This is a genomic window from Paenibacillus sp. LHD-117 (genome assembly GCF_030929555.1).
Lineage (GTDB): Bacteria > Bacillota > Bacilli > Paenibacillales > Paenibacillaceae > Pristimantibacillus.
This window is the reverse complement of the sequence record NZ_JAVFVT010000049.1, coordinates 1-52,331: the sequence shown is the minus strand read 5'-3', so window position 1 is coordinate 52,331 and position 52,331 is coordinate 1. Positions and strand designations below refer to the sequence as shown.

The 52,331-nt window shown below is 55.5% G+C and carries 39 protein-coding genes and 3 pseudogenes; 31 read left to right on the top strand and 11 right to left on the bottom strand.

Going from position 1 to position 52,331, the window contains the following annotated elements; genetic code table 11:
- Positions 1-141: 141 nt before the first annotated feature.
- The gene (locus RB620_RS27455; RefSeq protein WP_308100000.1) at positions 142-1,047 is read right to left on the bottom strand and encodes a 3'-5' exonuclease; all 906 of its coding nucleotides are present in this window, start codon (positions 1,045-1,047) and stop codon (positions 142-144) included.
- Positions 1,048-1,187: 140 nt separating this feature from the next.
- Between RB620_RS27455 and RB620_RS27450 the strand changes: the two genes are divergently transcribed.
- Positions 1,188-2,408 carry a multidrug effflux MFS transporter gene (locus RB620_RS27450; RefSeq protein WP_308099998.1) on the top strand — a complete coding sequence of 407 codons (1,221 nt, stop codon included), beginning with the start codon at positions 1,188-1,190 and terminating at the stop codon, positions 2,406-2,408.
- On the opposite strand, the gene RB620_RS27445 is transcribed toward RB620_RS27450, so the two are convergent.
- Together RB620_RS27445 and RB620_RS27440 are read right to left on the bottom strand one after the other, a co-directional pair.
- A complete protein-coding gene (locus tag RB620_RS27445; protein WP_308099996.1) occupies positions 2,405-3,079 on the bottom strand; it encodes a class I SAM-dependent methyltransferase in 675 nt (224 codons plus the stop codon). The genes RB620_RS27450 and RB620_RS27445 overlap by 4 nt on opposite strands.
- A 109-nt stretch (positions 3,080-3,188) precedes the next feature.
- Positions 3,189-4,304 carry a winged helix DNA-binding domain-containing protein gene (locus RB620_RS27440; protein ID WP_308099993.1) on the bottom strand — a complete coding sequence of 372 codons (1,116 nt, stop codon included), beginning with the start codon at positions 4,302-4,304 and terminating at the stop codon, positions 3,189-3,191.
- A 185-nt stretch (positions 4,305-4,489) separates the two neighbouring features.
- Between RB620_RS27440 and RB620_RS27435 the strand changes: the two genes are divergently transcribed.
- From RB620_RS27435 to RB620_RS27415, 7 genes and pseudogenes are all read left to right on the top strand, one after another.
- On the top strand, positions 4,490-4,798 hold the full coding sequence (locus RB620_RS27435; protein ID WP_308099992.1) for a Dabb family protein: 309 nt from the start codon (positions 4,490-4,492) through the stop codon (positions 4,796-4,798).
- 101 nt (positions 4,799-4,899) lie between these two features.
- Complete coding sequence (locus tag RB620_RS27430) at positions 4,900-5,571, top strand: bifunctional 2-keto-4-hydroxyglutarate aldolase/2-keto-3-deoxy-6-phosphogluconate aldolase (protein ID WP_308099991.1); 672 nt, start codon at positions 4,900-4,902, stop codon at positions 5,569-5,571.
- Between the two features lie 233 nt (positions 5,572-5,804).
- Complete coding sequence (fumC, locus tag RB620_RS27425; RefSeq protein WP_308099990.1) at positions 5,805-7,190, top strand: class II fumarate hydratase; 1,386 nt, start codon at positions 5,805-5,807, stop codon at positions 7,188-7,190.
- 143 nt (positions 7,191-7,333) lie between these two features.
- Positions 7,334-8,218: pseudogene (locus RB620_RS30545) on the top strand (ABC-F family ATP-binding cassette domain-containing protein); the annotation flags it as partial.
- 147 nt (positions 8,219-8,365) lie between these two features.
- Positions 8,366-8,728, top strand: a pseudogene (locus RB620_RS30540) (ATP-binding cassette domain-containing protein); the annotation flags it as partial.
- A 348-nt stretch (positions 8,729-9,076) separates the two neighbouring features.
- Positions 9,077-9,310 (top strand): ABC transporter C-terminal domain-containing protein, encoded by a 234-nt coding sequence (locus RB620_RS30535; RefSeq protein WP_483874759.1) that lies wholly within the window; start codon positions 9,077-9,079, stop codon positions 9,308-9,310.
- Positions 9,311-9,348: 38 nt separating this feature from the next.
- Positions 9,349-9,999 (top strand): fumarylacetoacetate hydrolase family protein, encoded by a 651-nt coding sequence (locus RB620_RS27415; protein ID WP_308099986.1) that lies wholly within the window; start codon positions 9,349-9,351, stop codon positions 9,997-9,999.
- A 98-nt stretch (positions 10,000-10,097) separates the two neighbouring features.
- Here RB620_RS27415 and RB620_RS27410 read toward each other — a convergent pair whose 3' ends face one another.
- The gene (locus RB620_RS27410) at positions 10,098-10,559 is read right to left on the bottom strand and encodes a Dps family protein (RefSeq protein ID WP_308099984.1); all 462 of its coding nucleotides are present in this window, start codon (positions 10,557-10,559) and stop codon (positions 10,098-10,100) included.
- Positions 10,560-10,730: 171 nt separating this feature from the next.
- Here RB620_RS27410 and RB620_RS27405 point away from each other — a divergent pair, with 171 nt between their 5' ends.
- On the top strand, positions 10,731-11,849 hold the full coding sequence (locus RB620_RS27405) for an RNA-guided endonuclease InsQ/TnpB family protein (RefSeq protein WP_308099982.1): 1,119 nt from the start codon (positions 10,731-10,733) through the stop codon (positions 11,847-11,849).
- Positions 11,850-12,342: 493 nt separating this feature from the next.
- Here RB620_RS27405 and RB620_RS27400 read toward each other — a convergent pair whose 3' ends face one another.
- Both RB620_RS27400 and RB620_RS27395 read right to left on the bottom strand, forming a co-directional pair.
- Positions 12,343-14,298 carry a glycoside hydrolase family 15 protein gene (locus tag RB620_RS27400; RefSeq protein ID WP_308099980.1) on the bottom strand — a complete coding sequence of 652 codons (1,956 nt, stop codon included), beginning with the start codon at positions 14,296-14,298 and terminating at the stop codon, positions 12,343-12,345.
- Between the two features lie 4 nt (positions 14,299-14,302).
- The gene (locus RB620_RS27395; RefSeq protein WP_308099978.1) at positions 14,303-15,331 is read right to left on the bottom strand and encodes a LacI family DNA-binding transcriptional regulator; all 1,029 of its coding nucleotides are present in this window, start codon (positions 15,329-15,331) and stop codon (positions 14,303-14,305) included.
- 440 nt (positions 15,332-15,771) lie between these two features.
- On the opposite strand from RB620_RS27395, the gene RB620_RS27390 reads away from it, so the two are divergent.
- The 6 genes and pseudogenes from RB620_RS27390 to RB620_RS27365 all read left to right on the top strand — a co-directional run bounded on the left by RB620_RS27390 (position 15,772) and on the right by RB620_RS27365 (position 22,557).
- Positions 15,772-17,097, top strand: coding sequence for a sugar ABC transporter substrate-binding protein (locus tag RB620_RS27390; RefSeq protein WP_308099976.1), 1,326 nt, complete (start codon positions 15,772-15,774; stop codon positions 17,095-17,097).
- An 83-nt stretch (positions 17,098-17,180) separates the two neighbouring features.
- Positions 17,181-18,494 (top strand): carbohydrate ABC transporter permease, encoded by a 1,314-nt coding sequence (locus tag RB620_RS27385; RefSeq protein WP_308099974.1) that lies wholly within the window; start codon positions 17,181-17,183, stop codon positions 18,492-18,494.
- Between the two features lie 2 nt (positions 18,495-18,496).
- Positions 18,497-19,336, top strand: coding sequence for a sugar ABC transporter permease (locus RB620_RS27380; protein ID WP_308100005.1), 840 nt, complete (start codon positions 18,497-18,499; stop codon positions 19,334-19,336).
- The gene (locus tag RB620_RS27375) at positions 19,336-21,018 is read left to right on the top strand and encodes an alpha-amylase family glycosyl hydrolase (protein ID WP_308100002.1); all 1,683 of its coding nucleotides are present in this window, start codon (positions 19,336-19,338) and stop codon (positions 21,016-21,018) included. The genes RB620_RS27380 and RB620_RS27375 overlap by 1 nt, the downstream gene beginning before the upstream one ends.
- A 29-nt stretch (positions 21,019-21,047) precedes the next feature.
- Positions 21,048-21,206 (top strand): hypothetical protein, encoded by a 159-nt coding sequence (locus tag RB620_RS27370; protein ID WP_308099972.1) that lies wholly within the window; start codon positions 21,048-21,050, stop codon positions 21,204-21,206.
- A 176-nt stretch (positions 21,207-21,382) separates the two neighbouring features.
- Positions 21,383-22,557 (top strand): annotated as a pseudogene (locus tag RB620_RS27365) (IS256 family transposase).
- A 321-nt stretch (positions 22,558-22,878) separates the two neighbouring features.
- Here the strand turns inward: RB620_RS27365 and RB620_RS27360 are convergent.
- The 3 genes from RB620_RS27360 to trxB all read right to left on the bottom strand — a co-directional run bounded on the left by RB620_RS27360 (position 22,879) and on the right by trxB (position 27,380).
- A complete protein-coding gene (locus RB620_RS27360; RefSeq protein ID WP_308099969.1) occupies positions 22,879-24,180 on the bottom strand; it encodes an MFS transporter in 1,302 nt (433 codons plus the stop codon).
- 82 nt (positions 24,181-24,262) lie between these two features.
- Positions 24,263-26,206, bottom strand: a complete 1,944-nt coding sequence (locus RB620_RS27355; protein ID WP_308099967.1) for a glycoside hydrolase family 13 protein — start codon at positions 26,204-26,206, stop codon at positions 24,263-24,265.
- 232 nt (positions 26,207-26,438) lie between these two features.
- Positions 26,439-27,380, bottom strand: coding sequence for a thioredoxin-disulfide reductase (gene trxB, locus RB620_RS27350; RefSeq protein WP_308099965.1), 942 nt, complete (start codon positions 27,378-27,380; stop codon positions 26,439-26,441).
- Positions 27,381-27,621: 241 nt separating this feature from the next.
- Between trxB and galU the strand changes: the two genes are divergently transcribed.
- From galU to RB620_RS27270, 16 genes are all read left to right on the top strand, one after another.
- Positions 27,622-28,500: a UTP--glucose-1-phosphate uridylyltransferase GalU gene (gene galU / locus RB620_RS27345; RefSeq protein ID WP_308099963.1), complete on the top strand. Its 879-nt coding sequence runs from the start codon at positions 27,622-27,624 to the stop codon at positions 28,498-28,500.
- A gap of 164 nt (positions 28,501-28,664) precedes the next feature.
- Positions 28,665-29,603 carry an ArsR/SmtB family transcription factor gene (locus tag RB620_RS27340; protein WP_308099961.1) on the top strand — a complete coding sequence of 313 codons (939 nt, stop codon included), beginning with the start codon at positions 28,665-28,667 and terminating at the stop codon, positions 29,601-29,603.
- A gap of 295 nt (positions 29,604-29,898) precedes the next feature.
- Positions 29,899-31,272 carry an ABC transporter substrate-binding protein gene (locus RB620_RS27335; protein ID WP_308099959.1) on the top strand — a complete coding sequence of 458 codons (1,374 nt, stop codon included), beginning with the start codon at positions 29,899-29,901 and terminating at the stop codon, positions 31,270-31,272.
- Between the two features lie 75 nt (positions 31,273-31,347).
- On the top strand, positions 31,348-32,223 hold the full coding sequence (locus RB620_RS27330) for a carbohydrate ABC transporter permease (RefSeq protein WP_308099957.1): 876 nt from the start codon (positions 31,348-31,350) through the stop codon (positions 32,221-32,223).
- Between the two features lie 12 nt (positions 32,224-32,235).
- Positions 32,236-33,102 carry a carbohydrate ABC transporter permease gene (locus RB620_RS27325; protein WP_308099954.1) on the top strand — a complete coding sequence of 289 codons (867 nt, stop codon included), beginning with the start codon at positions 32,236-32,238 and terminating at the stop codon, positions 33,100-33,102.
- 16 nt (positions 33,103-33,118) lie between these two features.
- On the top strand, positions 33,119-34,078 hold the full coding sequence (locus tag RB620_RS27320; RefSeq protein ID WP_308099952.1) for a glycoside hydrolase family 43 protein: 960 nt from the start codon (positions 33,119-33,121) through the stop codon (positions 34,076-34,078).
- Between the two features lie 4 nt (positions 34,079-34,082).
- A complete protein-coding gene (locus tag RB620_RS27315; RefSeq protein ID WP_308099950.1) occupies positions 34,083-35,144 on the top strand; it encodes a glycoside hydrolase family 43 protein in 1,062 nt (353 codons plus the stop codon).
- Positions 35,145-35,201: 57 nt separating this feature from the next.
- Positions 35,202-37,205, top strand: a complete 2,004-nt coding sequence (locus tag RB620_RS27310) for an AbfB domain-containing protein (protein WP_308099948.1) — start codon at positions 35,202-35,204, stop codon at positions 37,203-37,205.
- A gap of 200 nt (positions 37,206-37,405) precedes the next feature.
- Positions 37,406-39,928 (top strand): chitobiase/beta-hexosaminidase C-terminal domain-containing protein, encoded by a 2,523-nt coding sequence (locus RB620_RS27305; protein ID WP_308099946.1) that lies wholly within the window; start codon positions 37,406-37,408, stop codon positions 39,926-39,928.
- On the top strand, positions 39,925-42,990 hold the full coding sequence (locus tag RB620_RS27300) for a 5'-nucleotidase C-terminal domain-containing protein (protein WP_308099944.1): 3,066 nt from the start codon (positions 39,925-39,927) through the stop codon (positions 42,988-42,990). The genes RB620_RS27305 and RB620_RS27300 overlap by 4 nt, the downstream gene beginning before the upstream one ends.
- A 252-nt stretch (positions 42,991-43,242) precedes the next feature.
- Positions 43,243-43,944, top strand: a complete 702-nt coding sequence (locus RB620_RS27295; RefSeq protein ID WP_308099942.1) for a GntR family transcriptional regulator — start codon at positions 43,243-43,245, stop codon at positions 43,942-43,944.
- 81 nt (positions 43,945-44,025) lie between these two features.
- Complete coding sequence (locus RB620_RS27290) at positions 44,026-45,018, top strand: ADP-ribosylglycohydrolase family protein (RefSeq protein WP_308099940.1); 993 nt, start codon at positions 44,026-44,028, stop codon at positions 45,016-45,018.
- Between the two features lie 34 nt (positions 45,019-45,052).
- Entirely contained in the window at positions 45,053-46,414 is a 1,362-nt protein-coding gene (locus tag RB620_RS27285; RefSeq protein ID WP_308099938.1) for a purine-cytosine permease family protein, read from the top strand.
- Between the two features lie 20 nt (positions 46,415-46,434).
- Positions 46,435-47,349: a PfkB family carbohydrate kinase gene (locus RB620_RS27280; RefSeq protein WP_308099936.1), complete on the top strand. Its 915-nt coding sequence runs from the start codon at positions 46,435-46,437 to the stop codon at positions 47,347-47,349.
- 626 nt (positions 47,350-47,975) lie between these two features.
- Complete coding sequence (locus tag RB620_RS27275; protein ID WP_308099934.1) at positions 47,976-49,115, top strand: FxLYD domain-containing protein; 1,140 nt, start codon at positions 47,976-47,978, stop codon at positions 49,113-49,115.
- An 11-nt stretch (positions 49,116-49,126) separates the two neighbouring features.
- On the top strand, positions 49,127-50,242 hold the full coding sequence (locus RB620_RS27270) for a S1C family serine protease (protein ID WP_308099932.1): 1,116 nt from the start codon (positions 49,127-49,129) through the stop codon (positions 50,240-50,242).
- A gap of 292 nt (positions 50,243-50,534) precedes the next feature.
- Here the strand turns inward: RB620_RS27270 and RB620_RS27265 are convergent, their stop codons facing one another.
- Together RB620_RS27265 and RB620_RS27260 are read right to left on the bottom strand one after the other, a co-directional pair.
- Positions 50,535-51,494 (bottom strand): hypothetical protein, encoded by a 960-nt coding sequence (locus RB620_RS27265; protein ID WP_308099930.1) that lies wholly within the window; start codon positions 51,492-51,494, stop codon positions 50,535-50,537.
- A 324-nt stretch (positions 51,495-51,818) separates the two neighbouring features.
- Positions 51,819-51,980, bottom strand: coding sequence for a hypothetical protein (locus tag RB620_RS27260; RefSeq protein ID WP_308099928.1), 162 nt, complete (start codon positions 51,978-51,980; stop codon positions 51,819-51,821).
- Positions 51,981-52,331 lie beyond the last annotated feature (351 nt).

Here is a 52,331-nt window from a genome sequence, read left to right as displayed (position 1 = left end):
CTGAAGAGTTTACTTTCTCGTTATTTGGAGCTTTGTTAACCTTTTGGAACCGCCGTATGCGGACCCGCATGTACGGTGGTGTGAGAGGACGGGGGCTAGCCGCCTCCTCCTACTCGATTTCCGAGATTACCGGAATCGCGTTTATGCTTGTTCCTCGCCGCTGCCGCCGGCCGATTCCGAAACGCTTGGCTCGGCTTTGTCTTGCATGGCGTCTGCAGGGGAGACTGTCGCTGCATCGCCATCGCCATCGGCAGGTTTCCGGGCCGCCTCCGGACGAGGCTTGGGCGCCGCGGGTTTTGGTTTCTTCGCAACCTCGGCTTCGAAATAAGCCTGCAGTTCCGCCGCTTTTTTCGGGTTGTCCAGCTTCACCTTGTCCTTCAGGACATGCTCGACGAGCGCTTCCCATGTCGGTTCCTTCTTCTGCGACCGCAGCAAACGCACCGCGTTCTTGACGAGCCTGCGTTCCTTGGCGTTCGTGTGAAGATCTTTGTACTTCTGCTTATAGCTGAAGTCGAGCTCCGTGAACGACTTGCGGAAGATGTCCGCCGTCATTCGAGCGTCGTCCAGCGCGCGGTGGGCGGAGCCTTCCGAGCTGAGACCGAGATCCAGCAGCGCCGCTTCGACGCTCACGTCGTTCGTTAAGCCGCGGTAGCGCAGAAAACCTTTGAGCAGATCGTAATAATCGACCCCGAGCCAGTAGGCATCGTCAAGCTTATGCATGCGCGTATCGAGTACAATGCGCTTCAAGTCTTCGCCGCCCCACGTGACGAGCAGAGGGGATTCGCTGCGCGCGAGCCACTGAAGGAACGCCCCGATGACGCGGGGAAACCGTTCCGCCGTATCGATCGACTCCTGTGGAATGCCCGTCTTCTTCTGAATGAAGCTGTTCAGCTTGGCGAAGTAAACCGGTTTTATGAAAGCCGTAAATTCGTCCACGATTTCCAAAGAGGCGTTCAGCCGGACGGCTCCGATCTCGATAACCTCCATGGGCAGATCGCTGGCGAACTTGCGGCCGTTAAATTCAATATCCAATACGATGTAGTCCAATACCGTAACCTCCGCTATGAGTGTCGCAGCTTCCATTCTAACAGATATCGGCCAGGAAAGCTTCTTTTTGACCAGATCATCGGATCGGTTATACAATGAGTCTTGGGTTTCCAGCAGCATGAGAGGAGAATGTTTATCTGATGTCTTCAACCAACACGATTGCAAAGCCCATGGCGAGGTCCAAGCGACTGCTGATCGCCGTCATCCTCGGATCGCTGTCCGGCATCGGGCCGCTTAGCATCGACATGTATTTGCCGGCGCTCCCGGCGTTATCGGACGATCTAGGCGCTTCCGCTTCGCTTACCCAGCTTAGCTTAACGGCATGCCTGGTCGGTATCGCCCTCGGCCAATTAATTGTAGGGCCAATCAGCGACGTCAGAGGTCGCCGCGCGCCTCTGCTCATCGGCATGGCCGTCTATTCGATTATTTCGTTGCTCTGCGTAGTTTCGCCGAGTATTTGGGCATTTATTTTTCTTCGGTTCGTACAAGGGTTTGCCGGCGCGGCCGGCATCGTCATCGCGAGGGCGAGCGTCCGGGATTTATATTCGGGCGTTGAGCTGACGAAGTTTTTTGCTTTGCTTATGCTGATTAACGGCGCGGCTCCGATTCTTGCGCCGATGATCGGAGCGGAGATCGTTACGTTTACTTCTTGGCGAGGCGTCTTCGCCGTCCTTAGCGGTTCGGGCTTGCTGATGCTGGCTGCCGTTTTCGTCGGGCTGAAGGAAACGCTGCCGCCGGAGCGCCGTTCTCGCGGCGGCTTGCGGAATACGATCATCACGTTTCGAAGGCTTCTCGGGAATTCGATATTCATGGGTTATGCATTTACACAGGGACTGATGATGGCGGCGATGTTCGCTTATATTTCGGGCTCCTCCTTCGTTCTGCAGGAGTTGTACGGCGTCACGCCCAGGGGCTACAGCCTCGTCTTCGGCTTGAACGGGGCGGGCATTATCGTCGCGAGCCAAATCGCGGGAAGGCTGGCGGGCAAGGTGGAGGCGCGCAGGATGCTGGCGATCGGCCTGTCCATCGCGGGAGCCGGAGCCTTGATCCTGATGGGGGCTGTGACGCTCGAGCTAGGATTGCCGCTCGTGATCGCGGGTTTATTCTTTATCGTATCTAGCGTGGGGATTACGGGCGCAACGACGACCTCGCTCGCGCTCCAGGACCAAGGCAGCTCCGCGGGAAGCGCTTCGGCGCTGCTCGGCATGCTGTCGTTCGTATTCGGCGGGGCGGCGGCGCCGCTCGTCGGGCTCGGCGGCGAGGGGACGGCGCTGCCGCTCGCGATCGTTATTTTATTGCTGATCGCGGCCGCCTTCGTCTGTTTCTCGCTTTTCACCCGCAAGAAGCCGGGATTCAACTAAGCCCGCGCCATGTAAACGGTAAATTCGTTATACTTGTACACGCAGTCGACGGAGGCGAACCCGGCTTCGCGAAGCCATGACAGCTGGTCGGATAGCGACGCGTTCTTATCGAGCGCCCTGCGCGCCTTCGACGCACCGATGGCGGCTTGCGTTAAGCCGCTTCGCGAGATCGCCTGCTCCCACAGTTCGCCGTACTTGCGGTCAATCTCGGGCGTGTCGCCCGCGGATTGATCCGCGTTGACGAACACGCCGCCCGGGCTTAGCAGCTCCCGAACGCGGCGGAATAATTCCCGCTTCTGCTCATGCTCCAAATGGTGGATCGATAGGGAAGAGACGACGGCATCGAACTTGCTTTCGAATTCGAACGCCGTATAATCAGCGGTTACGAAGCGGATTCCATCGCGGCCCGCGAACCTCGCGCGCGCTCGATCCAACATTTCCTCACTAAAGTCGATTAACGTAAGCGACGCCTCCGGAAACTTATCCAGCAGCATGGAGGTGAGCAGTCCGGTGCCCGCCCCCAGATCGAGGATGACTGGCTTCGCGCCTTCGATCTCGGTCCATGCGACGGCGGAACCGTAGAAGTCGTCGAAACAAGGAATTAGACCTCTACGTTCCTCGTCGTAACGCCGCGCCGCTTCATCGAATTGTTTCTTGATCGTGTTCTCCATCGAGAATCCCTCCTTTGGTTTCTCCAATCATATCCTTAACGCTAAACCTGCGGAAATATATAAAACTTATATCTTTAATAGGTTAAAACTATGAAATGCGAGGTCAAGGTCATGATCCGATTGCTGGTTCCCAAACGATCGAGTGATCAAGCCCGGGTTCAGCGAATGTAAGCAAGCGGAGCCCTTCTTCCTCCAAAGATTCGCGGTCTCTCACAGCCAAAGAGCGGAATGGCCGAAGGCGAAGGACGGCCGACTTCTTGGAAGTTTCGATGTTCCAAAGGCCCTGCACGAAACCGTCCACAAGAAACGTCGACTTGATGATTCCATTGATCGTGAACACGAGCGGCTTGTATTCGGGAGCCATAATCCGGCTGCGATCATGGAAGGAGAGCAACATGTTGTCGAACTCGGACAGAAACCTCGCCGGCGCAGGCGCGTCGCCCGGAGGGAGCGGCATGTCCGCTAAGTCGAATAGCTCCTGCCCGGCTTCGTCCCGATACGCGCGCAGTTCCGGGCGCAGCCTGGCGAAGACGGTCCCGAGCTTCGTAAGACCGGACCAAACGCCCATATCCTTCGCCGACGCAGGGCCGAAGACGCGCAAATAACGCCTGGCCAGCTCGAGTAAATCTTGTTCATCCGCTTGCACGAGCGGCCTGCCGAGCCATTCATCGACCGGAGCATGAATGGCGCCGCCGCTTTGTCCCCACACGCCCCGCGGGGGAAGCTGGACTAACGGGATAAGGCAGCGCACCGCGCCGGACAAAGCGTTGACGCTGCTTGCAGGCCACTTTGCCAAAAGATGTTTGCCAAGCTCTTCGAACGTTTGGGGCTGCTCGGCCAACCTTGTTCGAGCTTCGGCTAACAGAAGCTCCAAATCCACGCCGGATAAGTCCCGCTTGTAAGTCCCCATCAGCGAGCGCTCCAGTACCGGCTGGAGGACGGGGCGGAAGAGGAGGCAGTCGTGCGCGGACACGAGATGGATCGTGGATCGCATAAGCGCGATCCGCGCGACTTGCCTGCCAAGAAGCAGCTCTGACAATTGCTCGGGCTTGAAGTCGCGAAGCCTGCTCCATAGTGCGTAGTAAGGCGGCATCGGCGCCTGTGATTGAAGTCCGGCGAGCCGTTCGATCGCGTCGAGCGGGTTGAGGCCGGAGCGCTCCAGCAGCATTTGGCGTTCGAGCAAGGCACGGTTTAACTCTTTTTGGCTTAATCGATTCGTGGACACGGTTTTCCCCTCCGAAAGGTCATTCTTTATCTATTAGTATAACCAATGCTGGAAGACGCTGGATAGCGCAATCTGCCAAACGCAAAGGATGTCTGTTCGCCTATGCAAGCCGAAGCGGCATATGATAAGGTGGAATGGAAGCTTAAACTCTTTAACCAAGAGCGGGAACAAAGGAGATGGAGATCATGAGCGAGGCAAACGGCTGGATTTTGCATTCCGTCATTTTTACCCTGAAGCACGAGAAAGGATCCGAGGAGGAGCGCCGATTCCTAGAGGACGGCGAACGCATCCTGACTTCGATCCCCGTCGTGAAAAATTTTAAAGTGTACAAGCAGGTCAGCGCCAAAAACGATTACGATTTCGGCTTCGCGATGGAATTCGGCAACCAAGAGGAATACGACGCTTACAACGTCCATCTGCTGCACGAGGCGTTTGTGGCCGAGCGCTGGCAGAAGGAAGTCGCGTCGTTCCTGGAGATCGACTACAAAAATTAACGTCATTTCCGGTTGCCGGATCGGCGGAATAGCTTTATAATGGCGCTAGAGAAATCGAACATTTTCGAACAAAGACGTACGAAAAGGGGAGAGGGTCTACCGTGTTAAAGAAGCTAAAAGTGTTGGGCCAATTGACGGATGCCGGCGTCGTAGCCGTGCTCCGAGCCGATTCGGCCGAAGAAGTGGCGGAGATGGCCAGGCGCGCCATCAAAGGCGGCATCAAGGCGATTGAAATTACGATGACAGTTCCGTTTGCGCTTCGCGCAATCGAACAGCTGTCCAAGGAATATTCGAGCGACGTCTCTCCGGAAGCGGATAATTTTGCGGTCATCGGCGTAGGAACGGTGCTCGATCCCGAGACGGCGCGCGCGGCCATTCTCGCGGGAGCCGAATACGTGGTGGCTCCGGCGCTTAATCCGGACACGATCAAGCTCTGCAACCGTTATGCGGTGCCGATCATGCCGGGCACGATGACGATCCAGGAAATTCAGAACGCGCTCGAGCTGGGAGTGGACGTGGTGAAGCTGTTCCCGGGCAATCTGTATTCCCCGAGCGTGATCCCGTCGATCAAAGGTCCGTTGCCGCAAGCGAACATCATGCCGACGGGCGGCGTGTCGCTCGACAACCTGAAGGATTGGATCAAAGCTGGCGCGGTTGCCGTAGGCATCGGCTCCGATCTGACGAAGGAAGCAGTCAAGACCGGCGACTTCTCGATCATCGAGCAGAAGGCCGCCGCTTACGTCGCCGCTTACAAGGAAGCGAAAGGGCTGTAATCCACGGCAATTTCGACTGCCGGATGAAAGCGCCCGCGAAGCTTTTGGCTTCAGCGGGCTTTTTTTTGAATTCTGCCCCACGATAGGACGGCGACAGCCGTTTCGCCTTGCTCAAAGCTCTGTCCGGTTTGCCTTGGTTCGGCTTGCTTCTACGGGCGATTAGCGTTATAAATGAATGAGGTTATCAGCTTCTGTAAGAAGGACTAATTCAAGCGTAAAGGAGTCGTTACTTAATGGATTACCGGATTGAGAAGGACACGATGGGTGAAATCAAGGTTCCTGCGGATAAGCTATGGGGCGCGCAGACGCAGCGCAGCTTGCAGAACTTCAAAATTAGCGGCGAAAGAATGCCGATCGAAGTCGTATATGCGATGGCGATCGTGAAGAAAGCTTCCGCGTTCGCGAACCGCAAGTTAGGCGTGCTGGACGAAGAGAAAGCCGTCGTGATCGGTGAAGCGGTCGACGAAATACTAAGCGGCAAGTGGGACGCGGAGTTCCCGCTCGTCGTCTGGCAGACGGGAAGCGGCACGCAGACCAACATGAACGTCAACGAAGTGGTTGCCCGCCGCGCGAACCAAATTCTCGAAGCCCGTGGAAGCGCGACGCGCGTCCATCCGAACGACGACGTGAACCGTTCGCAAAGCTCGAACGACACGTTCCCTGCGGCCATGCACATCGCGGGCGTCATCGCGGTCGAGGATCGTTTGATTCCGTCGCTTGACGTGCTGAACGGCACGCTCCGCGCGAAAGCGGAGAAATTTAACGACCTGGTGAAGATCGGACGCACCCATCTCCAGGACGCAACGCCGATTACGTTCGGCCAAGAGATCAGCGGCTGGTACTCGATGCTGGACAACACGCGCGCGATGCTCGTCCAAAGCGTGGACACGATGCGCGAGCTGGCGCTCGGCGGAACGGCGGTCGGTACGGGCCTGAACGCTCACCCGGACTACGCAGTTGCGGTTGCGGAAGAAGTAACGGCGCTGACAGGCAAGACGTTCGTCACGGCGCGCAATAAGTTCCATTCCCTGACCAGCCATGACCAAATGGTCTACACACACGGCGCGATCAAGGCGCTCGCGGCGAATCTGATGAAGATCGCGAACGACGTTAGATGGCTGGCAAGCGGTCCTCGCTGCGGAATCGGCGAAATTTCCATTCCGGAGAACGAGCCGGGCAGCTCCATCATGCCGGGCAAAGTGAACCCGACGCAGAGCGAAGCGATGACGATGGCGGTCTGCCAGGTTATCGGCAACGATGCTGCCATCGGCATGGCGGCAAGCCAAGGCAACTTCGAGCTGAACGTGTTCAAGCCGGTTATTCTGTATAATTTCATCCAATCCGTGGCGCTTATGTCCGATTCGATGATTTCGTTCAACGACAACTGCGCGGTCGGCATCGAGCCGAACGAAGAAGTGATCAAGCGCAACCTCGATCAATCGCTGATGCTCGTGACGGCGCTGAACCCGCATATCGGTTACGAGAATGCGGCGGCAATCGCCAAGAACGCGCACAAAAAAGGACTGACGCTCAAGGAATCCGCGATCGCGAGCGGCCTCCTGACTTCGGAGCAATTCGACGAGTTCGTTCGTCCGGAGAACATGATCGGCAAACGTTAATCGCGTTCCATAGGGAAGCCTGCCAGCCGCTTGCGGCTTGGCTGGCTTTTTTTTCGTATCCGCACGATGCGTGGGAACTTTCGGTTATGGTATGATACATATGGTTTCATTGTTTCATAACTAAACAAAAAGTGGGTTTGGACATGCATTTACTATCGGTTGAACATATAACGAAGAGCTACGGCGAGAAGCTGCTGTTCGAAGACGTCACGTTCGGCGTCGAGGACGGGGACAAAATCGGCATCATCGGCGTTAACGGCACGGGCAAGTCGACGTTTCTGAAGGTCATTGCCGGCATCGACCAGCCGGACTCCGGTTCGGTGTCGGTCGGCGGCAGGGTCATCGTCCGGATGTTGTCGCAGGATCCCGTATTCGCACCGAACGAAACGGCACTCGAGCATGTGCTCGGCGGGGATTCCCCGCAGCTGCGCGCCGTTCAAGCTTACGCTGCGGCGATGGGAGCGATGGAGCTGAATCCCGGCAGCGAGAAGCTGCAGCAGGAATTGATCGCGGCGAACGCGCGGATGGACGAGCTGGATGCGTGGGGACTCGAGAACGAAGCGAAGACGGCGCTGTCCAAGCTCGGCATCCAAGACCATGGCGCGAAGGTCGAGACGTTGTCGGGCGGCCAGCGCAAGCGTGTGGCCATGGCGGCGGCGCTCCTGCTGCCGTCCGACGTGCTCATTCTGGACGAGCCTACGAACCATATCGACAACGAATCCGTAGCCTGGCTCGAAGGCATGCTGCAGAAGCGGCGCGGGGCGCTGCTGATGATCACGCATGACCGGTATTTCCTCGACCGGGTCAGCAACCGGGTCATCGAGCTGGATCGCGGGCAGGCGCATTTCTACCAGGCCAATTACAGCCGGTTTCTGGAGCTGAAGCTGGAGCGGGAGGAGCGGGAAGCGGCATCGGAAGCGAAGCGGCAAAACCTGCTGCGCAACGAGCTAGCCTGGATCCGGCGCGGTGCGAAGGCAAGAACGACGAAGCAGAAGGCGCGGATCGACCGGTTCGAGGCGCTTAAGGACGCAGGGCCGAAGGCTGCGGACGGCAAGCTGGAACTGTCCGTCGCGTCCTCGCGGCTGGGCAAGAAGATCATGGAGGCGGAGGGCGTAGGCAAAAGCTACGGCGATCGCAAGCTCTTCTCCGGCTTCAGCTACATCGCCGTGCCGGAGGATCGCGTCGGCATCGTCGGACGCAACGGAAGCGGCAAATCGACGCTGCTGCGGATCATCGCCGGCAAGATCGAGCCGGACGAAGGTTCGGTGGAGCTGGGAACGACGGTGAAGCTGGGCTGGTTCTCGCAGGAGCGCGAAGAGATGGACGAGACGCTGCGTGTGATCGAGTACATCCGCGAAGACGCGGAGCAAGTGAAAACCGCCGACGGCACGACGATTTCCGCGGGACAGATGCTGGAGCGGTTCCTGTTCCCTCCGGCCATGCAATGGTCGCCGATCGCGAAGCTGTCGGGCGGGGAGAAGCGCCGCTTGCAGCTGCTGAGGGTGCTCATGAACGCGCCGAACGTCCTGCTCCTCGACGAGCCGACGAACGACCTGGATATCGCGACGCTAACCGTGTTGGAAGATTATCTTGACGACTTCCCGGGTGTCGTTTTTGTCGTTTCCCATGATCGTTATTTCTTGGACCGCACGGTGGACAAAATCATTGCTTTCGAAGGAAACGGCGTCATCACGCAGCATACGGGCAACTACTCGGAGTATCAGGAATACGCGGAGAAACGCGCGGCCGGCGATAAAGCTTCGAATGCGGGAGGCGGGCAATCGTCTTCTGCAGGAAGCTCGAAGGGCTCTCCGGCGGCTAACGCGGGCGCCGGGAAACCCGAATCCGTCGGCGATCGGCAGCCGGGCAAGGAACGCGCGCTCAAGATGTCTTACAAAGACCAGAAGGACTACGAGCAGATCGACGGCTGGATCGCCTTGGCGGAAGAGGAGCTTACGGCCGTAGCGGAAGCGATGGACGCGGCGAGCAGCGATTCGGCCAAGCTGCAGGAGCTGGCGGCGGAGCAGCAGCGGCTGGAGCAGAAGCTCGAAGAGCTGATGGAGCGCTGGACGGAGCTGAACCTGTTGGCGGAAGAAATCGCCGCGCAGAAGAAAGGTTAAAACCCGCAGATACAATCCCATCAAGGAGGCCACTTGCAATGAGCACAATCGGAGTAGAACCGAAAGAGATCAAAAACATTTATTGCATTGGACGCAACTATAAGCTCCATGCGCTGGAGCTAGGCAATGAGGTGCCGGAATCGCCGCTCGTCTTCATGAAGCCAAGCCACTCCGTTGCGGGGATGGACGGCGGCACGGTCGAGCTTCCGGGCAGCGCGGGCGAAGTGCATTTCGAGCTCGAAATCGTGCTTCGCATCGGTGAAGGTTATAAGCCGGGAGCGCCGGCTGACGACTGTATCGACGCCATGACGCTCGGCCTTGACTTGACGCTTCGCGATGTGCAATCGAAGCTGAAGGCCAAAGGACAGCCTTGGCTGGAGGCCAAAGGGTTCAAAGCATCCGCGCCGTTGGGCCGCTTGATGGCGTATCCCGGCGAAGCCGCGCTGGCGGAGCAGGAGTTTACGCTTCTTCGCGGCGAAGAGGTCGCTCAGCGAGGCTGCGCGAAGGATATGATTTTTGGCGTATCGGAGCTGGTACGACACATCGAAGCGAACTACGGACTCGGCGCGGGCGATCTTATTTTCACGGGCACGCCGGCCGGCGTCGCGGCTCTCCGCGAAGGAGACAAGCTGCAAGCGTTCTGGGGCGAAGAAAAGCTCGGCGAATGTACGGTAACGCTGAACCAATAAGCTCGGAAAGCTGAATAAACACGCAAAAAAACCGGAGCGATAATGGCTTCCGGTTTTTTGCGATGGGATCGTGCTGATGGAGAATGAATCGCGCCGACTTATCTTCCGTTGAACGCGTTCAGCATCCAGACATGTTTCTCCAGCGTCGAGTGGATGGCGAGCAGCATGTCGGCGGTCGTTTCGTCATCCGCCTCTTGCGCGGCCTGCATGCCTTCCTTCAGTTCTCCGATAATGGCAGTGAAGTCCTTGACCAGCTGATCGACCATCTGCTCGGCCGTTTCCTTGCCTGCGGCTTCCTTGATGCTGGATTCCTCCAGATAATCGCTCATCTTCGCGATCGGCTGTCCATTCACCGCGAGCAGGCGCTCCGCGATTTCGTCGACGTGAAGCGCGGCTTCTTCGTAGAACTCTTGGAATTTGGCGTGCAGCGTGAAAAATTGGGTGCCTTTAACATACCAGTGGTAGTTGTGGAGCTTGATGTACAGGACGCTCCAGTTGGCGATTTGGCGGTTCAAATGTTGTTGGACGGTTTTGGATGTAGTTAGGGTTTTTGTTGTCATTTCGTAACATCCTTTCAAAGGTTCGTAGTTGGTTATTCATCAAAATCGCACAGGATACTCCCACTTCTCCAAGTGGGGGAGGAATGTGCGTCAGGCGCTAGCCTGAATGATTTTTTAAATGTTCTTGACCTCCTATATATGCTATCATAAGTATAGAAAGGAGGCGAACGTATGATCGTAACCGTCACTGCGAAAATCAAGATTAAGCCGACGGATAGTCAAATTGGGGCGCTGCATCAAACCATGATTGCTTATCGGCGAGGCTGCAAACTGGTCTCTGAATGTGTGTTCGACTCGAGTGAATTAAAGCTGCCTGCTTTGCACCGAATGACCTATCACACTCTTCGCAGCACGTTTGGCTTGCGTTCCCAAATGGCTCAGTCGGTGATGAAAACCGTCATTGCCAGATATAAGACGATTCGGAGCAGCGGCCACGATTGGACGCGCGTGCAGTTTAAGAAGCCGGAATACGATCTCGTCTGGAATAGGGATTATTCGCTGAACGCGCAGCTGTTCTCTGTGAATACGCTTCAGGGCCGGATCAAAGTCCCCTTCGAATCCAAGGGAATGGAAGCTTATTTCGATGGCTCTTGGACATTCGGCACAGCAAAGCTTGTATTGAAAAAACGCAAATGGTTTCTGCATATTCCTGTATCTAAGGAAATAGCAGCTCCTGGGCTGCAGGAGATCGAACAAGTTGCCGGGATCGATCTGGGCATCAACTTTATTGCCACGGCATACGGCTCCGATGGCAAGACCGTCTTCTACCGGGGCAGGGCGCTGAAACGAAAACGAGCGAACTACAAACGATTGCGTTCCGAGCTTCAGCGCAAACAAACGGCCTCGTCACGCCGCAGGCTGAAACAAATCGGAGAGCGAGAAACCCGCTGGATGACGGATGTGAATCATCAGGTCAGTAAGGCACTCGCCCGCCGATACGGGGCGAATACGCTGTTTGTGCTGGAGGATTTGACAGGTATTCGCCGTGCAACGGAAAAAGCCAAGTTAAAGGATCGCTATGTGACGGTATCATGGGCGTTCCACCAGCTTCGCACCATGCTGGAGTACAAGGCGCAGCTTGCGGGATCGATCGCGATTGCGGTTGATCCGAAGCACACGTCGCAGGCATGTCCGATATGCGGCCACATTGCAAAAGAAAATCGGGATAAAGGGAAGCATCGTTTCAATTGCCGGGACTGCGGATATGCAAGCAATGATGACCGCATAGGCGCTATGAATCTCTTTCTGAAGGGAAAACAGTACCTTCTGCAAGGTGCAGGCGTAGCATGACTAGGCTTGCAGGGCAGCTGTCAATCTGCCCATCGATAGGCGTATGCTTATCGTGGATGTAACACCACGTTCCTCTGAACGCCAAGAGATCGGAGTCGTAGAGACGTTACCACGATCGGGTAGTTACAAGCTCCCACTACAAACGATAGTTAAGTGGGAGTCATTGACTGTGTTTACACCGGTTAACGGTCACTGAAACAGTCGCGAATCGAATAGGAGCAACAGTTGGAGTCCTGCGATTAGTTTGCTCCTCCGACGGCGAAAGCATGCAGAAGAGCCAAAGTTAGGAAAGATGCGGGCAAGCGCGCGCAGTGCTCAAGATAATCTCCGTTCCAACACGGTATCGATATTTAGATTAATTCCTTATTTATAATTATTATAAACTACAAGCGGTTTGTCAAGTCGCATCTTGCAGTCGTTCGGAAGTCGCCCACCAAAACAAAAGACCGGGCAAAGGGATATTCCCTCGCCCGGTCTTCCGCCATCCGTACGATCAAATCTTCGCTTCCGCGTCAGCCAGCATGAACAGCGTCAGCACGAACATCGCGTGCGACCACGTGAGCGGCACGACCCAAGCGGTCTCGCCGGTCGTTTTGTCGACCTGCTCCGGCAACAAGCCGGTTTCGGTGCGGTGCGCCACCGCCCAGTTCAGCAGTTCTTTCGCGGCATCCAGCTCGCCGATCGCGATCCGGTAGTGGGCCAGCCACAGCGTCGTCAAAATCCACGGGTTCCCGCCGATGTAGATATCGTCCTCGTAACGTTTGATTCCGCCGACGCCCGGCACCGTCAAGGACGCCTCGATTGCGTCCGCTGTCTTGCGCATCCGCTCGTCATCCGCGGACACGGCCTCGAACGGTACCGACAAGCCGATCAAGCTGATGTCAACGATCGGATCTTGTTTCATCACATGTTTACGGTAGCCTTTGCTCAGCTCCAGCACGTAGCCTTCTCTGTCATCGGCGACAAAATGGTCGTACTTCTCCGCGCTTACGGATAGGTTAACCCCGCGCAAATAATGGCCGGACGCATCATCCCAGCAGTCGGATTGGATGGAGGAGGCGATCCTTGCCGCGAGCCCACGCCACTCCGAAGCTTGGCCCGACTCTCCCGCAAGCTCGGCGAAGCTCGCCGCAGCCGTTAATCCGCCATAAACGGCGGCCGAGGAATAAGTATGCGAGGCTTCGCGCTCCTCCCACAGATCGATGCTCGGCTTCGGAAGGCCGCTGCTTTCGTCGATGAAGCCGGCGAGGAACGAAGCGCCTTTCCGGACTGCCGGCCATACGGAATCGGCGAACGCGCCGTCATGTTTGACCAAATAATGCTGCCACATGCCCCATAGGATCGAGGCGCCTTCGTCGATCTGAAGACCCCAGGACGGAGCGAGACTGCCGTCGTGATAATGGCGCTGCTGCCACGAACCGTCCGGCGATTGCGCGCTAAGCGTCCAGGCGTAGAACTGGTCGGTCAGATCGTATAAGCCTGCGAGGTCGAGCGCCGTCGTAATGTAGGCCGCGTCTCTTCCCCAGCAGTAGGAATAACCCCCGCAGCGCTGGAACCGCTCGTCGAACTCTGGCGCGGCGATGATGCTGCCCGTCTTCTCGTCGGACATCAGCTTGAACATAAGCAGGGAGCGGTCGTAGACCTCCTTCAGCTCTTCGTTATCGACCGGGCAAGGCGTAGCCGCCTCCAAATATTCGCGCCAGTAACGATCCGTCTCGTCCGCCCAATCGCGGCTCGCTTTGCTCTTCGCTAACCGGAGTGCCTCAAGCGCTTGCTCCTCGCTTCGTCCCGCTGCGATGTAAAGCGGCAGCGTAACGGATTCGCCGGCCTTCAGCTCGTCGATCTGCCATGCCATAGCGCCATCCGGGCGCATGTCGATGACATTGCCGGCGAGCTCGCCGTTTTGTGCGGCTTCGGATTCCCATGGCAATCCGGCTTGGAATTTTGCGCATACGTTTGCACAACTTAATGCAAAAAAGTAACCATGGCGGAAATGGATCAATGCGTCGGACTCATGATTAAACATGGTCGTATTATAGAGCCCGTTCTCGCTAATGACGAAGGAGGAGTGAACGACGAATCGGAACGATGCCGAGCTCGCCCCGGTGTTCGAAAACGTGTATTCGCGAACGAGCAAATCCTGTCCCGGGACTGCAAAATGACGGCTGTCGATCGAAATCGGCGACGATGGCGAGGAAGCTTTTACGATAAGCGTATTGGAGCCTTTCGCATAGGCGGCTTCATGCCGCCATCCATCTGCGCTGTCGTCGAACCAAGAGACGGCGGCGCCTTCGATTTGAATGCCCGTGCGCATGGCGTCTACATGCTGAGGCGTATCAATGTTCGGCCACCATAGCCGGTACATCCTGCCGGTGCGTCCCATGGAAGCTAGCATGGAGGAATTGCCGACGATCGCGTCGATTAGAAACGGTTTGTTGTTGCTGGACATGTGATTAGCTCCTTTTGCTAACGGATAGGATGGATGAATCCCTGACGATGAGCCGGTGCGGAATGATCATCCGTTCTTGATAAATGTCATCTTCGTTAATATGGCGGATCAGCAGCTGCGAGGCGGAATAACCAAGCTGGTACGTCCCGATATCGACGGAGCTTATCGGGGGCGTCGCAAGCTCAGACAACGCGATGTTGTTGAAGCTGACGAGGCTGATGTCCTGCGGGACGGAAAAACCGAGCTCGCTAAGGCCGCGCAGTACGCCGAAACCTACGACGTCGTCGATGACGACAAGGCCGCTGGGCCGCTCCGGAAGCCCCATCATGAAGGACATGGCGCGATAACCGCTTTGCTGAAGGAACTCGCCTTCGACGATCCACTCGCTCCGCATGGGAAGGCCTGCTTCGTTCATCGCTCTTCGATAACCGGTCATCCTGTCGTGGGACACGGTGAGTTCGGGAGGCCCGCTCACGAATCCGATCCTCTCGTGTCCTTGGATAATGAGATGATGAGTCGCGTCGTAGGCCGCTTGCTCGTTGTCGTTATCGACGGAGAGAATATTCACATTTCCTTCGGGACGGCCTACAAGCACGGTAGGGAAGCCGTGTTTGTTCAGCATTTCAATAAGCGGATCGTTCTTGCGCGCGGAGAGCAGGATGATGCCGTCTACGCGCCTGCCGAGCACGAGCCGGGAGATTGTCTCTTTCTCGTCGTGCTGGGAAGTGGCCGCGGCTAGCAGCATGTCATAGCCAGCCCGCGTCGATTGAGCGAGAATGCCTCTAAGAAGCTCACCGAAGAAGAAGTCTTGGAACAGTTCTTCCGCGGGACGCGGCAGCAGGATCGCCAGCGTGCGGGTTGTTTTGGACACAAGGCTTTTCGCCATTACATTGGGATGGTACCCCATTTCGTCCATGATTCGTTTGACTTTTTCCGTTGTGGCTTTGCTGATCCTAGGGTGGTTTGAAACGACCCGGGATACGGTGGAGGGCGAGACCCCCGCTGCTTTCGCGATATCTTTTATAGTAACCATGATTGACGAGCCTCCAATTGTTACATGACGATATTATGTCCATCCTAATGCAATTGTTGCTCACAAGTAAATATATATCTTGCTAATGCTTTAGCACAAATGACAAAAAACTGAGCATAGGGGAGAAATTGAAAGGAAAATCGAGTTTAAATGGGAATCTAACGAGAAAATGATCTGTGCAAACGTTTTAACAAATTGCATGTCATGTTGTATAGTGAAATCAAGAATAGAACGCTTTCAATTGGACATATTTGCAAATTATTAGTGGTTTCATAACGAAACATACGTCGGGCTGCTAATTTTTTGTGAAATTTGTACAAACGTTTGCGCAAATTGTTGGATGCGGTTATAATCTGTTCTTGCAACGCTAATTTGCGTAAGCCAAAGGAAAGCGCGAGTTCTGGAATTTTACATTTATTTTTGGAAGGGGATCAAAAACAATGAAAAAATGGCTAGTCTCATCTATGATTATCGCGATGTTCGCGGTAACGGCATGCGGCGCGAACAACGGAAACAATGGCGGGGCGGCGAACAACGGCGGCGCGGAAGCGACAAATGCAGCAAACAATGGCGCTAACAATGCAGGTAACGACGCGGCTGCCGCTGAAGACGATCTGAACCCGGAAGACGGCGCGACTCTGCTCGTATGGGAATCCAAGGAACAACGTCCTTTCGTAGAAGCCATCGCCAAAGAATTTACGGCCAAATACGGCATCGACGTAAAAGTCGAAGAGATCGGCGCAGCCGACCAAGTGAACAAATTGATTTCCGACGGCCCTGCCGGTCTGGGCGCCGACGTCGTCGTGTTCCCTCACGACAACCTTGGCAAAGCGGTATCCGCAGGTCTCGTTCTTCCGAACGATTACTTCGAAGAGCAATCCCGCAGCGAAAACGCGGACAACGCGGTTAACGCGGTTTCTTACGATAACGTGCTGTACGGCTACCCGCGTTCGGTAGAAACCTATGCGCTGTTCTACAACAAAGCGTTGATGCCGACGCCTCCGAAAACATTCGACGAAATCGTCGAATTCGCCAAAACATTTAACGATCCGGCAGCAAACAAATACGCTCTCATGTGGGAAGTAGGCAACTTCTACTTCAACTATCCGTTCATCTCCACGGGCGGATATGTATATGGCGACAACGGCCAAAACAAAGATGACATCGGCCTGAACAACGAAGGCGCGATCGCGGGCATCAAATATTACGGTTCCCTGAAGGACAGCATCCTTCCGATGAACTCCGGCGACATTACGTATGACATCAAAAAAGGCCTGTTCACTTCCGGCACGCTGGCAATGGACATCAACGGCCCTTGGACGATCGCGGATTACAAAAACGCTGGAATCGATTTCGGCGTAGCGCCGCTTCCAAGCATTAACGGCCAGCCGGCTTCTTCCTTCTCCGGCGTCAAAGCTTGGTACGTGAACAGCTTCTCTAAATATCCGAACGCTTCCCGTCTGTTTGCGCGTTTCGCTTCCACGAAGGAAGCGCAGCTGAAGGACTTTGAAATGTCGGGCACGCTTCCGGCGAACAAGGAAGCAGCCGCGGACCAAAGCATTCAAAGCAACGAAATCGTCAAAGGTTTCCTGGAGCAATTCAACCAATCCACGCCAATGCCTTCCATCCCTGAGATGGGCAACGTATGGAGCCCGATCGCGGCCGCGTTCTCCGATGTATGGAATACGGGAAAAGACGCGAAGGAAGCGCTGGACAACGCGGTTCAACAAATCAAAGACGCGAACAACGGCACAGCAGCACAATAATAAGCAGAAGCATCGAAAGCTCGCCCGCCGGCTCGACCGGCGGGTGAACCGATGTTCAGACGAAAGGAAGGGAGCCAGGCGGAATGAATCGTCATCGCGGAATTGCGGCTACGTTGTCTGTGCTAGTTATGGGACTTGGCCAACTTTATAACCGCCAATTCATAAAGGGTTTCATATTGATGGCTGCCTACGCGGCAGCGTTGTTTTATTTCATCCCAAATTTAGGGAAAGCGGTCTGGGGCGTCGTAACCCTGGGCGAAAAAACGCAAGGCCTGCAAAAAGTCGGCAAGCTTATGGTACGGGTGGATGGGGATCATTCCATCTATTTGCTTATTAGCGGATTAATTACCTTATTCGTTTTCGTCATTTTTCTGGTTGTCTATATTCTGAACATTCGCGACGCGTACCTGACGGGAAGGCTGAGGGACGGCGGCGGGGAACCGGCGGCTTTCAAGCAGTCGTGGGCGCATCTGACGGATCGCGGTTTCCCGCATCTGATGCTTGCCATTCCAGCGCTCGGCGTCTTATTCCTGACGATCATGCCGATTGTTTTCATGATCATGCTGGCATTCACGAACTACGCGTCGCCTAATCATATTCCGCCGAAATCCTTGGTGGACTGGGTCGGTTTCGAAACCTTCGCCAATTTGTTGACTTTGAAAACATGGAGCCGGACGTTCTTCAGCGTATTCTCCTGGACGATCGTGTGGGCGGTCATCGCAACCGCCACGACGTATTTCGGCGGCATGCTGGTCGCGATCCTCGTCGAATCGAAGGGCGTGCGGTTCAAGAAGCTATGGCGCACGATCTTTATTTTGCCATACGCGATCCCGCAGCTGATCTCTCTGCTTGTTATGCGCAATCTGTTCAACGGCCAATTCGGTCCGATCAACCAATATCTTTCTTATTTCGGTCTTGGCAAGCTGCCCTGGCTGACCGACCCGATCTGGGCGAAAGCTACCGTCATTTTGGTCAACATGTGGGTCGGCATCCCGGTCTCCATGGTTCTGATCATGGGCATTCTGACGGCGATTCCGAAGGATCTGTACGAGGCGGCGGACGTGGACGGAGCGACGGGCTTCCAAAAGTTCAAAATCATCACGATGCCGTTCATTCTGTTCTCGACCGCCCCAATTCTGATCATGCAGTTCGCGGGCAACATCAACAACTTCAACGTCATCTTCCTGCTGACGAACGGCGATCCGGTCAACGGCAAGTACCAGTACGCGGGAAGCACGGACCTGCTCGTCACGTGGCTGTATAAGCTGACGCTTAACAACAACCAGTTCAACATGTCGTCGGCGATCGGCATCATCATCTTCCTGATCGTAGCATCGCTTTCGATTTGGAGCTACCGTCGTTCGAGATCCTACAAAGAGGAGGACATGATTCAATGAAAATGGGACGGAAATCCGCGAATGTGCTACGTCTGACCGTAAGCTACGCTATTCTCATCATAATTGCGGTCTGCGCGCTGTATCCCGCCCTTTGGGTGCTGCTGTCCTCGCTGAGGCCCGGAACCTCGCTGTTCAGCCCGACGCTCATTCCGGAGGAATTTACGATCGTTCATTATAAGGAGCTGTTCACGAATCCGAGCTTCCGATACGGCGCTTGGTATTTGAACACGCTGAAGATCGCGACGTTGTCCATGATTTTCTCGACGATTCTCGTGACGCTGAGCATGTACGCGTTATCCCGGTTCCGCTTCCGCGGCCGGAAGCAGACGCTTACCTTGCTGCTGGTGCTGGGCATGTTCCCGGGATTCATGAGCATGATCGCGGTATTCATCGTGCTGCTGCAGCTGAACTTGCTGGACACGCATGCGGCGTTGATCCTCGTCTATTCCGCAGGCTCGGTGCTGGGCGGCTTCGTCGTCAAAGGGTTCTACGACACGATTCCGCGCAGCCTCGACGAAGCGGCTCGCATCGATGGCGCGACGCATCTGCAGGTTTTCCTTCGCATCATGCTTCCGCTGTCGAAGCCGATGCTGACGTACGTTGCGCTGACGACGTTTACCGGCGCTTGGGTTGACTTTATTTTTGCCCGCTTGGTGCTTCGTTCCAAGGAAAACTGGACGCTCGCGGTCGGCATGTGGGATCTCGTCAACTCCTATCAGAACAGCAACTTCACGTTGTTCGCGGCTGGCGCCGTACTGATCGCGATTCCGATCACGCTTCTGTTCGTCTTCCTGCAGCGGTTCCTCGTGCAAGGATTGACTTCTGGCGCGTCGAAGGGATGATGCCGGTGGCTTCGAAGCTAGGATGGAAACGCGCGGCGCTGGCGTTCGCGCTGGCGGCCGCGCTGCTTGCGGGCTGCACGAACGCGAATGACGCGGCGGGCAATGAAACCGACGCCGGAGCGGGGACGGACGGAAGCGGGAACGGAAACTCTCAAACGTCGTCGGACCAAACGCCCGTCCCGGCTTCCTATGAAGTCGACGAGCAGCCATCGCGCGTGTTCTACGAAATTTTCGTTCGCTCGTTCTACGACACGAACGGGGACGGAATCGGAGATTTGAACGGCGTGACGGAGAAGCTCGATTACTTGGATGAGCTCGGCGTGGGCGGCATTTGGCTCATGCCGATCAATGCCTCGCCCAGCTATCACGGCTATGACGTAACGGATTATTATACGGTGAATCCGGAGTACGGGACGCTCGAGGATTTGAAACGGCTGCTGGACGAAGCGCATAAACGGGATATCGAGGTGATCATGGATCTGGTCGTGAATCATACGAGCAGCGAACATCCGTGGTTCAAGGATGCGCTGGCGAATCCCGACAGCCCGTACCGGAGCTGGTATACGATCGCCGGCAAGGACGAGCAGCTTCAGGCGGACGGCGCGGTCGGCGGCAATCCGTGGCATCCGTACGGGAGCCTGAAGTATTTAGGCGTGTTCTGGAGCGGCATGCCAGATCTCAACTTCGAAGAACCGAAGGTTCGCGAAGAGATGATCAAAATCGGCCGCTATTGGCTCGATCAAGGCCTCGACGGCTTCCGTCTCGACGCGGCCAAACATATTTACGGCGACTTTGCGTCCACCGTGAACAAACCCGAAGTGCAAGCGGACAATCTGGCCTGGTGGCAGGAGTTCCGCGCAGGGCTCGCGGCGGCGAAGCAGGATGTTTATTTGATCGGGGAAGTATGGGATTCCGTTTCGGTGATCGCGCCCTACTTCGACAAGGCGCTGGATTCTGCGTTCCACTTCGATCTGGCGGGCAAGCTGATTAGCGCGGCGCAGACCGAACGCGATCCCGATCTGGCCTATTCGCTCGGCAGAGTGTACGGCGCGTACGAGGCGAAGTCGGGGGGCGCGTTTCTGGACGCCCCATTCCTCAGCAACCATGACCAGAACCGGGTCATGAGCATGCTCGGCGGCAACTTGGATCATGCGCGGATGGCTGCGTCCCTGCTCCTCACTTTGCCGGGTACGCCGTTTCTCTATTACGGCGAAGAGATCGGCATGACCGGCATGAAGCCGGATGAATATATCCGCGAGCCGATGCTATGGCACGCCTCGGCCGAAGGCGGGGAAGGGCAGACTTCGTGGATTGCGCCGCGGTTTGCGTTGCCGGGAAGCGGTGTTTCCGTGGAGTCGCAGCTTAACGATGAATCCTCTCTGCTTGCGCACTACAAGACGCTGATCGGCTGGCGCAACGAAGAGCCGGCTCTCCGTGACGGCGGCATCGGGGAATATAAGATGGCCGAAGCGATTGCTGGGGTCAGCGCCTATGTTCGGATGACGAAGTCGGAGCGCGCGTTGGTCGTCCACAACTTGACGGGCGAGACTCGGACGGCGGAGCTGACGGCTTCCGATACGTTCGGCGAGTTCAAGGAGATTGTCCGTAGCACGAACGATGGGGCGAAGCTGGAAGGAGCGACGTTGTCGCTTCCGCCGTACAGCACGGTTATCTTGAAGTAAATCAAATGAGGCCAGGCGGCGAGCGCGGCATGCTCGATCGCCTGGCTTTTTGTTCTGCTCTGACCGAGGTCAGGCAGTGCGGCTGGGAACTGCCCTCCCCGGGCACGGCAATTCCTGTAGTTCATACCGCATTTTTTCTTCGAATGAAAGCCAACTTGCCGATTCCTGCAAATGTGCAGGATTTTTAGAGATATAGGAGCGGATTCGGGCTTTTTCTGAGGAAATTGCTGCACATTTTGCAGTAATTGACGTATTCCTGGATGGTGTAAAGTATTCTGTGTACCAAGTTTTGGAGTCTTCCCAAGACACAAAAAAGTAGGGTATTCTCGGGATTGCGAAGTCACCAAGAAAGGAACCCTACTCGATGAATACTATACCCGAAAATATGCTGCACAATCTATTTGAAAATGTTGTCACTGAATTTGTGAAGAACAATCTGGAGTCCATCATGCGTGCTGAAATTGAAGCATTCATGGACTCGACCGACTCCGGGAAGCGGAACAGTCGCAACGGCTATTATAAACGCAACCTCCACACGAAGTTTGGCGACATCCAAGATTTGACGGTACCGCGGGACCGTGCTGGTGAGTTTCAGACACAAGTGTTTGAACCATACCAGCGCCGTGACGGATGGCTAGAGGAAGCGGTTATCCAAATGTATAAAAGCGGTATGGGGACCCGTGATGTCGCACGCTTCATCGAGAGCATGTTTGGAAGCCACTACTCCCCGACGACCGTCAGCAACATCACAGCAACCGTCTTGGAAGACATTCAAGCTTGGCACGAAAGACCGCTTCAAAAACGCTATTCCGTCATCTATCTAGACGGTATGTACGTCAAGCTGAAGCGCAGCACGGTCAGCGGCGAAGTGATCTACTTTGCCTTAGGGATCGACGAAGACGGCCATCGTGAGATTCTTGGGTTCTACGTTGGTGGACATGAGAGTGCCAACGGCTGGCGTGACGTGCTGAAGGACCTTTACAACCGCGGAGCAAAAGAAGTTCTGCTTGGCGTCTTCGACGGCTTGTCAGGGCTGGATGAGGCCTTCAAAGAGACCTATCCGAAAGCAGACGTTCAGCACTGCGTGGTCCACAAAGTTCGGGCGACATTTCCGAAGATCCGCGTTCAGCACAAGACAGAGTTCATCGACGATTTAAAGACGATCTACAATGCGCTTGATCACGAGCTTGCACTGGCTGCTTTTGATAGCGTGAAAGCCAAGTGGGGCAAGCAATACCCGAAGGAGATTCAGTCTTGGGAGAATCAATTATCCACACTATTGACCTTTTACAAGTACCCGGCGATGATCAAGGCAGCTATCTACACCTCAAACCCAATCGAACGTATGAACAAAGATTTCGAAAGCGGCTCAAGCCGATGAACAGCCTCACGAACATGGATGCTGTAGAGAAAATCGTCTATCTGGACATCATTGCTTACAACGAACGGTATGGCAATCGCGTGGTAACGGGCTTCGGTAACGCTGAAGTGAAGAAAGAACTAACTGTAATGTTCGAGCAACGTTATCCGCAGTCATAAAACGCGGAATGGGAATGATACCCATAAATCCAAATCACCGGTGGGGGATGCCCCCTAGCAAAAGTCGTCAGAACATTCATACTACAATCCAACTTCCGATCTCGAAGGTAATATCCACCAGCTTACACATAATTCTTGACGCTACCTATTCCTGTTCTTCTAGCCCGTAAAATGCTGTACGTTATGCAATATTTTATTGGTGAGCGACGATAGGGAGGTTTGCAACAGGAGAGAGGTTTGCGGTTGCGAGAAGCAAAGAAGACCTACGCGGGAATGCGTAGGTCTTACGTTTTGCTCAAAAGTGTCGAAGGTGCCGATTCCCTAGGTTACCTCTCTCAGCTGCCTCATCGTCAGCAGCGCGACGATTCCGAGCGCGAGCATGGCGATGCCGCTGCCGAGCATGATCGGGCTTGGTCCATACTCATCCGATAACGCGGAGAACACGGCTAAGCCGACGGGAGGCGTCACACTCGTGACCGCGCCGAACAGGCCGAAGACGCGCCCCTGCATGTCGGATTCGACGCCGATTCGGAGCAGGATGAAGACAATCGTCGTACAGAAGGAGAACAGCAAGCCGACGATCAGGATAAGAGGCAGCGCGACGAGCGTCTCGCCCGCGAGGGCGATAGCCGCGAATAGCGGCCCCATGCCCGCCATGGCGCCCATCATCCATCGGCCTTTGCGCTTCAGCAGCCGATCGAATTTCAGCAGGAAAAGGGAGCCGATAATATACCCGAGCGGAATGCACGCCTCCAATAGACCGAACACGAGCGGAGAGGCCTTCCACACTTTTACGGCCATAACCTGCACGAGCATGAAGTTGGATAGAAAGAAGAACATCAAGAGCGGAAGCAGAATCAGAGCCGCTCGGGTAAGTGGGCTGCCCCAAACGAAACGAAGTCCCGCCGTGAAGTCTTCCTTGAACGAAAGCCGCTTGCGTTCCGTGCTTGCCGCCGATTCCGCATCCGCCGCATACGGGAACCGCCCTGCCGCGAACAGCAGCAGCCCCGATATGAGGAAGGCGAAGGCGTCGATGGCAATGGCGACCGTGCCCCCGAGGAGCGCTACGGCCATCCCGCCGAGCGCGAAACCGACGATACGGATCAAATTGTCGGACAACGTGAGCGCGCTGGATGCTTGCGTCACGCGCTCCTTGCCGACCACCTCGATCAGCGAAGCTTGGAAGGCGGGCGTGCGGAACACGCCGACGAAAGCCGTTAAGGCGGTCAACAGAATAATGGCCGCGAACGGTACGCCGGGTACGGCAATGCAGATCGCGATCAGGCCTACGGTAACGAACCGCAGCAGATCGGACATCCACATGAGCTTGCGTTTATCCGCGCGATCCGCGATCGTACCTGCGACCGAGCCGAACAACATGCCGGCAGCCAGATGGGTAATGAGGACGAGCGACATGAGCTTCGCGCTCCCGGTCGTCTGCAGCACCCATAAATTAAGCGCGATGCTGTGGAACGTATTGCCCATTAACGAAATACTGTAGCTGGCAAAATAAAGGCTGAATGCCCGGCTGCGCCAAATGGACGACTCCCGTCCGGCCGAAGCCGCATTCGCGGCGGAACGGGGGAGTCCCGTTGGCTCGGTCTCCCGGAATAATTCGCTCATGCCGACATCCTCCTCACCTGCGCAATTGATAAGTCAACTCGCTTCGGCAGTCTTTGCGGATCGGACAGATTCCAAACCCTCGTTAAACCTGCCTTAGCACTACGTATCCAAATCCGCCAAGCGCCAGGGGAAGAACGCCGTCCTTGCCGGTCGACAAGATGCTTCCGACCGGATAGGCATCCTCGCTGGAGAAGACGACTTTCCATTCTGTCGGTACGTTCAATGAATCGATGCCGGCGTTAGGCAATTCGCTGCTCAAGGAAACAACTTCTTCGGACGCCAACACTTCTTCTGGGTTTCCATCTACCGCTTCTGCATCAGACCCTGCAGCCTTGAATCCGCGGAACGGAATCGCGAAGACCGCTCTCGAGCCTGCCGCTGCATCGCGATGCGACGGCAAACACGCAATCTCTCCGTCTTCCTCGCTCGCATTCATCGCAATCAACAGACGCTGACCGTCCGAGCGGCGCTCGTATGCAAGCAGCCCATCCGCGTCGCCCGCATGCAGGAATGCGATATCGGAGCCGCGCATCGCTTCGAATTCATGACGCAATCCGATCGCGTCTTGATAGAAGCCGAACAACGCTGCGTCTTGCTCATGCGGCTCCCAGACCATACATTTGCGGCAATCTGGGTCGCCTTCGCCGTTCATGCCGACTTCGTCGCCGTAATAAATGCAAGGCGTGCCGGGATAGGTCATTTGGAAGAGCGCCGCCAGCTTCAGCCGGCCGACATGATCGCCGCATAGCGAGAGCAAACGCGGCGTATCGTGGCTATCGAGCAGGTTGAACGCGGATTCCGTCACTTGTTGCGGGTAAGCGGCAAGCTGGGCGCCGATCGCGCTCGCGAATGCGGAGGCCGATCCTTTCCCATAGGCGAAGAAGTCCAGCGCCGCGTTCGTGAACGGATAGTTCATGACGGCATCGAACTGGTCGCCTTGCAGCCACATCATGGAATCATGCCAAATCTCTCCGAGAATGTAGGCTTCCGGATTGACGCCTTTTACGACGGCGCGGAACTCGCGCCAGAATTGGTGATCGACTTCGTTCGCGACGTCCAGCCGCCAACCGTCAATGCCGATTTCCTCGAGCCAATAGCGCGCCACTTCGAACAAATATGCTTTGACCTCCGGATTCTCCGTATTCAACTTCGGCATAAGCGGCTCGAAAGCGAAAGTTTCGTACGTCGGAACGCCGTCGACGACTTGAAGCGGCCATTCCCTCACATGGAACCAATCGGCATACTTCGAGCTCTGGCCGTTCTCGCGCGCGTCCACGAACGGCTGGAAAGTGCGGCCGGAATGGTTGAAGACGGCGTCGAGCAGGACGCGGATGCCGCGCGAATGGCAGATGTCGACGAGCTCCTTCAGCTTCTCGTTCGAGCCGAATTGCGGGTCTACCTTCAGATAGTCTTGCGTGTCGTATTTATGATTGGTCGTCGCTTCGAACAGCGGGGTAAAATAAATTGCGTTCACGCCAAGCCGGGCCAGATGGTCCAGATGGTCGATGACGCCCTGCAGGTCGCCGCCGAAAAAGTTTGAAGGCGTCGGCTTGCCGCCCCAAGGTTCTACGCCTTCCGGGTTCAAGGACGGATCGCCGTTAGCGAAACGTTCCGGGAAGATTTGATAGAACACGGCGTCCTTCACCCAAGCCGGCGGCTCGAAGACGTCGACGGGATTCAGGAACGGGAAGTCGAAGAACGTAAGGCAGTGATCCGGAACCTTCTCCTCAAAGCCTTTCTCCGTCAGCAGCAATCGTTCGCCGCCGCTCGTAAGCAGGAAGGCGTACCGAAGTCTGCGGAAGGGAGGGACGACGAAGGTCTCCCAATAATCAAACCGCTCGTCGCTTGCGAACAGACGCATCGGAACGGTGTCTGCGGTCTGCTCCCACGCGTATTTGTCGCCGACGATCGCTTCTACGCGCTCGACGTCCCGGCGTCCCGTACGCACTCTCAAGTGAATGGTTTTGCCGTCATAGGCGTACGCCCAATTTTGTTTCGGTCTGTGATAGATCGCTTCTAATAACATTTTCCATCTCTCCTTCATAATGGATGTAAGTAACGAAAAAAAAGGTACAACCTCTGCTTTGATAGCCGAGGTTGTACCTTTTTCTTAAAAATGTTCGGCGCCGCTCTCGCGAAGCGTGGATCGAACATAAGAATGCGGTAGCAGTGCCTTTATATTTTGAACTCTCAACAAGGTTCATTATACATGATTTTTCCTAATTGCACTACAAAAATTTTTGCCTGCGTTCGGCAGGTTACGCATGGACGGCTTCGTGAGCCTGCGCCTCGAGATAACGTTCGCAGTCGAGTGCCGCCATGCATCCGCTGCCCGCGGCCGTGATGGCCTGGCGATACGTCGTGTCCTGCACGTCGCCGCAAGCGAATACGCCCGGAATATTCGTCTCCGACGTGCCCGGCTTCACGAGAATATAGCCTTGCGCGTCCGTCTCGATCTGGCCGCCCAGGAAGCCCGTGTTCGGCGTATGGCCGATCGCGACGAATACGCCGTCCGCTTCCAGCAGCTCTTCGGCGCCGGTCTCGTTGTTGCGTACGCGCAGCCCTTGCAGGCCGTTCTCGCCGGCAACGACTTCAAGCGGCGTGCGGTTCAGGCTCCACGCGACCTTCTCGTTCCCGCGGGCGCGGTCTTGCATGATCTTCGAAGCGCGAAGCTCCTCGCGACGGTTGACGACGCGAACTTCGGTCGCGAAGCGGGTAAGGAAGCTCGCTTCCTCCATCGCGGAGTCGCCGCCGCCGATGACGATGAGCTTTTTGCCGCGGAAGAAAAAGCCGTCGCATGTTGCGCAGGTGCTGACGCCGCGGCCGATGTTTTCTTGCTCGCCGGGAATGCCCAAATATTTGGCCGATGCACCCGTCGAGATGATGATCGATTCCGCCTGGAGCTGTCCGAGCCCTTCGACTTCAAGCGTATAGGGGCGTTTGCTGAAGTCGACGCTCTTCACGGAGCCGGTCTTGAACGTCGCGCCGAACTTCTGCGCTTGCTTGCGCATGTTGTCCATGAGCTCGCTTCCGAGGATGCCGTCGGGAAAACCCGGGAAATTCTCGACTTCGGTTGTCGTCGTCAATTGCCCGCCCGGCTGCCAGCCTTCGATGACGAGCGGCTCCATGTTGGCGCGAGCCAGGTAGATGGCAGATGTCAGTCCGGCAGGGCCGGTTCCGATAATAATAGTTTTGTGCATATCGATAATACCTCCATTATATTGTTCGTGCTTGGAAGAGTAACTCGTACATTAAAGTTATTACTAACTGTAACGAATGTCAATACAGTTCATGCAACCTTCATGTAACGCTCGGGCGAATGTAACGAAATTGCAAATCGGACTGCCCATATTGGCTTACGCCGCCAAAAAAAGGTATGATGGAGGCAAACAGGACGCTGCTGATCACGCATGCAGCGCGCGTCATCGAGAGGAGAGGCGTATGGGGAACATCATCCGGAAAGCCGTCATTCCCGCGGGCGGACTTGGCACCCGGTTCTTGCCGGCGACGAAAGCGCAGCCGAAGGAAATGCTGCCGCTCATCGATAAACCCGCGATTCAATATATCGTGGAAGAGGCGGTGCGGTCGGGCATCGAAAGCATCGTGATCGTCAGCGGCCGTCATAAGCGCGCGATCGAGGATCATTTCGACAAATCGTACGAGCTGGAGGCGGAGCTCGAAGCCCGCAACAACGAAACGATGTTGTCCGTCGTGAAGGAGATCTCGCAGCTGGCGGATATTTATTACGTCAGGCAGAAGGAGCCGCTCGGGCTCGGACACGCGGTGTTATGCGCCCGCAGATTCATCGCCGACGAACCGTTCGCGGTGCTGCTCGGCGACGACATTCTTACCTCGGAGCCGCCATGTCTGAGGCAAATGATCGATATTTACGAAGAAGAGCAGTCGTCCGTGGTCGCCGTGATGGAAGTGCCGTGGGACCAGACGCACAAATACGGCATCGTCGATATCGAACAAGGCAAGCGCGTATCGCGAGTCAGGGATATCATCGAGAAGCCGGCGCCCGGGCAAGCGCCGTCCAACTATGCGGTCGTAGGCCGCTACGTGCTGCATCCTTCGATCTTCGGCCTGCTGGAATCCGCGAAACCGGGAAAGGCGGGAGAGATCCAGCTGACGGACAGCCTGCAGGAGCTTAACCGACTCTCGTCGCTGACCGCTTTCCGGTTCGACGGCCGCAGGCACGACGTAGGGGACAAGCTGGGTTTCGTGCAAGCGACGATTGATTTCGCGCTGGAGCGCGAGGATTTGGCGGAGGATGTCAGAAGGTATATGCTGGAGCGGCTTGGCATCCATGCGAAATAAAGAAAGCGTAAGCCGCTTCGACTAAACGGAACCGCTCGGCCACTAGCCGGGCGGTTTTATTTACGCTTGATGGCAATTATAAGATGATCTATGTACAAAAAGAGGTAATTCATTTAGAATAAATAATAAGTAACATAATTTATATTATAATTGGAGAACTCTATATGCTGGAACTCTCTATCAATGAACCGGATCAACTAGTAAAGGTTGCGCATGCGCTGTCGTCCCACACTAGGCTGAAGATTATTAAACTGCTTTTGAATTATAACAACATGAATATTAATGAGATCGGCGAAAAGCTGGGAATACCTGTTTCTACGGCTGGCATCAATGTCAAGGTGCTGGAAGAGGCAGGGCTTATTCTGACCGAGATATTGCCGGCAAGCCGCGGCGCTATGAAAGTATGCAAAAGGAATTTCGACGACGTGAGATTGATTCTAAATCCGATTAAGGGGTACAAAAACAAGGATCAAGTCTACGAAATCGAAATGCCCATCGGCCATTTCGTCGATATTGACGTGCAGCCGACTTGCGGGATCGCGAATACCGAGTCGATGGTTATTCCCGAGGACGATCCGTTCAGCTTCTTTGTTCCCGAATGCAGGACGGCGGAAATCATCTGGCTGAGACAAGGGTGGATCGAATATCGGTTTCCTCGCTCGCTGCCGCGCGACATCGACTTGAAAGCAATCGAATTTTCATTGGAAATATGCTCTGAAGCGCCTAATTTTAATAACGACTGGCCATCGGATATCACGATTTGGATGAATAACGTCGAGATCGGAACATGGACCTCTCCAGGCGATTTCGGCGATCGCCGAGGCAAAAATAATCCGGAATGGTGGCATGACAGCAGCACGCAATACGGGTTGTTAAAAACGTTTCGTGTAGACAAGCACAAAAGTACGGTTGATAATTCTAAAATTTCCGACATTACCTTACAAGATCTGAACATGGATTCGCACTCCAATATCCGCTTTAAATTGGGTGTGAAACCGGACGCCGTCCATAAAGGGGGCCTCAATTTATTCGGCCGCGGGTTCGGAAACTATGATCAGGACATTATCATGAAGCTTCATTACGAGTCAAAAGAGGAACAATAAAACGAATGAAACAAATATGTTGTTCAAATAAGCGCTTTTGCGCTTATTTTTTTGTTATTAATAATAAAAATATTGTTTGAAAGCGTTGACAGGATATTATTTTGAACATATAATCTGTTTTGTAACGTGATGCGTGTACAAAAAGATGAGTGTTTTGGTTCAGAAGCGAAGGGGAAATAAAACATTCCAAACAAAATGGGGGGTGAAAAGCAACAAAGTTATTGGAATGGTCAAGCAATTATTAATTAAAACAAACAATCTGTTTCGAAAAATTAAAGTGAAGGAGATCAATCTTATGAATCAATGGAGAAAAAGAGTAGGGGCCGTTGCCGCGTTGATGGTATTGTTCGGCAGCACCGTTGGATGCGCAACTGGTAACGACGATAATAAGGCCTCGACTTCAAGTTCCGAACCAAGCGCAAGCGACAGTACGTCGGACGGGGGCACAACTCCTGAAGCCGCGCCCGTGAAAATTAAATTCGCAGGCTGGGGCGATCCGACGGAGAAGGAAGTATTCACGAAATTAATTAAAGACTTTGAAACAAAAAATCCAAACATCAAAGTTGAATACTTGCATATTCCGCAAGACTATGTAGGCAAGATGAATACGATTTTGGCCGGAGGCGATGCCCCGGACGTCTTTTATGTGCCTGATGGCGACTTCGGACGTTGGGTAAGCCAAGACCTATTGCTGCCAATCGAAGATTACGTAGATGCAAGCAATATCGATAAGGCCGATATGTGGGAGTCTTCATTGATTCGTTATCGTTACGACGGCGCCGTCATCGGGCAGGGACCGCTCTACGCATTGCCGAAGGATATCGGCCCGACAGTGCTGTATTACAACAAAGATCTGTTCAACAAAATGAATGTGCCTTTCCCAAGCGCCGATACGCCAATGACATTCGATCAGCTGCTGGAAACAGCGCAGAAGCTGACCGTAAAAAAAGGCGAAAAAGTCGAGCAATACGGAATGGGTCCGATTTGGTGGGAAGGATTCGTGCTTGGCAACGGCGGCAAGTTTTTGAGCGACGACCGGAAGGAATTTTTGCTGAACGGCAAGGAAGCTTCGGATGCTCTGCAATTTGCGGTTGACCTGGCGCACAAACATAAGGTCGTACCTGACAGCCGGGCGCTGAAAGCGATGAATGACGGTCAGATGTTCGAGACCGGCAAACTTGCGATGATGATTCAAGGGCGCTGGATGGTTCCGACTTACCGCAAGTTGAGTTTCGACTGGGATGTCGCACCTTTGCCTGCGAACGGACAATGGAGCGGCTGGAGCGGTTCTGTCGGAATCGGTATTTACAGCAAAACAAAACATGCGGAAGCGGCTTACGAGCTCGTGGAATATTTGGGCGGACCGGAAGGGCAGAAGGAACAGTCGCTTATGGGCTTCGCGATTCCGAGCTTCAAGTCGATGGCGAACTCCGATGTCTTCCTTCAACCCGGACAAAAGCCGGAGCATGCGGAAGTGTTCATTAAAGCGGCGGAAAATCAAATCCCGGGTCCTTGGACTAACTTGCCGAACGCCAAATGGTGGGATATGTTGAATCAAAATTTGGGTCCGATGTGGGAAGCCAAACGGCCGGCCGCCGAATTGTTAAACGAACTGAAGCCGAAGATCGATCAAGCGATCAAGGAAGGCAATCCGGCCATATTTAAATAGAACATAGCTTTGGAACGGGAGAGGGGCATACATAAAGCTCCTCCCTTGTTCCCGCAGTATTGGAGGAGGGTGGATGTGAGCAACAAACGGAAAATGTATGTGTGGGCGTATGCCTTCATCTCTGCCCCGATTTTGGGCTTTCTGCTTTTTTCTTTGATTCCGATCTGTTTTTCGGTATACGTCAGCTTTACCGAGTACAGCGGTTACCGCGCGCCGGAAATGACGGGGACCGACAATTACGGCCGACTGCTTTTCAATGACCCGCTATTTTGGAAAACTTTGCGCAATACCGTGTACTCTGCTCTTTCCATCCCGTTCGGGATGATACTGTCGCTTGCGATCGCAATCGCTTTGAATCAAAAAATAGTCGGCATCCGTTTCTTTCGAACGGCCTTTTTTATGCCGACGATCAGCTCTGTCGTTGCCATGACTTTGTTATGGAAATGGATCTTTAATGCGGATTACGGATTGTTGAACAACTTCCTCGGCTGGTTCGGCATCACAGGCCCCGCATGGCTTAGTAGCGAAAGCTGGGCAATGCCGGCCATGATTATTCAAGGCGTATGGGCAGGTCTCGGCTTTAACATGGTCTTGTATTTGGCGGCGCTTCAAGGAGTGCCGGGCAGTCTTTACGAAGCGGCGGAAATTGACGGAGCAAGCGGGTGGCAGCGGTTCCTGAAAATTACGATTCCGTGTATTTCGCCTACAACATTATTTATTCTGATCACTTCGATCATTAGCGCGATGCAGGACTTCCCGAGATTTCAAATTATGACCGAAGGCGGACCTAATTACTCGACAACTACGATTGTGTATTACTTGTTCCAGAACGCGTTCCGCTATATGGAAATGGGATATGCATCGGCTATGGCATGGGTGCTCGGCATTTTGCTTATGGCGATCACGCTTCTTAATTTCCGGTTGTCTCGTCGCTGGGTGCATTACGAATAGGAGGAAAAGCAAATGTCGAATACCGCGATTGGCGAGAGATATTCAAGGAAAAGAGCGAACAATCGGTTGCGGAAAGCTTCGGCTTACTTGTTTTTGATCTGCGGAGCCATAGTGATGGCCGTTCCATTCCTATGGATGTTATCCACCTCGTTAAAAGAAGAAGGTGCTGTTTTCGAACTGCCGCCGAAATGGATTCCCGCAAATTTTGAATGGAGCAATTATTTGTTTGTGTTAGGAGAAGCCAATCTCCTTCATGGTTTTATGAACACCATGATTATTATTGTCCCGACGACTTTTATCGGTTTGTTTACGAGCGCGCTCGCTGCATATGCATTCGCGCGCATTCATTTCCCGGCACGAAACGTACTGTTTGTCATGCTGCTTGCTACGATGATGATTCCGGGCGTCGTTACGATGATTCCTACTTTTATTTTGTACAAATCGATCGGATGGGTGGACAGCTGGCTTCCGCTTATGATTCCCGGGATGTTCGGAGCTGCTGCGGCGGTGTTTTTTCTAAGGCAGTTTTTTATGACCATTCCTTCGGAACTCGAAGACGCTGCGATGATGGATGGGCTGAATCCGATTCAAATTTTTATCAAAATTATTTTACCGCTATCGAAACCCGCTTTGGTCGCTCAAGGTATATTCGGTTTTTTGGGGGGGTACAACGACTTTCTCGGCCCGTTGATCTATATCAACAGTCCGAATAAATTTACCCTTCAGCTTGTACTCGCGTCCTTCCAAGGGTTCTACAATGCGCAGTGGACTTACATTATGGCGGGGTCGGTGCTTGCGTTGATTCCGACCGTATTATTGTTTTTCTTCGCGCAGCGCTATTTCGTTGAGGGCATCACATTGACAGGAATGAAAGGATAGTCAGGGGGAGAACAGATTGAGATTTACGACGAACAAGACTTTTCGCAATCCGATAATGGCCAGCGGTGCGGATCCGTGGATGTATCGGCATTCTGACGGTTGCTACTACTTTATGGTAACATGCGGTGATCGGCTGGATCTGCACAGATCCCCATCGATGAGCGGAGTTGCCCTTTCGCCCAAAACAACGATATGGCTTCCGCCTGAAGAAGGTCCGGGCAGCCGGGACTTGTGGGCGCCGGAGATTCACTTCATCCAAGGAAAGTGGTACGTCTACTTTACGGCAAGTGACGGGAGCGGAGATGCAGGCCGCAAAATTTATGTTTTGGAAAACGAAAGCGATGATCCAACGAAAGGGATATGGACGGAAAAAGGCGCCGTCAATGTTGCGTTGCCGGGTCTGGACGGGACGGTTCTGGAGCATGGCGGAAATCTGTATTTCATGTATGCAGGTTACGGGCATTTTCCCGATTACGGTTCTGCGATCTACGCTTCCTTGATGGAAAATCCATGGACGCTGACCGGGCCCGAAGTGTTGTTGACGAAACCGGAATACGAATGGGAGAAGCAAGGCGGAATGGCGATCAACGAAGGGCCGTGTTTCCTCGTAAGAAACGGCAAGGTTTTCCTTATATACTCCGCTAGCACGACTTGGTCGGACGATTATTCGTTAGGCATGCTCGTAGCCGACGAGGGGAGCGATCTTCTCGATCCGAAGTCTTGGACCAAAAGCGAACGTCCGGTATTCGCGAAGTGTACGGAAACCGGCATATACGCTCCTGGACACAATAGCTTTACGCAATCGCCCGACGGCCTCGAGGATTGGATCGTCTATCACGCGATTCCGAAATCGGAAGGCGGCATGGAATTGAGACAGCCCCGGATGCAAAAGTTCAGTTGGACGGCAGAAGGGTACCCTGATTTCGGCAAGCCGGTTCCCTCCGATACCGAGTGTCCCGTTCCGTCGGGAGAATGAGCGTATGCGGCGAATCAGAATGACGCTTGCGGCCCTGCTCCTCGTCATTGTCGTCATATCCCTGGCGGCGTGGAGATTTTATCTATATGAGGAGCAGCAGGGTGTCAAGACGGCGTATACCAATCCGGTGTTTGAACACGATGCGCCGGACCCGACAGTGATAAAGGCGGAGGACGGTTATTATTACGCCGTTACGACGCAAAGTCAGTATGAAGGATCTTTTATTCCGTTGCCGATCTTGCGCTCTAAGGATTTGGTCCATTGGGAGATGAAAGGATCGGTATTCACGGTAGAGCAGGTTCCCTCCTGGGCGACGTACGACTACATGTGGGCGCCTCATCTAACCTTCTACAATGACAAATATTATGTGTACTACTCGACCAAAGTGAATGACGGCGATCCGCTGAAAGGGATGGGGATTGGCGTCGCTGTCGCGGATCATCCGTTAGGTCCTTATAAGGACTACGGCGGGCCGGTCGTGTGGGGAACGGGATTCGAGAAGATCGATCCTTTCGTGCTGGATGACGGCGACGGGAAACGGTATTTATATTGGGGTTCGGATAAACAGCCGATTTACGTACAACAGCTCGCCGACGACGGATTTAGTGTGATCGGGGAGGAGAAAGCCGTCGTCTATTCGGGCGTGCAAAGCCGGGAAATGTATGACGCTCTGGTAGAAGGGCCATGGGTAGTGAAACGCGACGATTATTATTACATGTTCTATTCCGGCGATTATTGCTGTATGGACAATAGCGGCCAGACCGCACATTATGCGGTTATGGTCGCGCGCGCCCAATCCCCTGAAGGTCCGTTCGAGGCGTATCCGAACAACCCGATGCTGGAGAAAAACGAAAACTTTCTGGCTCCAGGCCATAACGCCGTTATTCAGGATGAAGCGGGAGTGGACTGGCTGCTTTACCATGCTTACAACTTAAAAGATGTTTCGACTTCCGGCCGCGTATTGATGCTCGACCGAATCGAGTGGAAAGACGGATGGCCGATTATTCACGATGGCAGCGGTCCGAGCTCGGCCATGCAGCAGGACGGGCCGGTAACAAACCATTAGGGAAAACGTATGCGAACGGAATGAACCATAATCATGAATGCCAAGGGAGGAATAGTCGTGAAAAAAAGGAATCGATTATTTGTACTATCGCTTGCGCTTCTATTACTGCTTCAAGTGTTCGTTATTGGCTCTGCGCATGCAGCTGCGACCGGCTCGGTCATTTACAGCAACGCATCGCAGCCGGAGCCATATTACGCGCGGGCGGTCAAGCTCGGCAACGGAAATATTCTGGCCACGTTCACCACGAAGTTTCCCGTCAACTCGGGATGGGCCGGGATGCAGCCATTCAACTTTTACCGCAGCACGGATAATGGCGCAACTTGGTCGTACCTTTCGCAGATCGATCCGAACAACTACGGCTTAAACCGCGATCAGCAGGCGATGACGACACTGTATGTATTGCCGCAGCAGCTCGGCAGCTATCCGGCGGGGACGCTTCTGTTCGCATCATCCGATTGGGGCGTCGGAGCGGCGTATACGATCCATATTTGGCGAAGCACGGACAACGGCGCAACATGGCAGCTGCATTCCAATCTGGCTGCTCAAGGCGGATACGGCACGCATCATACGTGGGAGCCGGAGTTCGCGGTCTCGAGCGACGGACGGTTAATCTGCTACTATTCGGACGAACGGCAGCTTGGCTACAATCAGGCGATCGCTCTGGAAACTTCGTCCGACGGCGGCTTGACGTGGGGCAATTACAGCCTCATCATCGGCGACAATACGAATTGGGGCGCACGCCCGGGCATGCCTCGAGTCGTGAAACATAAGAACGGTACTTATTATATGTTCTACGAGCATTTCGGGGCGGCTCCCGAAGGCGCCGTCCGGTTCAAGACGTCGTCCGACGGCATAAACTGGGGGACTCCATCCGCGCTTGGCACTCTTGTCGGCACCGGCATTTACCGCGCGTCGCAAGCTCCGGAGATCGCGTACATCGACGATGGAAGCGCGAACGGCCGGTTTTATGTGCGGGGCATGACCGACGTCGTACAGAATCAAAACCAAATGTTCACGAGCGCAGATAACGGCGCGACCTGGTCGCTGGTCGACGCTCCGCTGACGGTGGCCGGAAGCAATCAGAATACGCCCGCCGGCTGGAGCGGTACGCTCATCCCGCTTAACAATTCAATGCTGCTTGAAGTCAATACCGTCAAAGTCGGCAGCCGAAACGAAATTCGCGCAAACGTCGCTCAGATGAACGGCGATTCGGCGTTGGTGTCGGGCGCGACGTACAAATTCATCAACCAGAACAACGGGCTTGTCATCGATAACGCGGGCGGAGGTTCTCCAGTAGGAACGAGACTGATCCAGTGGAACGATCTCGGTTTGAACACGCAATGGTTCCGAGCGGACTATCGGAGCAACGGCTTTTTCCGTGTGATGAACTTGAACAACAATCTCGTCTGGGACGATCCGAACGGCGCGACGGCTCCCGGCACGACGATCAACCAATGGACGGATAACTTTCTCGATACGCAGCGCTGGAAATTTGCGTATTCGGGCGGCGGTTTCTACACCATCATGAACGAGCACAGCGGTTTGATGGTCGACAATGCCGGAGGAGGGGCGCCGGCGGGGACCCAACTGATCCAATGGACCGCGAACGGCCTCGATACGCAGCGGTGGAAAGCGGTACGCATCGACGTCGAAACTCCGATAAACCAGCTGGCAGCCTACAACTTCCCGGGCAGTTACATTCGTCATGAGAGCGGCAGAGGAAAAACGAACGGAAGTCAGTATATCGCGGACTCCCAATGGAAAATCGTTCCTGGTTTGGCCAATGCCACAGCAATCTCCATCGAATCCGTTAATTTCCCGGGACATTTTTTGAGACATAAGAATGGGGAAATATGGATGGAGGCGAATAACGGCACGACGTTGTTCAAGAACGACGCAACCTGGAGACTCCGCACGGGCTTCTCGCACGGTAACGCGGCGTCGTTCGAATCCTATAACTTCCCAGGACAGTATATCCGGCACATGAATGGTCTGTTGTATATTACTTCTATTAACAATGTATTAGATCAGCAGGACGCAACGTTTTTCTTGAAAACTTAAAGCAGCTGTAGTCAACACCCGTCTCATGAACAGGCGCCGATATTCGATCGGCGCCTGTTTGTTGTGAGCCACGCATGGCGACAACTTTACAGAAATGAAACATGCGGATGATCGTCTGCTTACATGTATTTGATAATCTTCTAACTACATCCATGGACAAACTTGCCAATCAAACTCACGACTGGAAGGGAGATCAGGGAATGCGTTGGTTGAAGGATGCAAGAAAGCTGACAAACGCCATGTTGGCGGGCTTGCTGCTTGTCGGAGGAACATTCGGAGGATTATCGCCGCATGCGGAAGCTGCTGCGGATAACAGCGGAATCGTGATTTCGCAAGTGTACGGGGGAGGCGGCAATTCCGGCGCCACGCTCAAAAACGACTTTATCGAGCTGTACAACCCGACGAACCAGGCGGTATCGCTGGAGGGTTGGGAAGTACAATACGCTTCGGCATCGGGCCCGACTTGGGGGAGCAATGTGCATTCGCTGACGGGATCGATCGCGGCAGGCGGATATTTCCTTTTGCAGGAAGCGGCAGGTACGGGAGGGACTGTGAATTTGCCGGCCCCGGATGCTAGCGGAGGGCTGGCTTTGTCCGGCACGAACGGCAAAGTCCGTCTGCTTGACGGAAGCGACAACGTCGTTGACCTTGTCGGGTTCGGGAGCGCGAACGAATACGAAACCGCGCCGACGGCAGCATTATCCAATACGACGGCCGCCATCCGGAAATCGCTGGCGCAAGGAGACCGCGGACTCGATACGAACAATAACGGAAGCGACTTTAACGTAGGCGCTCCTGACCCTAGAAACTCCCAGTACGGCAACGTCGTCGAAGCCATAACGGCGAATCCGGCGGCAGGCACCGTCGTCTCGGGGACGGAAGTCGTGCTTTCGACGGCTACGGCCGGAGCCGAGATTTATTACCGGACCGCGGCGGAATCGACGTACGCGTTATATTCGGAGCCGATCGCGATCACGCAGGACACGACGATCGAAGCTTATGCAACCAAGTCCGGATTCGCCGACAGCGAAGCCCGCAGCCACGCTTATACAGTGACTGCAATTGCTTCCATCGCGGATGCGCGGATCTTGGCTGACGGAACAAGCGCCATTATCGAAGGCATCGTGACGTACAAGGAAACGACGGGCGGCAAAAACAACCTGTACGTCCAGGACGTGACGGCGGGCATCGTCGTGCGCGGCGCGAACCTGTCTGCAGCCTTCGGCGACCGCATCCAAGCGTCCGGGAAGCTGCTGCAGTACTTCGGGCTTGCAGAGCTGGAGGTCGAAACGGCCGGCGTAACGGTATTGGAGCCCGGGGCAGGTGTGCCGGCGCCGCAAGCCGTTACGTCCGCGTCGCTCAGCGCTGAGAACGGAGAAGCGTATGAGAGCGAGTACGTTGAGATTAAGAACGTGACGGCAGGCTCCTCGAACGCTTATAACGAATTTACGGTGAGCGATGGCGACGGGTCGCTGACCATCAAATCCGCGCTGCTTCAGTCGGGCAAAACCTACGAAGCCGTTCGCGGCGTCGTGACTTACGCCTTCAACAAATACATGCTTGTTCCCCGTTCCGAATTCGACATCATTGAACGGGCCATGTCCGTAGCCGCTTCTCCGAGTCCGGCATCCTTTGTCGCGACCGGGACGGCGGTGACGTTGACGACGCCGGCAAGCGGAGGCGCCATCCATTACACGACGGACGGAACCGATCCTTCGGCAGCCAGCCAGCTTTACTCCGCGCCGATCATCGTTCATTCGGATACGGTGATCAAAGTGATCGTCGTAAAAGACGGCGTGCCAAGCGGATTATTTACCTTTGCGTATACGGTTCAGCAAACGCACGAAGGCAAGGCCATCCACGACATTCAGGGGGCTGGACACGTATCCCCTTATGCGGGACATTTTGTTACCGGGGTAACCGGTATCGTAACCGTGAGGCGCGAAGACGGCAAGTGGTTCTTGCAAGCTCCGAAAGCGGAGTGGGACGATTCCGTCGCGACTTCGGAAGCGATTCTGGTGCAGCCGGCTGCTGCGGTCGGCGTCGCGCCCGGCGATCTCGTCACGGTCGGAGGAACGGTGCAAGAGGTGAAGGAAGAAGGGTATGCGGATGCCCATGACTTGCTGACGTCGCAAATTCTGGCAACGTCAATTGAGGTAAAGCAGCAAAGCAGGCCGCTGCCGGATCCGATCGTCATCGGCGTGGATCGTACCCAGCCGAAGACGGTGATCGACAACGATGGCATGGCCGCGTTCGATCCTTCGGAGGATGCGCTTGATTTTTATGAAAGTTTGGAAGGGATGCGCCTGCAAATCGGTGATGCGCGCATCGTCGGACCTTACAATTTCGAGATTCCGGTCGTGCAAGGCGTTCAAGCAGGAGAAGAAACTCCGGCAGGCGGCGTCATCCTGACAGGAGAAGACTTGAATCCGCAACGAATTTTGATTGCCAAAGAACCTGCTGTTGCGGTGAAGACAGGCGACCGTTTCCTAGCGCCGATTGTCGGCGTCTTGTCGTACGATTACAGCAATTACAAGGTAATCCCAGAAGGGGCGTTGCCGGACATCGAATCCGGTTCGAACGTTAGGGAAACCACGGCGTTGACGCCTGAAGCGGACAAGCTGACGGTGGCTTCGTTCAATATCGAGAACTTCTGGAACAATACGAGCGGCCCCGAGACGGCAAGGAAAACGGGATCGCGAAAGCGATCGTCGACCGCTTGAAATCGCCGGACATCGTCGCGTTGGTCGAGGTGCAGGACAATAACGGCTCTGCCGATAACGGCGTCACCGACGCAAGCCAGAGCTACGAAGCCTTGATCGCCGCGATCGTCGCGGCAGACGGCCCCGCTTACTCGTACACGGACATCGCGCCGGTGAACGGGCAGGACGGCGGCCAGCCGGGAGGCAACATTCGAGTAGGGTTCCTCTACAACGCGGAACGCGTATCGCTTGTCGAAGCGGCGGGAGGAAAAGGTGATTCGACAACCGGCGTAGCTTACGGAGACGAGGGGCTGACCTTCAATCCGGGCCGCATCGATCCGACCAACGACGCGTTCGAAGCATCGCGTAAGCCGCTTGCGGCGGAATTTGATTTCGCGGGCGAGCGGGTCGTCGTCATCGCGAACCACTTTAATTCCAAAGGCGGCGACGAGGCGCCGTTCGGCGCGGTTCAGCCGCTTCCGGCAACCCTTGGAAGCGAAGCGCAGCGCCACGAGATCGCGCAAATCGTTCATGATTTTTCCGCATCCGTGCTGGAGAATAACCCGCAAGCCAATCTAGTCGTCCTTGGCGACCTTAACGACTTCCAATTCTCGCGCACGCTGGAGATTGCGAAAGGCGACGAACTGGTTAATCTGGTTGACGAATTGGAAGCGAACCAAAGGTACTCTTACATTTATCAAGGCAATTCGCAGACGCTCGACCATGTATTGGTCAACAAAACGCTCGAGCGGTACGCCGAATTCGATATCGTGCATATCAACGCCGATTTCGACGCGGATCACGGACGAGTAAGCGACCACGATCCGCTTATCGCGCGGCTGGACCTTGCGAAGAAAGCCGCAGAACAAACCTACGACCTGCGCGTCCTGCATACGAACGACACGCATGCGCATCTGGACACGGCGCCGCAGCGGATCAGCGCCATTCGCGACAAACGGACGAACAACTCGTTGCTGTTGGACGCGGGCGACGTGTTCTCCGGAACGCTTTATTTCAACCAATATAACGGATTGGCCGATCTGTGGTTCATGAACAAAGCGGGCTACGATGCCGCGACTTTCGGCAATCACGAGTTCGACGAAGGTAGCGCGACGCTGAAGCCGTTCGTGGAAGGGGCGGACTTCCCGTTCGTCGGCGCAAACGTCGATTTCGGAGCGGACGAACTGATGCAACCGCTCGTGCAGGAAGGAATCGGCCAACCTGGAGACGGCGGCAACATATATTCGGCGATCGTTAAGCGGGTTGCCGGCGAGAATATCGGCATTTTCGGATTGACGACGGAGGATACGAAGTTTCTGGCTTCCCCGGGAGAGATCACGTTCAAAAATCACAAGGAAAGCGCGATCGAAGCCGTTGCCATGCTGAAGGAGGCGGGCGTCAATAAGATCGTGCTGCTCTCCCACCTCGGCGTTACGGTGGACAGGAAGCTGGCGGAAGAGGTCGCGGGCATCGACATTATCGTGGGCGGGCATTCCCATACGGAGATTGCCGTTCCGCTGGAAGTGGAGAATCCGGAAGGCGATCCTGTCTTGATCGTTCAAACCGGCGAATACGGCAATGCGCTTGGGCAGCTCGACGCGCGGTTCGATTCGGACGGCATCCTGACGGAGTGGCAGGGCGGACTTGTTAAGGTTAGCGGTTATGCGGCCGATCCGGAAGCGGCTGCCAAGCTTGCGGAATACGCGGCGCCGCTCGAGAATCTGAAGAAAACCGTTATCGGAACCAGCTTGGTGGAGCTTGACGGTTCCAGAGCGAATGTACGCGCCAAGGAAACGAACCTCGGCAATCTGATCGCGGACGGCATGCTGGCGAGAGTAAAAGCCTTCGCCGATTCCCTTGATACGGAAGGCGTCAAGGGATATGTGACGATCCAGAACAGCGGCGGCATCCGCGCGTCCATTGACGCCGGAGACATTACGCTAGGCGAGCTGCTTACGGTGATGCCGTTCGGCAACAATCTGACCGCGCTCAAAATGACGGGAGCGGAGATCGTCTCAGCCTTGGAGAACGGAGTAAGTGGAGTCGGATCCGGCCAGGGCCGATTCCCGCAAGTGGCAGGCATGCGATTCACGTTCAATATCGACCGGCAGGCGGAGGTGCTGGACGTGACGGGCACAACCGTTTTGAAGGAAGGCAAACGGATTGTCAGCGTCGAGGTTCGAGGGGAGGACGGAAGATATCGTCCGATCGAGCCGCAAGCGTATTATATCGTAGCAACGAACTCCTTTATGGCGAACGAGGGCGACTTCTACCGTTCCATGAAGGCGGCCAAGGACGCCGGAAGAATCACGGAGCTGAATCTGGTCGATTACGAGGTTTTTAGAGCGTACCTGGAAAGTCTTGGCGGACCGGCTTCGATCGGAATCGAAGGGCGTATTACCCAGGTCAAAAATCCGCCGGATCCGGGCCCTAGCTCGACGCCGACTACGACGCCAAGTCCGAGTCCGTCGGCATCGCCAAGTCCGACGCCAACACCTACTTCGACTCCCGCACCGACCGAGCGGCCTGACGTAGAACATGGCGATGTTGAATCGCACTGGGCGCATGAAGCGATCGATAAGGCAACCGAGCTCGGAATCGCTCAAGGTTACGGGGACGGCACGTTCCGGCCGGACGACCATGCCACGCGAGCTGAGTTCGCGGCGATGCTGGGACGGGCACTCGGATTGGACGGCGAAGCAAGCGGCATGGATTTCGCCGACGCCTCCGATATTCCTGCATGGGCTCGCGCGTTCGTGGCGCAGCTGGCGGAGGACGGCGTTATCGGCGGGTACGAGGACGGAACGTTCCGGCCTCATGGCGAGCTGGATCGTACGGAGATGACGGTCATGCTCGTTCGCGCATTAGGATTGAAGACGGATGCGGCCGATACGACACCGTTCGCGGACGACGGCGCCATCCCGGCATGGGCGAAGCCGTATATTGCCGCAGCACGCGAAGCGGGTCTCATCCAAGGAACAGGCGGCCATAACTTCGCGCCGGACAAACGCGCGACCCGGGCGGAAATCGTAACCTTGTTGCTCCGAGCGCTTGAATGGATAAAGGCAAATCCGAAATCTTAACCTATGCAACGCTGGAAAAAATGATATCTCGAAGCCGTCTCTTCGTGGGACGGTTTCTTTTTGTCTACGGCCTTGCGCAGTATACCATGAACCTATCCAGGGGGCAGTTGATTTTTGCACGAAGCTATTGTCAACCGGGCCAGATCTTGATATAGTAAACTCAACTCATACGTATGAGTGTGCAACGATGTGTACGGGATCGATGAAAGCGTTCCAGTTTGTTCCGGGAAGTCAGGCCAGAAGGAGGACGATATGCTCAACAAGCACGACAGTGTCCCGCTGTATGTTCAGCTGCAGAACATCATTCGGAGCGAAATTGTAAGTGGTAAATACAAGGAAGGCGAGAGTATTCCTTCCGAGACGGAAATGATGAAAACGTATCAAGTCACGCGGACGACCATCCGCAAGGCCATCGCGAATCTGGTGGACGAAGCGCTGCTGGTGAAGCTGCACGGCAAGGGGACGATGGTCTGCTTGCGGGAGATGAAGCACAACATCTGGAACTTCAGCGGCTTCACCGACTATACACGCAAGAAAAACGAGGTTCCCGTATCGCGTGTGCTGAAAAAGGAAATCATAACGCTGGATCAGGCGAGCTACATGCATCTCGTACGGCTGCGCGGCACGCGAAGGGAAACGCATACAAGCTGGCTTACGCTAGATACTTCCTATGTGCCGCTGGCGTTATTCCCCGGGATCGAGGCGTACGATTTTGCGGAGCAATCGCTGTATCAGCTCATGAACCAGCGGTACGGCACATATCCGCAGAACGCTACGCTCGGAATCTCTCCGATGAACAGCACCCCGCTCACGAAGGAGCTGTTCGGGTATAAAGAGGATGTGCCGCTGATCAGGGCCAAGGGAAGCGTGCTGGATGAGAGCGGAACTGAGGTGGAGAAGGTGGAGGTCGTCTACGGACCAAACGTCGAGTTTAAAGTAGTGACTCATATTTGATGCCGAGCGGACTCGGCCTTCTTTTTCCGAAAGACTCATACGTACAAGCGTATCACTAAGGACGGAGTGGAGACAGAGATGATGAAAAACAACATACTTGGCGCCCTATATGGGATGGCGATCGGCGATGCGATGGGCATGCCGTCGGAGTTGTGGGGCCGGAATAAAGTGAAGGCGTTTTTCGGGACGATCACCGAATTTCTGGACGGTCCCCAAGAGAACGACGTGGCGTGTAACTTCACACGCGGCCAATTCACGGACGATACGTCCCAAACGCTGCTGATTCTCGATGCGCTGATCGAAACGGGATTTGTTCCCGATCCGCAAGTGATCGGGCGGCATTTGCTCGCATGGGCCGATCGGCTCCAGGCGTTCGACAACAATATTCTCGGGCCCAGCTCCAAGGCGGCTCTGCTGGCGCTCAAGGACGGGCAGGACGTGACACCGTTCACGTCCAAGGCGGAGACGAACGGCGCCGCGATGCGGATCGCGCCGGTCGGCTGCCTGTTCCCATCGGCGGAGCGGGAGAAGCTGGCGCAGTTTGTCTTCGACATCAGCCGGGTGACCCATTCAACCGATGTCGCGGTCGGAGGTGCCGCGATGATCGCCGCGGCCGTGAGCTCCGCGATGGAGGACAAGCCGTGGGACGCGATTATGGACGATGCGATAGCCGCCTATCATACGGCCAAGTCGCATGGGGCCGAGACGTACAGCGCTTCGCTGTCCGAGCGGCTCGAGCTGGCCATCGAATACGCCCGCAAGCTGGAGGGGCAGGATGACCGGTTCCTACAGAGGATCTACGATGTGATCGGCAGCGGCGTGATCACGAGCGAGTCGGTGCCTGCGGCGCTGGCGATCGCCTACTATGCGAAGGAGCCGCAGCGGTGCAGCCTGCTGTGCGCGAACCTGGGCGGCGACACCGACACGATCGGGGCGATGGCAACCGCCATCTGCGGGGCCAAGGCAGGGGCGGACGCGATCGATCCGGCTTGGCGGCAGCTGATGGACGAAGCCAACGGCGTGGATTTCGAGGCCTACGCCGACCGTATGCTGGCTTTTCGCAATCAAGCATAATTCAACTTATATTCAGGTACAGGGGGAAGGACTTATGTCCAATACGAATTCCAACATGTTTATCCCGCAGGCAGAAAGAACCGGAAGTCCAAAAGAACTGTTTTTTATCTGGTTTGCCAGCAACATCGGTATTCTGGGTGTTGTGTACGGCGCGCTTATCGTCGGCTATCGGCTTAGCTTCATTCAATCGGTGCTGTCGGCTATCATCGGCGCCCTGTCCTTCGCTCTTGTCGGCTACCTGAGCCTGTCCGGGCTGAGATCGGGCGGGACGACATTCGTGTTGTCCCGGGCGGTCTTCGGCATCCGGGGCAACTTGATCCCGAATTTGCTCGGCTGGCTGAGCCTGATCGGGTGGCTGGCGGTTAACGTCGTCACTGGCACGCTGACCTTGCTGTCGCTGCTTGGGCTGCTCGGCTTTGAGCAATCGGCGGTATGGACCGTGATTAGCCTGGCGATCTTTGTCCTGCTGATCTTGACCTCGAACTTGTTCGGGCAGGATATGCTGGTGAAGATTCAGACGTTCTTCACGTATGTATTCGGAGCACTGACGTTCCTGATTCTGATCATCCTGATCCCGAAGACGGACTGGACGGCTTTGCTGAGCATGCCGGACGGCGGCTGGCTGAGCAGCTTCCTGCCGGCGATCTCAATCATCATCGCCGGGACCGGCATCAGCTGGTCTATCGCCGCTGCGGATTACAGCGCTTACCAGAACCCCGGCAACACCGGCGGCAAAGTATTTGCCAGCGTCACACTGGGGGCGTTTATCCCGCTGTTCTTCATCATGGGTGTCGGTATCTTGCTTAGCACGTCGGTACCGGATCTCGCCTCGGCGGCCAACCCGATCCAGGCGATCGGACAGGCGCTGCCGACCTGGATGACGGTGCTGTACTTCATCACCGCGCTCGGGGGCTTGATTCCCCAGTGCATCATCAGCCTGAAGTCCGCGCGCGTCAATCTGGAGACGCTGAACATCCGGGTGAGCGACCGTACGGCGATCGGGATTCATGCGGTGATCATGATCCTGATCCCGGTCTACGTGCTGTTTGTTTCGGAAGATTTCCTGATGAACTTCCAGCTGTTCCTCGGGCTGCTGGGGATCGGTCTGGCCGCTTGGGCCGCAGTCTTCATGTTTGATTACATGCTGTTGCGCAGCAAGTCTGGTTATGAAGCGAGGCTGCTGGATAATGCGACCGGCCGCTCTTTCGAGTACCGCGGGGTGATCAGCTGGCTGGCGGGCGTCGTGGTGGGCTTTTTGTTTACGAATTCCCCGTTTTTCAGCGGGCCGTTCGCCAAGGGCATCTTCCAGGACAACAGCTTGGGCGTGCTGCTCGCCTTCGTCGCAAGCGCGCTGGTGATGACTGTCTTAACGAAAACGAACAGCAAGTCCGCGTAACGCTTAAGGAGGATGTTATCATGAACAACAATCTGGTTCGTCGGTCCGGTACCGACGAGGAGCGCCGCATCCTGGTCATCGGCGCGGCCGTGGTCGATGTGATCATTGCACTGGACAAGCTGCCGAAGACGGCCGAGGACGTCATGGCCGAGCACAAGGAGACGGTCGTCGGCGGCTGCGCGTACAATGTATCGAATATTCTCCAGCAGTTTCGCGTCCAGTACGGCCTGCTGGCGCCCGTAGGGAAGGGCACCTACGCGGATATCGTGAAGGGGCAGCTGATGCACGACGGCGTGCCTATCCTGCTTGAGGACGCCACGGCTGACAATGGCTGGAACCTGTCCATCGTCGAAAGCGACGGCGAGCGGACCTTCATCACGATCCCGGGCATCGAGTCCCGCTGGGAGCGGCGCTGGTTCGAGCATCTCGACCTAGACCGGTACGATTACCTCTACATTAGCGGCTATGAGCTGGAAGGACCTTCGGGCCCGGTCATTCTGGATGCACTAAGCCGGCGGAAGCCGTCCGCGAAGCTCGTCTTCGACCCCGGCCCGCGCGGGCAGTTCCTGGAGCCGGCCGTGCTGGACCGAGTCCTGGGCTTGGGGACGATCGTGCATGCCAATCAGTCCGAGATTCTCGCCCTGATGGGTGGCACCTATGCGTCCCAGGCCGCGGAAGAGCTGATGCGGCGCACCGGGGAGCCGGTGGTCGTCACGCTGGGCGGCGAGGGCACGCTGTATTGCTCGCCGGCGGAGCAGGGCTTCGTGAAGACCGAGCGCGTCAAGGTCGTCGATACGATCGGAGCGGGGGACGCGCATACCGGCGCATTCCTGGCCGGGCTGGCCCGCGGCTACTCCCTGCAGCAGGCGTGCGAGCTGGGCAATGTGATTGCCGGTCAGGTCGTGCAGCAGCAGGGCGGGCGTTTGCAATTGTAAATACCGCCGGAAGGTGTGAACACCAAGGGAGCCTCGAGACGAACTCGAAGCTCCTTTTTTTGGGGTGCCGTACGACCCGCTCCGTATGGGCTTCGTCTGCAAGGGGAGTGCCCGAACATGGGCTGGCGAGCGCCTGCGCGGCCAAGGGGCAGAAGGCCTGAAGCTGGGAGCGGGGCGGATGGGCGCGCAAGACGGCCCATGCGTCTGCTTGCAGACTTTTAATCCCAGTCAATGAAGAAGGCGACCTCCAGCTTCCTCCCTGCCGCAGTCGGGGCAGGCCAGGACGGGGGCTGCCGCCGAGAAGTCGGCCAACGGCTCGGGCGGCAGCGTCTCGGAGCAGCGCGGGCAGCGGCCCGTCGTTTTTCAATTTTAAGTTCATTTCTGTGAAAAATATGCAATTCTCATTTATTGGAATTAAGTGCATAGATCATGTAGAATAGAAGGATAGAGAGGGTTCAGGAGCTGGGAGTTGACGTACGTTGTATTGCCATCATTGCATAAGAAGCTTCACGGGGGATGCCGTATTCTGCAGCCAGTGCGGGAGAAGGCTTCATGAAGTAGCGATAATCGAAACCGAATCAGGGCGCGATGCCGGGGCGGACTCTAGCGGAGAGAGCGCGGCGTCGATGGAGATAGATCGAGGTCATTTCATAGATTTGGCATTCTTGCCGCAGCACAATGAAGAGTCGTTTGAAGAGGTGACGGCTCGTCAAGAGCAGGGTCCCTACTGGCCCGTTGTCGTATGGTTAACGGGTTTGGCCTCTGTCGTTGCGATCGGCGTTTTTTTGTTCTACAAGCATGAAATGAACGTAAACGAAAACGTGCTGCGGCTTCAAGTAGAGGCGAGGGCTGCCGCTTTATCCGGCCATTACGAGGATGCGCTTTTCTTGTTATCGGAGGCATCTAAGGCGAGGCCCGGTTTTATTGCGCTTGCCGCGGACGAAGAGCAGGTCCAGCATGCGGCCGAGCTCGAACGTCTTTCGAACGAAATCAAAAAGCGACTTGCTAGCGGGGAGTCGGAGGCGGCCCAGAGCGAGCTCGACCATCTGAAGTCCGAGCTAAGCGGGCGCAAGGAGCCAATCTACGACAAGCTGAAGGAGAAGGCGGACGGTTATGCGATGGAGCTGACTTTGCTCGAATTGACCGATCAACTGGAGTCGCTTACGACGGTCGAGGAGCACGGGGAGATGCTGAACGTTGTGAACGGGCTGATCGGGCAGCAAGCAGAGGCTCTCCGTTCCCGAATCGTCGATGGCATTCGATCCATCACGCTGGGCGGCACGGAGGATATGCTCAGCCGCAAAAACTTCTCTAGCGCTTTTTTAGCGGTAGACAAGGCTTTGGCATGGGCGAAGGATGATTCGGAACTGCTGGCTTTGAAAGAACGGGTGAAGGAAGAGAAAAACCGATATGAACGCGCTGAGCAGCAGCGGATCGAGCAGGCGATGGAAAACGCGGCGGAGGAAGACCTGATTAATCAGACCGCGGCTGTGGAAGTGGTCAACATCGAGAAGATTATCGATGAATTCGGCGATCTAACGATCCAAGGCACGCTGAAAAACAAAGCAACCCGACCGATCTATGCAGTGAAGATCGAATTCTCCGTCCATGATGCAAGCGGGGAAATGCTCGGCAAAGGAACCGCGACAGCGACTCCGAACTATATCGAGCCGGGCGAAGAGATGACCTTTACGGCAACGGTGTACGGCGTTTATAAGGAAGATACCGCCGTTGTCATTGACAATACGACGTGGTATTTGGATTAAGGAGCGTTATGATGAGAAACAAATGGCGGATTGGCCTGCTCGGCTCCTTGCTGATCGTGATTGGAGGCGTCGCGGCGGGTTTCACGGTAAACGAGCAAGTGCCCGGACAACTGAGAGGCGCTCCGCTCCTGGCCGTAGGCGAAGTGAAGAAGTCTTTGAAGGATATTATTTTCGAAACGCAGAAGCTGGTCGTGATGATCGAGACGGAGAGCGGCTCGCAAGGCTCGGGGTTTCTGTACAACCTGGAGGGCGATTTGATCACGAACGCGCATGTCGTTGAAGGGGTTCGCCATGTCAGGGTTAAGACGGCCGATGCGCGCGATCTCGAAGGAGAGGTCATCGGCATCAGCACGGAGACCGACGTTGCGGTTGTGCGGGTGAAGGAGCTGGCTGGCACCGAGCCGCTGCCCATGGTCCGCTATGAACGCGGCGAAGTCGGCGACGACGTGATGGCGGTCGGCAGTCCGCTTGGCTTCCAGAATACTGTAACGACGGGTATCATTAGCGGGGTGGGGCGGAGCTTTCAGATCGAGCCTTACGCTTACAAGGATCTGTACCAAATCTCCGCACCTATCGCGCCCGGCAACAGCGGCGGGCCGCTTGTCGACATGAAATCCGGAGCTGTGCTCGGCATTAATTCGGCAGGGCTGGAGGATGGCGGAATCGGCTTCAGCATTCCGATCTCGAACGTATTGTCGATCGCGGAAGGCTGGTCCAAGAAGCCGATGGAGATGCTGCCGAATCTATCGGTGGCGGAAGCGCCAGACGAGACGCAGAAGGAAGCATCCATGGTGCGGATGGCGGAATATTTGGTTAAACATTTTTACGATAGCCTGAACAATCGCGACTACGTTTATGCTTATTCGCTGCTGGGCGGCACATGGAAGGAAGGCACCAGCTACGTTAAATTCCGCGAAGGTTACCTGACGACCCGCAACGTCGTCATCGACGACATGCATATCTCGTCGCCGAACGACGACGAAGCGACGGTGACGGCAATCCTGTCCGTAGACGAGCGCAAGAACGGCGAATATGTGCTAAGCAAGTACCAGGTTACCTACCGGGTCGGGTACGAAAACGATCAGCTAAAGCTGTTGACCGGCAAAGGAAAAACGATACGCAAATAAAACGAAACGCCCACCCGGCATCGGATAGCCGGGTGGGCGTTTTGGTGTATCGTCTTTGGCGTCGTCCGTTATGTCCTGGCTGAGAACCGCCGGATTGCGAAATAAACCGGTGGTTAGTTGGCGAATAACTCCAAGGCCACGGTGTCGGAGGGCTGAATGGGGAAGTTCAGAAGCGTGGCCGGTATGACTCTTCCGTTCAGTTTGAGCTGGTAGCCAATATTGCCACTCACCGGAACTCCGCCTACGGACACGATCTGACCGGCAGGAGAAAAGCCGACCGTTCCCGTCGACGCTAGCGCGCCGCTACGGTTAAACCTTGTCGGTATGGGATCGTGTAACCGTTCGTCAAGTTCGGAAACAAGGTTCCGCCGTTAGTGACGACCGTTGCGAAAGCCTGCGGTATCGGCCCTGGTCCAGGCATGAAGCCTGGTCCTGGCCCCGGTACCGGTACCGGAATTGGCAGGGGGATGGGGACCGGCCCTGGCGGCCAATATCCTTGGTCATGCCAATGACCGTGGCCGTGTCCATGACCTGGTCCATGTCCGGAGCCATGGCCATGTCCAGAGCCTGAACCGTGACCGGAGCCATGGCCATGCCCAGAGCCTGAACCGTGACCGGAGCCGGAGCCATGGCCGTGTCCCGAGCTTGATCCGTGACCAGACCCGGAGCCATGGCCGTGTCCCGAGCCTGATCCTTGCGACGGTCTTTCTTCCTGGCGAGGTCCGTGCCCCGAGCCGCCAGGTCCATGCCCCAGCCCGCCAGGTCCGTGCCCCGGTCCCCAAGGACCTGGCCCCGGTCCCCAAGGTCCGTGCCCCGGCCCCCAAGGTCCGTGCCCCGGCCCCCAAGGTCCGTGCCCCGGTCCCCAAGGTCCGTGCCCCGGTCCCCAAGGACCTGGCCCCGGTCCCCAAGGTCCAGGCCCGGGTCCCCAAGGACCTGGCCCCGGTCCCCAAGGGCCTGGCCCCGGCCCCCAAGGGCCTGGCCCTGGTCCCCAAGGGCCTGGCCCCGGTCCCCAAGGGCCCGGCCCCGGTCCCCAAGGGCCCGGCCCCGGTCCCCAAGGGCCTGGCCCTGGTCCCCAAGGCCCCATTCCAGCTCCTCCCAGCCCCAGCCCAGGCAAAAGAAACGGTAAAATCGGACGTTCGCTTGAGCGGACGCCGCCTCCGCCTCCGCAACCGCAGTCCTTGATCGTCGCGTAGCGGACGATTGGTTTGTCTAGCTGCTCCGCGTTGCCGACATTCGAATGCGTGTCTGTCATGTTAGCCTCCGTTCTCAATATCTACTGATAGGCTCTTATCCTCCTGTATCTTATGCGCATGCGCCTATTCCGTGCGGATGGGGGCTATTCGCCGACGAACGGGAAAAAACCCGGTTGCCCGGGTTTTCTCTACCACATAAGAATTTATATATTTCCGAGTTTCCAGAATGATAAATTCTTATTGGCGATAAAAACTACCCTGTGCTTACGAAGCTGCTTTGCTTTGCAAAGCTGCAGGTCGCTCATCCTTGAAGCGCTTCGATAGAAGTTTTTCTCATGCCGCCAAAGAGCCGGCAAGGTTATTTCATGTCGTTCTACGATTCATTATGATTCGGCATAATACCAATTGGTATCCAGTCCCGTCACGGGACAGTAAGGAAATCTGTCGCCTTCCTTCAGCGTGACGCGGCGCCCAGCCTCGCAAATGTAATCGCCTGCCCGCTCTGCATTTTCGCCTGTCCGGTAAGAAGTATTCGTCGTACTCATCTCGAAAGCACCTCTTTCCTTTGATTTGCAGCTTCGATGTTTTCCGATTCCCGGCGGAAAAGGGAGTTGCCATCGTCTGCTTGTTCATCATTAACCGCGGATCGGCAAGTTGAAACAGCAGGAGAGAGGGCGAGTCACAAAAAAATATGTTGCGATCTGAGGTTGTTGTAGTAAGTGCAGGAATTACTGGATACTGCTAGATCGCTCCCAAAATTACTGAAACCATTCGTTGTTCTAGCTATGATGAACGTAAAAACAGCCCCGTATGTGCTTCACGTCGTAGGTTAAAAATGGGAAGTAAGAACACAACCATTTTCAGAGCTACATAGCAAAAGGAGCTGTTACTATGCA

Coding starts and splice junctions, on each gene's coding strand:
- RB620_RS27270 (WP_308099932.1), top strand. CDS start 49,127: ATGAGAAACAAATGGCGGATTGGCCTGCTCGGCTCCTTGCTGATCGTG.
- RB620_RS27265 (WP_308099930.1), bottom strand. CDS start 51,494: ATGACAGACACGCATTCGAATGTCGGCAACGCGGAGCAGCTAGACAAA.
- RB620_RS27260 (WP_308099928.1), bottom strand. CDS start 51,980: ATGAGTACGACGAATACTTCTTACCGGACAGGCGAAAATGCAGAGCGG.
- RB620_RS27435 (WP_308099992.1), top strand. CDS start 4,490: ATGAGCGAGGCAAACGGCTGGATTTTGCATTCCGTCATTTTTACCCTG.
- RB620_RS27285 (WP_308099938.1), top strand. CDS start 45,053: ATGTCCAATACGAATTCCAACATGTTTATCCCGCAGGCAGAAAGAACC.
- trxB (WP_308099965.1), bottom strand. CDS start 27,380: ATGCACAAAACTATTATTATCGGAACCGGCCCTGCCGGACTGACATCT.
- RB620_RS27290 (WP_308099940.1), top strand. CDS start 44,026: ATGAAAAACAACATACTTGGCGCCCTATATGGGATGGCGATCGGCGAT.
- RB620_RS27400 (WP_308099980.1), bottom strand. CDS start 14,298: ATGTCCAGCAACAACAAACCGTTTCTAATCGACGCGATCGTCGGCAAT.
- RB620_RS27390 (WP_308099976.1), top strand. CDS start 15,772: ATGAAAAAATGGCTAGTCTCATCTATGATTATCGCGATGTTCGCGGTA.
- RB620_RS27380 (WP_308100005.1), top strand. CDS start 18,497: ATGGGACGGAAATCCGCGAATGTGCTACGTCTGACCGTAAGCTACGCT.
- RB620_RS27370 (WP_308099972.1), top strand. CDS start 21,048: ATGCTCGATCGCCTGGCTTTTTGTTCTGCTCTGACCGAGGTCAGGCAG.
- RB620_RS27340 (WP_308099961.1), top strand. CDS start 28,665: ATGCTGGAACTCTCTATCAATGAACCGGATCAACTAGTAAAGGTTGCG.
- RB620_RS27325 (WP_308099954.1), top strand. CDS start 32,236: ATGTCGAATACCGCGATTGGCGAGAGATATTCAAGGAAAAGAGCGAAC.
- galU (WP_308099963.1), top strand. CDS start 27,622: ATGGGGAACATCATCCGGAAAGCCGTCATTCCCGCGGGCGGACTTGGC.
- RB620_RS27450 (WP_308099998.1), top strand. CDS start 1,188: ATGTCTTCAACCAACACGATTGCAAAGCCCATGGCGAGGTCCAAGCGA.
- RB620_RS30535 (WP_483874759.1), top strand. CDS start 9,077: ATGTCTTACAAAGACCAGAAGGACTACGAGCAGATCGACGGCTGGATC.
- RB620_RS27405 (WP_308099982.1), top strand. CDS start 10,731: ATGATCGTAACCGTCACTGCGAAAATCAAGATTAAGCCGACGGATAGT.
- RB620_RS27355 (WP_308099967.1), bottom strand. CDS start 26,206: ATGTTATTAGAAGCGATCTATCACAGACCGAAACAAAATTGGGCGTAC.
- RB620_RS27385 (WP_308099974.1), top strand. CDS start 17,181: ATGAATCGTCATCGCGGAATTGCGGCTACGTTGTCTGTGCTAGTTATG.
- RB620_RS27445 (WP_308099996.1), bottom strand. CDS start 3,079: ATGGAGAACACGATCAAGAAACAATTCGATGAAGCGGCGCGGCGTTAC.
- RB620_RS27275 (WP_308099934.1), top strand. CDS start 47,976: ATGGAGATAGATCGAGGTCATTTCATAGATTTGGCATTCTTGCCGCAG.
- fumC (WP_308099990.1), top strand. CDS start 5,805: ATGGATTACCGGATTGAGAAGGACACGATGGGTGAAATCAAGGTTCCT.
- RB620_RS27305 (WP_308099946.1), top strand. CDS start 37,406: ATGCGTTGGTTGAAGGATGCAAGAAAGCTGACAAACGCCATGTTGGCG.
- RB620_RS27410 (WP_308099984.1), bottom strand. CDS start 10,559: ATGACAACAAAAACCCTAACTACATCCAAAACCGTCCAACAACATTTG.
- RB620_RS27315 (WP_308099950.1), top strand. CDS start 34,083: ATGCGGCGAATCAGAATGACGCTTGCGGCCCTGCTCCTCGTCATTGTC.
- RB620_RS27395 (WP_308099978.1), bottom strand. CDS start 15,331: ATGGTTACTATAAAAGATATCGCGAAAGCAGCGGGGGTCTCGCCCTCC.
- RB620_RS27335 (WP_308099959.1), top strand. CDS start 29,899: ATGAATCAATGGAGAAAAAGAGTAGGGGCCGTTGCCGCGTTGATGGTA.
- RB620_RS27295 (WP_308099942.1), top strand. CDS start 43,243: ATGCTCAACAAGCACGACAGTGTCCCGCTGTATGTTCAGCTGCAGAAC.
- RB620_RS27360 (WP_308099969.1), bottom strand. CDS start 24,180: ATGAGCGAATTATTCCGGGAGACCGAGCCAACGGGACTCCCCCGTTCC.
- RB620_RS27415 (WP_308099986.1), top strand. CDS start 9,349: ATGAGCACAATCGGAGTAGAACCGAAAGAGATCAAAAACATTTATTGC.
- RB620_RS27375 (WP_308100002.1), top strand. CDS start 19,336: ATGCCGGTGGCTTCGAAGCTAGGATGGAAACGCGCGGCGCTGGCGTTC.
- RB620_RS27280 (WP_308099936.1), top strand. CDS start 46,435: ATGAACAACAATCTGGTTCGTCGGTCCGGTACCGACGAGGAGCGCCGC.